Annotated in this window: 51 protein-coding genes, 1 tRNA gene and 2 pseudogenes (2 of these 54 running past the window's edge); 30 read left to right on the forward strand and 24 right to left on the reverse strand. The window is 66.7% G+C overall.

Features of this window, described 5'->3' with window-relative positions; genetic code table 11:
* A protein-coding gene (locus tag WEA80_02540; GenBank protein ID MEX1185443.1) for a glycosyltransferase family 1 protein crosses the window boundary here: on the forward strand, positions 1-503 show its end. It extends 655 nt beyond the left edge of the window; 503 of the gene's 1,158 nt are visible here — the last part of the coding sequence; the start codon falls outside the window, past its left edge; the stop codon is at positions 501-503.
* A 10-nt stretch (positions 504-513) separates the two neighbouring features.
* Here the strand turns inward: WEA80_02540 and WEA80_02545 are convergent, their stop codons facing one another.
* The 8 genes from WEA80_02545 to WEA80_02580 form a co-directional block, all read right to left on the reverse strand.
* Positions 514-2,973: a TonB-dependent receptor gene (locus WEA80_02545; GenBank protein ID MEX1185444.1), complete on the reverse strand. Its 2,460-nt coding sequence runs from the start codon at positions 2,971-2,973 to the stop codon at positions 514-516.
* Positions 2,974-3,149: 176 nt separating this feature from the next.
* On the reverse strand, positions 3,150-3,821 hold the full coding sequence (locus WEA80_02550) for a response regulator (protein MEX1185445.1): 672 nt from the start codon (positions 3,819-3,821) through the stop codon (positions 3,150-3,152).
* Entirely contained in the window at positions 3,818-4,921 is a 1,104-nt protein-coding gene (locus tag WEA80_02555; GenBank protein MEX1185446.1) for a 5-(carboxyamino)imidazole ribonucleotide synthase, read from the reverse strand. Before WEA80_02555 ends, WEA80_02550 begins: the two co-directional genes overlap by 4 nt.
* On the reverse strand, positions 4,918-5,451 hold the full coding sequence (gene purE / locus WEA80_02560) for a 5-(carboxyamino)imidazole ribonucleotide mutase (protein MEX1185447.1): 534 nt from the start codon (positions 5,449-5,451) through the stop codon (positions 4,918-4,920). Before purE ends, WEA80_02555 begins: the two co-directional genes overlap by 4 nt.
* A gap of 123 nt (positions 5,452-5,574) precedes the next feature.
* Complete coding sequence (locus WEA80_02565; GenBank protein ID MEX1185448.1) at positions 5,575-6,312, reverse strand: ribonuclease HII; 738 nt, start codon at positions 6,310-6,312, stop codon at positions 5,575-5,577.
* A gap of 42 nt (positions 6,313-6,354) precedes the next feature.
* Positions 6,355-6,726, reverse strand: a complete 372-nt coding sequence (gene rplS / locus WEA80_02570) for a 50S ribosomal protein L19 (GenBank protein MEX1185449.1) — start codon at positions 6,724-6,726, stop codon at positions 6,355-6,357.
* Between the two features lie 228 nt (positions 6,727-6,954).
* Complete coding sequence (locus WEA80_02575; protein ID MEX1185450.1) at positions 6,955-8,187, reverse strand: hypothetical protein; 1,233 nt, start codon at positions 8,185-8,187, stop codon at positions 6,955-6,957.
* Between the two features lie 58 nt (positions 8,188-8,245).
* Positions 8,246-8,632 (reverse strand): S4 domain-containing protein, encoded by a 387-nt coding sequence (locus WEA80_02580; protein MEX1185451.1) that lies wholly within the window; start codon positions 8,630-8,632, stop codon positions 8,246-8,248.
* Here WEA80_02580 and WEA80_02585 point away from each other — a divergent pair.
* The gene (locus tag WEA80_02585; GenBank protein ID MEX1185452.1) at positions 8,631-9,983 is read left to right on the forward strand and encodes a M20/M25/M40 family metallo-hydrolase; all 1,353 of its coding nucleotides are present in this window, start codon (positions 8,631-8,633) and stop codon (positions 9,981-9,983) included. The genes WEA80_02580 and WEA80_02585 overlap by 2 nt on opposite strands.
* A 170-nt stretch (positions 9,984-10,153) precedes the next feature.
* Here WEA80_02585 and trmD read toward each other — a convergent pair whose 3' ends face one another.
* The 4 genes and pseudogenes from trmD to ffh form a co-directional block, all read right to left on the reverse strand.
* Positions 10,154-10,807 (reverse strand): tRNA (guanosine(37)-N1)-methyltransferase TrmD, encoded by a 654-nt coding sequence (trmD, locus tag WEA80_02590; protein ID MEX1185453.1) that lies wholly within the window; start codon positions 10,805-10,807, stop codon positions 10,154-10,156.
* Positions 10,807-11,334: a ribosome maturation factor RimM gene (rimM, locus tag WEA80_02595; GenBank protein MEX1185454.1), complete on the reverse strand. Its 528-nt coding sequence runs from the start codon at positions 11,332-11,334 to the stop codon at positions 10,807-10,809. Before rimM ends, trmD begins: the two co-directional genes overlap by 1 nt.
* A 107-nt stretch (positions 11,335-11,441) precedes the next feature.
* A pseudogene (gene rpsP, locus WEA80_02600) lies at positions 11,442-11,681 on the reverse strand (30S ribosomal protein S16).
* A 96-nt stretch (positions 11,682-11,777) separates the two neighbouring features.
* Complete coding sequence (gene ffh, locus WEA80_02605) at positions 11,778-13,106, reverse strand: signal recognition particle protein (protein MEX1185455.1); 1,329 nt, start codon at positions 13,104-13,106, stop codon at positions 11,778-11,780.
* 145 nt (positions 13,107-13,251) lie between these two features.
* Here ffh and lon (WEA80_02610) point away from each other — a divergent pair, with 145 nt between their 5' ends.
* Positions 13,252-15,717, forward strand: coding sequence for an endopeptidase La (gene lon, locus WEA80_02610; protein ID MEX1185456.1), 2,466 nt, complete (start codon positions 13,252-13,254; stop codon positions 15,715-15,717).
* Between the two features lie 167 nt (positions 15,718-15,884).
* Positions 15,885-16,832 (forward strand): DUF445 family protein, encoded by a 948-nt coding sequence (locus WEA80_02615; protein ID MEX1185457.1) that lies wholly within the window; start codon positions 15,885-15,887, stop codon positions 16,830-16,832.
* A gap of 126 nt (positions 16,833-16,958) precedes the next feature.
* Here WEA80_02615 and WEA80_02620 read toward each other — a convergent pair whose 3' ends face one another.
* From WEA80_02620 to WEA80_02630, 3 genes are all read right to left on the reverse strand, one after another.
* Positions 16,959-18,182 carry a hypothetical protein gene (locus tag WEA80_02620; GenBank protein ID MEX1185458.1) on the reverse strand — a complete coding sequence of 408 codons (1,224 nt, stop codon included), beginning with the start codon at positions 18,180-18,182 and terminating at the stop codon, positions 16,959-16,961.
* Between the two features lie 81 nt (positions 18,183-18,263).
* The gene (locus tag WEA80_02625) at positions 18,264-19,121 is read right to left on the reverse strand and encodes a prepilin peptidase (GenBank protein MEX1185459.1); all 858 of its coding nucleotides are present in this window, start codon (positions 19,119-19,121) and stop codon (positions 18,264-18,266) included.
* Positions 19,118-19,876, reverse strand: coding sequence for an RNA methyltransferase (locus tag WEA80_02630; GenBank protein ID MEX1185460.1), 759 nt, complete (start codon positions 19,874-19,876; stop codon positions 19,118-19,120). The genes WEA80_02625 and WEA80_02630 overlap by 4 nt, the downstream gene beginning before the upstream one ends.
* A 98-nt stretch (positions 19,877-19,974) precedes the next feature.
* Between WEA80_02630 and WEA80_02635 the strand changes: the two genes are divergently transcribed.
* Positions 19,975-20,775: a M48 family metallopeptidase gene (locus WEA80_02635; GenBank protein ID MEX1185461.1), complete on the forward strand. Its 801-nt coding sequence runs from the start codon at positions 19,975-19,977 to the stop codon at positions 20,773-20,775.
* A gap of 100 nt (positions 20,776-20,875) precedes the next feature.
* Positions 20,876-21,661, forward strand: a complete 786-nt coding sequence (gene thiD / locus WEA80_02640; GenBank protein MEX1185462.1) for a bifunctional hydroxymethylpyrimidine kinase/phosphomethylpyrimidine kinase — start codon at positions 20,876-20,878, stop codon at positions 21,659-21,661.
* A 144-nt stretch (positions 21,662-21,805) separates the two neighbouring features.
* On the opposite strand, the gene WEA80_02645 is transcribed toward thiD, so the two are convergent.
* Genes WEA80_02645 through WEA80_02670 form a run of 6 tightly spaced genes read right to left on the reverse strand, consistent with a single transcriptional unit; the run spans position 21,806 to position 27,112 of the window.
* Positions 21,806-22,633, reverse strand: a complete 828-nt coding sequence (locus WEA80_02645) for a purine-nucleoside phosphorylase (protein ID MEX1185463.1) — start codon at positions 22,631-22,633, stop codon at positions 21,806-21,808.
* Entirely contained in the window at positions 22,630-23,679 is a 1,050-nt protein-coding gene (add, locus tag WEA80_02650; protein ID MEX1185464.1) for an adenosine deaminase, read from the reverse strand. The genes WEA80_02645 and add overlap by 4 nt, the downstream gene beginning before the upstream one ends.
* Complete coding sequence (locus tag WEA80_02655) at positions 23,676-23,918, reverse strand: hypothetical protein (protein MEX1185465.1); 243 nt, start codon at positions 23,916-23,918, stop codon at positions 23,676-23,678. Before WEA80_02655 ends, add begins: the two co-directional genes overlap by 4 nt.
* Positions 23,915-25,438: a 5'-nucleotidase C-terminal domain-containing protein gene (locus WEA80_02660; protein MEX1185466.1), complete on the reverse strand. Its 1,524-nt coding sequence runs from the start codon at positions 25,436-25,438 to the stop codon at positions 23,915-23,917. The genes WEA80_02655 and WEA80_02660 overlap by 4 nt, the downstream gene beginning before the upstream one ends.
* Before the next feature lie 8 nt (positions 25,439-25,446).
* Positions 25,447-26,484 (reverse strand): inorganic phosphate transporter, encoded by a 1,038-nt coding sequence (locus tag WEA80_02665; protein ID MEX1185467.1) that lies wholly within the window; start codon positions 26,482-26,484, stop codon positions 25,447-25,449.
* Between the two features lie 16 nt (positions 26,485-26,500).
* Entirely contained in the window at positions 26,501-27,112 is a 612-nt protein-coding gene (locus tag WEA80_02670) for a DUF47 family protein (GenBank protein MEX1185468.1), read from the reverse strand.
* 146 nt (positions 27,113-27,258) lie between these two features.
* Between WEA80_02670 and WEA80_02675 the strand changes: the two genes are divergently transcribed.
* The 10 genes from WEA80_02675 (at position 27,259) to WEA80_02720 (ending at position 37,375) form a co-directional block, all read left to right on the forward strand.
* Positions 27,259-27,978, forward strand: coding sequence for a response regulator transcription factor (locus tag WEA80_02675; GenBank protein ID MEX1185469.1), 720 nt, complete (start codon positions 27,259-27,261; stop codon positions 27,976-27,978).
* Entirely contained in the window at positions 27,975-29,303 is a 1,329-nt protein-coding gene (locus tag WEA80_02680) for an ATP-binding protein (protein MEX1185470.1), read from the forward strand. Before WEA80_02675 ends, WEA80_02680 begins: the two co-directional genes overlap by 4 nt.
* Positions 29,304-29,419: 116 nt before the next feature.
* Positions 29,420-30,622 (forward strand): hypothetical protein, encoded by a 1,203-nt coding sequence (locus WEA80_02685; GenBank protein MEX1185471.1) that lies wholly within the window; start codon positions 29,420-29,422, stop codon positions 30,620-30,622.
* 29 nt (positions 30,623-30,651) lie between these two features.
* Positions 30,652-31,722: a phosphate ABC transporter substrate-binding protein PstS gene (gene pstS / locus WEA80_02690; protein MEX1185472.1), complete on the forward strand. Its 1,071-nt coding sequence runs from the start codon at positions 30,652-30,654 to the stop codon at positions 31,720-31,722.
* Complete coding sequence (gene pstC, locus WEA80_02695) at positions 31,715-32,704, forward strand: phosphate ABC transporter permease subunit PstC (GenBank protein ID MEX1185473.1); 990 nt, start codon at positions 31,715-31,717, stop codon at positions 32,702-32,704. Before pstS ends, pstC begins: the two co-directional genes overlap by 8 nt.
* The gene (pstA, locus tag WEA80_02700) at positions 32,701-33,549 is read left to right on the forward strand and encodes a phosphate ABC transporter permease PstA (protein ID MEX1185474.1); all 849 of its coding nucleotides are present in this window, start codon (positions 32,701-32,703) and stop codon (positions 33,547-33,549) included. Before pstC ends, pstA begins: the two co-directional genes overlap by 4 nt.
* Entirely contained in the window at positions 33,530-34,351 is an 822-nt protein-coding gene (gene pstB, locus WEA80_02705; GenBank protein MEX1185475.1) for a phosphate ABC transporter ATP-binding protein PstB, read from the forward strand. The genes pstA and pstB (WEA80_02705) overlap by 20 nt, the downstream gene beginning before the upstream one ends.
* Entirely contained in the window at positions 34,348-35,106 is a 759-nt protein-coding gene (gene pstB, locus WEA80_02710; GenBank protein ID MEX1185476.1) for a phosphate ABC transporter ATP-binding protein PstB, read from the forward strand. Before pstB (WEA80_02705) ends, pstB (WEA80_02710) begins: the two co-directional genes overlap by 4 nt.
* A complete protein-coding gene (phoU, locus tag WEA80_02715; protein ID MEX1185477.1) occupies positions 35,103-35,792 on the forward strand; it encodes a phosphate signaling complex protein PhoU in 690 nt (229 codons plus the stop codon). Before pstB (WEA80_02710) ends, phoU begins: the two co-directional genes overlap by 4 nt.
* Positions 35,792-37,375, forward strand: a complete 1,584-nt coding sequence (locus tag WEA80_02720) for a Ppx/GppA phosphatase family protein (GenBank protein MEX1185478.1) — start codon at positions 35,792-35,794, stop codon at positions 37,373-37,375. Before phoU ends, WEA80_02720 begins: the two co-directional genes overlap by 1 nt.
* Here WEA80_02720 and ppk1 read toward each other — a convergent pair whose 3' ends face one another.
* Positions 37,376-39,472: a polyphosphate kinase 1 gene (ppk1, locus tag WEA80_02725; protein ID MEX1185479.1), complete on the reverse strand. Its 2,097-nt coding sequence runs from the start codon at positions 39,470-39,472 to the stop codon at positions 37,376-37,378. It lies immediately after the preceding gene.
* A gap of 175 nt (positions 39,473-39,647) precedes the next feature.
* Between ppk1 and WEA80_02730 the strand changes: the two genes are divergently transcribed.
* Genes WEA80_02730 through WEA80_02750 form a run of 5 tightly spaced genes read left to right on the forward strand, consistent with a single transcriptional unit; the run spans position 39,648 to position 45,869 of the window.
* A complete protein-coding gene (locus WEA80_02730; GenBank protein ID MEX1185480.1) occupies positions 39,648-41,105 on the forward strand; it encodes a TolC family protein in 1,458 nt (485 codons plus the stop codon).
* Positions 41,095-42,150, forward strand: a complete 1,056-nt coding sequence (locus WEA80_02735) for an efflux RND transporter periplasmic adaptor subunit (GenBank protein ID MEX1185481.1) — start codon at positions 41,095-41,097, stop codon at positions 42,148-42,150. Before WEA80_02730 ends, WEA80_02735 begins: the two co-directional genes overlap by 11 nt.
* 3 nt (positions 42,151-42,153) lie before the next feature.
* Positions 42,154-45,345 carry an efflux RND transporter permease subunit gene (locus tag WEA80_02740; protein MEX1185482.1) on the forward strand — a complete coding sequence of 1,064 codons (3,192 nt, stop codon included), beginning with the start codon at positions 42,154-42,156 and terminating at the stop codon, positions 45,343-45,345.
* Positions 45,342-45,632 (forward strand): hypothetical protein, encoded by a 291-nt coding sequence (locus WEA80_02745; GenBank protein ID MEX1185483.1) that lies wholly within the window; start codon positions 45,342-45,344, stop codon positions 45,630-45,632. The genes WEA80_02740 and WEA80_02745 overlap by 4 nt, the downstream gene beginning before the upstream one ends.
* A gap of 27 nt (positions 45,633-45,659) precedes the next feature.
* The gene (locus WEA80_02750; protein MEX1185484.1) at positions 45,660-45,869 is read left to right on the forward strand and encodes a DUF2892 domain-containing protein; all 210 of its coding nucleotides are present in this window, start codon (positions 45,660-45,662) and stop codon (positions 45,867-45,869) included.
* An 81-nt stretch (positions 45,870-45,950) separates the two neighbouring features.
* Here WEA80_02750 and WEA80_02755 read toward each other — a convergent pair whose 3' ends face one another.
* Positions 45,951-46,280 (reverse strand): metalloregulator ArsR/SmtB family transcription factor, encoded by a 330-nt coding sequence (locus WEA80_02755; GenBank protein MEX1185485.1) that lies wholly within the window; start codon positions 46,278-46,280, stop codon positions 45,951-45,953.
* 125 nt (positions 46,281-46,405) lie between these two features.
* Here WEA80_02755 and WEA80_02760 point away from each other — a divergent pair, with 125 nt between their 5' ends.
* Positions 46,406-46,819 carry a DUF302 domain-containing protein gene (locus WEA80_02760; protein ID MEX1185486.1) on the forward strand — a complete coding sequence of 138 codons (414 nt, stop codon included), beginning with the start codon at positions 46,406-46,408 and terminating at the stop codon, positions 46,817-46,819.
* A gap of 12 nt (positions 46,820-46,831) precedes the next feature.
* Here the strand turns inward: WEA80_02760 and WEA80_02765 are convergent, their stop codons facing one another.
* On the reverse strand, positions 46,832-47,575 hold the full coding sequence (locus tag WEA80_02765) for a rhomboid family intramembrane serine protease (GenBank protein MEX1185487.1): 744 nt from the start codon (positions 47,573-47,575) through the stop codon (positions 46,832-46,834).
* Between the two features lie 170 nt (positions 47,576-47,745).
* On the opposite strand from WEA80_02765, the pseudogene dnaK reads away from it, so the two are divergent.
* The 8 genes and pseudogenes from dnaK to lon (WEA80_02805) all read left to right on the forward strand — a co-directional run.
* Positions 47,746-49,692: pseudogene (gene dnaK, locus WEA80_02770) on the forward strand (molecular chaperone DnaK).
* A 243-nt stretch (positions 49,693-49,935) separates the two neighbouring features.
* Positions 49,936-51,459, forward strand: coding sequence for a trypsin-like peptidase domain-containing protein (locus WEA80_02775; protein MEX1185488.1), 1,524 nt, complete (start codon positions 49,936-49,938; stop codon positions 51,457-51,459).
* A gap of 92 nt (positions 51,460-51,551) precedes the next feature.
* Positions 51,552-51,633: transfer RNA gene (locus WEA80_02780), tRNA-Leu, on the forward strand.
* Positions 51,634-51,741: 108 nt separating this feature from the next.
* Positions 51,742-52,380: a DUF4230 domain-containing protein gene (locus tag WEA80_02785; protein MEX1185489.1), complete on the forward strand. Its 639-nt coding sequence runs from the start codon at positions 51,742-51,744 to the stop codon at positions 52,378-52,380.
* A 391-nt stretch (positions 52,381-52,771) separates the two neighbouring features.
* Positions 52,772-54,013: a trigger factor gene (gene tig / locus WEA80_02790; GenBank protein MEX1185490.1), complete on the forward strand. Its 1,242-nt coding sequence runs from the start codon at positions 52,772-52,774 to the stop codon at positions 54,011-54,013.
* Positions 54,006-54,659, forward strand: coding sequence for an ATP-dependent Clp protease proteolytic subunit (locus WEA80_02795; protein ID MEX1185491.1), 654 nt, complete (start codon positions 54,006-54,008; stop codon positions 54,657-54,659). Before tig ends, WEA80_02795 begins: the two co-directional genes overlap by 8 nt.
* 250 nt (positions 54,660-54,909) lie before the next feature.
* Positions 54,910-56,154, forward strand: a complete 1,245-nt coding sequence (gene clpX / locus WEA80_02800) for an ATP-dependent Clp protease ATP-binding subunit ClpX (GenBank protein MEX1185492.1) — start codon at positions 54,910-54,912, stop codon at positions 56,152-56,154.
* A 40-nt stretch (positions 56,155-56,194) separates the two neighbouring features.
* Positions 56,195-57,671, forward strand: partial view of an endopeptidase La gene (lon, locus tag WEA80_02805; protein MEX1185493.1) — the 5' portion only. It continues 959 nt past the right edge of the window; 1,477 of the gene's 2,436 nt are visible here — the first part of the coding sequence; its start codon is at positions 56,195-56,197; the stop codon falls past the right edge of the window.

The raw sequence follows: 57,671 nt of genomic DNA on the forward strand, positions 1-57,671 counted from the left end.
CCGCGGAGAAGGGTCTCGCCGTGGCCGCGGCGGCGATGCGCCGGCTGGAAGGCGAGAAGTCGATCCGCTTCGTCGTCGTGGGCGAAGGACCATACGAGGAGCGGCTGCGGTCGCTTGCGCCGCGCGTCGCCGTCTTTGCCGGGCGGCTGTCCGGCGACGCCTTGAGCGAGGCGTACGCGTCAGCCGACCTGTTCGTCTTCCCGTCAACGACCGACACGTTCGGGCAGGTGCTGCTGGAAGCGATGGCTTCCGGACTACCGGTGGTCGCCGCCGATGCCGGACCGACGCGCGAGGTGGTGGGCAACCAGGCGGGCGCGTTCGTCCCGCCCGGGGACGACGCCGCGCTCGCCGAGGAGATCTACCGGCTGGCTACGGCTCCGGCGGAGCGATCCCGCATGGCGGCGGCCGCTCTCCGCGCGGCGGGCACACGGTCGTGGAGCTCGGTGTTCGACGATCTGGTGCGCGACTACAACGAGATCGCGCTCGCTCCCGGGGCTATCTAGCGGCGCTGGATCACAGCCGCCACTCGAGCCCCGCCGACACGGTGCGGGGCAGCCCCGGCTTGATCCCTTCCGGCCGGCGCGACGCGATGTACTTGTCGCCGGCGAGATTCTTAACCGCGGCGGATAGCGAGAGATCGCGCAGCATCGGCAATCGGTAGCGCGCCGCGAGATCGAACACGCGATACGCCGGAATCAATCCGGTCCGCCCGTTGGCCGACCCCTGGCGCGTCTCGAAGTTGTCGGCGAACTGCTCGCCCACGTGCAAGCCGTCCAGCCGGAGCAACAGACCCGACGGATGATCGAAGGTCAGCGACGCGCTGGCCGTGATCTCCGGCGCGTACGGCAGGCGATTCCCGCGCACGTTCACCGTGTCGCCCGACGCGGACCGGAGAAAGCGATCCTTCGAGAACTTCGCCGCGGTGCGCGTCGCCGCGAAGCGCGCGATCAGGCCGAACGGCTGCCCCATCGCCTTCGCGACGTCGAGCGACAGTGCGGCCTCGACGCCGCGGTGGCGCGTCGCGCCCTGGTTGGCCAGAGCGACGTCCGCGGCGCTGCCCGCGGACAAGGAAGGCTCGATGATCTGGTTCGTGAAATCCAGATAGAACGCCGTCGCCTCGAGCGACAGATATGGCCGCGGCGTCAGCCGCGTGCCGAGCTCGTAGTTGAGGCTGCGCTCGGCGTCGAGGCTGAGCGTCTGGAGCTCCGGGATCTGGTCGTCCGCGCCGAGCGTCGGATCCGGATACACCAGCCCGTCCTTCACGCGCGGCGGCGAGAAGCCGCGATGCACGCCCGCGAAGAGAGTGAACAGCGGGGACGGAGTCCAAGCGCTGCCGATTCCGGGAATGACTTCGGCGACGGCGTCGCTGCCCTGGATGCTCACGTCCTCGACGTTCCGCGTCGTCCCGCTGCCGGTGGATCGACGGACGCGCGCGCGGAGGATGTTGCGGTCGTAGGTGAACCGCTCCAGGCGAAGGCCCGGAGTCACGTGTAACGCGGGCGTGATGAAGAACCGGCTCTGCACGAACGCCGACACCGCCTTGCCGACGCGGATCTCGTCGTCGCGCACTTCTCCCGTCGAAGCCGTCGCGGTCGCGCCGTTGATGTGCTGGTCGCGCGCACGCTCGTAATGCAGGCGCGCGCCGAAGTCGAGCTCGACCGGCCGGCCGCCGCGCGGCCACACCGTGCGGAACCGCGGCTCGATGCCGGCCACGTCGAAGCTTCGGTTTCGGTTGCCGGTGCTGTTGCGGAACACGTGCTGCGTCCCGTCGGCTGTGTAGCCGTAATCCTGCCGGCGCCAGTTACGCGTGGTCTGATAGGCGTACGCGCTCGTACGCACGCTGCTGTTCCCGAGGAAGCCGGTCTCGTGCGACGCCGTCACGGCATACCGCCGGATGTGCAGCAGATCGTTCGGCGCGGGATGCGTGTACGGCGAGGCATCGTACATCGCCTGCGTCAGACCCACGTAGGTGGAGTTGGACCGCTCGTCGTAGTAGGTCGCCTTCACTCCGAGCTCGCCCGCCGCGGTGCGAGCGCCGACCTTCGCCGTGACGTCGCTCACATTGAACCAGAGTCCCGCGAGATCACTGGCGCGCTTGTCGAACGCGCCGATGTTGCCGCGGACGCCGCTCCAGCTGCCGCCGTAATTCGCCTGAATGAGACGGGAGTGTCCTTCGCCTGCACGCAGCGTGACGCTGCCAGTCGCGACCGAGGGCGCGTCGGCCGTCACGTAGTTGAGCACGCCACCGATCGTCTGCGGGCCGAACAGGATCGAGCCGCTCCCCTTCACCAGCTCGACGCGGTTCATGCGATCGATGGGGGGCGAGTAGTACATCTCGGGCTCGCCGTACGGCGCGAGCGCTACCGGCACGCCGTCCTCGAGCACGAGCAGCGTACGGCTGCGGTCGGGATCGAGTCCGCGGATGCCGACGTTGGCGCGGAGGCCGACGCCTTCCTCATCCTGCACGTGCACGCCGGGGAGCGTGCGGAGCGCCTCGTTCGCGGACAGCGGCTGCATCGCCTGCAGCTCGTGCGCGGGGATTACCGCCGCGGAGCCGGGGAGGCGCGACAGCGCGTCGGAGCGCGAGCCCACGACTTCCACTCCGACGATCTCGACCGGCGCTTCGGCCACGCGCAACGTGACGTCCGCGACGGCTCCCTCGCGGACCGTCACGACCGCGCGCGCCACCGTGGTGCCGATGCGCTTGCCCTCGATCTCGTAGTTCCCCGGCGTCAGTCCGGTGAGCTGGAACGACCCGTCGTCATTCGTCTGCGTCGCGCGCGAGGTGCCGGCCACTGACACGATCCCACCGCTGACCGGAGCTCCAGTCCCGGAGAGGACGAGGCGCCCTCGGACGATTCCTGTCTGGGCCTGGGCGGAAGCGACTCCGGCGAACAGCAGGGCGAAGAGAAGGGTGGACACGCAGTGCGGGAATGCGCGACCGCTGCCGAAGGCGTGACGGGAAGCTTTCATCGGATTTTCGAGGGCTTTTGGTTCAGAACGCTAGTTGAGAACGATTCTCAAGAGTCACACTTGGAACTTAGAGCCCAGGAATCAATCCCGTCAAGATCTATCGGGATTGAGTATTTGGCCGTTCACCTGGGATTACGGACTGAGGCCGCAAAGTCCTCAATCCGAAGTCGCAACGACTAAGCTGATCCCTCAGGATTCAAATTTTGCTGCTTAATGCCCGGCGCTCTCCGCTCGAGGCAGCGCGCTACGGCGGCCGTCAGGTCGGTACCGCTGAACGGCTTCTGTAGAAGATCCAGTCCTGCGGGGATCGACTGCCCGAGCTCCTGGCTGTCGCTGTACCCGGAGATCAGGAGGATCGGCAGCGCGGGGAAAGCGCTCGCCACCCGGCGGGCCAACTCGAGTCCGCCCATCTCCGGCATGATGATGTCGCTGACGAGAATGTCGATGCCGCCGTCGGCCGCCGCGAGCATCCGCAATGCCTCTGCCCCATTCGCGGCCTCGCGCACGTCGTAGCCGTTCCGCACGAGCAGCCGGGACGCCACCCGGCGCACCGGCTCCTCGTCGTCCGCGATCAGCACCGTTTGTCCGCGCGGCTCGCGGGCGACCGGCCGCGGCGGCGGCGGCACGACGTCGGACTTCGACCCCGACGCCGGGTCGGCGAGGAGCTTCCGCGCCAGATCGCGCGCGCGCGCCACCGCCCTGTCGATCTCGTCCAGCCCCTCCCTGATTGCCTCGACCCCGCCGAAGTCGCCGCGCATCAGGTCGGCGTTCCCCTGAATCGCGGCGAGCAGGTTGTTCAGCTCGTGCCCGATCTCGGCTCTGCGCGCACCCGGTCCCGTGTCGCTCACGCCGGCACGCCCTCCGGCACCATTGCCCGCACCACCGCCGCCGCGCGGTCGCGAGCTTCCGCGGCGTCCTCTCCCGTTACAGTGACGTGCCCCAGCTTGCGGCGCGGCGCCGGGGCCTTGCCGTACATGTGCACGTGCGCGCCGGCAATGCTTTCGATGCGCGCGACGTCGGGAACGGTGCCGAGAATGTTCAGCATCACTGAATGTCCGAGAGCGCCGGCGCCGCCGAGCTCTCTGCCGCAGATTGCGCGAACGTGATTCTCGAACTGGCTGGTCTCGGCGCCTTCGATCGTCCAATGCCCCGAGTTGTGCACCCTCGGCGCTATCTCGTTCGCGATCAGCTTCTCGCCCGACTCGAACATCTCGAGCGCGAGCACGCCGACGTAGTCGAAGCTCGACATCAGCCGCCGCACGTAATCCCGCGCAGCTCGGATCTTCGTCTCGCTCACTTCCGCGGGAGCGACCGAGCGGCTCAGGATTCCTTCCCTGTGCTCGTTCTCCACCATCGGATAAAAAACTATCTCGCCCGAGCGCGACCTCGCCCCGATGATGGAGAGCTCCCGGTCGAACTCGATGAACTGCTCGAGAATCAGCGGAACTCCACCGAGCCTGTCCCACGCGTCCGCCAACCCGTTCTCGTCGCGGATCACGACCTGTCCCTTGCCGTCGTACCCGAGGCGGCGGGTCTTGAGCACAGCCGGCAGCCCGATCTCGTGCGCGGCCTTGTCGAGGTCGCCGCGACTCGCGACGTCGCGGCACGGCGCGGTGCGGATGCTCATGTGCTGGAAGCTGCGCTTCTCGAGCACGCGGTCCTGCGAGACCTTCAGCGCCTGCACGGACGGAAACACGGGAACACGCCTGGCGACGGCCTCGACGGCGGCGACCGGGATGCTCTCGAACTCGTACGTGGCGACGTCGAGTCCTTCGGTGAACCGCTCCAGCGCGGCCGGGTCGGAATAATCGGCGGCCGTCAGCTCTCCGACGTCGCGAGCCGGCGAATCGGGATTCGGATCGAAGAAGCTGAATCGGATCCCGAGGCCGCGGCCGGCCAGCGCGAGCATCCTGCCGAGCTGGCCCGCCCCGAGAACGCCGACGTTCATCGCTTCCCCCGCTTGCTCGCCGGCTTGCGCGCGCGCGCGGGAGCAGCGGGATCGGGCTGCTCCAGCACCGCGTCCCGCATCCCGTCGCGGCGCGTGCTGAGCGCCGCCTGAAATTTCACGTGCTTGCGCGCGACTATCTGCGCCGCCAGCAGCGCCGCGTTGATCGCGCCGGCCTTGCCGATCGCCAGGGTTCCGACGGGAACTCCCGCGGGCATCTGCGCGATGGACAGGAGCGAGTCCAAACCCTTGAGCGTCTTCGATTCGACGGGCACGCCCAGCACCGGGAGCATCGTCTTGGCGGCGGTCATGCCGGGCAAATGTGCCGCGCCGCCGGCTCCCGCGATGATCACCTCGAGCCCGCGCTGCTCCGCCGACGAGGCGTACTCGAACAGCAGGTCGGGTGTCCTGTGCGCTGAGATCACTTTGGTCTCATGCGGGATGCCGAGCTCCGCGAGCGTATCGGCCGCGTGCGACATCGTCTCCCAGTCGGACCGGGAGCCCATGATGATGCCGACGAGAGGAGCGGGCATGGTGATTGGTGACTAGTGACTGGTGACTGGTGACTGGTGACTGGTGACTAGTGGCTAGTGATTAGTGATTAGTGACTAGTAACTGACGCGGGACGCACGTTGCCAATGGGCTGATTGCGACTGCTATGCCAGAAGCTGGGGCGTGTCACTCTCCGTCTGTGCAGCCAGCAGTTGCGCCAGATGTTCAATCCCTTCGTCGCTCTCGGTTACCACGGAATCGAAGTCGAACGTGAGCTGGCCGATGCGCCAGAAACTGCGCCGGTGATGCGCGGTTATCCCCTGCGAAGCGAGCCCGGCGACGTGATCGCGCGTGGTGTATCCCGCGTTGGTGTCCCAGCAGTAGCCGGGGTGTCTGCGCCCGAGCGCGGCCATCAAACGGTCTCGGGTCACCTTCGCGAGAATGGACGCGCAGGCAATGCTGAAGCACCGCGAATCGCCATGGACCACCGCAGTATGCGGTACCGGCAGGGTGCGTATGCGATTGCCGTCGACCACGACGTGATCGGGCGTGAGCGGCAGTCTGGCGAGCGCGCGGCGCATGGCGAGCACGCTCGCCTGGTAGATGTTGATGCGGTCTATCTCGCGGACCGACGCGGCGCCGAGGGCGACGCACACCGCGCGCTCGCGAATCTTGAGCGCAAGCTTGAGGCGCGTGGCCGGGAGCAGCTTCTTGGAATCGTCCACGCCGGGGATGGCGCGCTCGTTGGGAGGCATGATCACGGCGCAGGCGACGACCGGGCCGGCAAGCGGACCACGTCCGACTTCGTCCACTCCGGCGAGCATCGGTCCCATCGAAGCGCGGAGGTCGCGCTCGATGGTGCTCCAGCGTTTTCGCGGGTGCGGCCGGCGCGCGCCGGTCACACCTAACCCCGCGACCCGTTACCGGGCTCGGGGCGAAGCACTTTACTCGCCGGTGACCGGGACCGTGACCTTCACTTTCCGCTCCTTGATGCGCGTCGCCTTGCCGGTGAGCTGGCGGAGGTAATAGAGCTTGGCTCTGCGCACGCGGCCGCGACGAACGACCTGCAGGCTCCCGATCATCGGGGAGTGCACGGGGAAGATTCGCTCGACGCCGATGCCGCTGGAGATCTTGCGGACCGTGAAGGTCTGGCTGACGCCGGCGCCGCGGCGGGCGATGCACACACCCTCGAACGCCTGGAGCCGCTCCTTGTCGCCTTCCTTGACGCGGACGTTGACGCGGATGGTGTCACCGGCGCGGAAAGGTGGGATGTCGTCCCGCAGCCACTCTTTTTGGGTTTCGCTGAATGCGTGCATAAACGGAGCTCCGACGCTGGCTAGAGCGCCCGGTGAGGAATGTCTGGGATAGACCCATCAAATTAATCACGCAGGCGCGCTAAGGCCAGTTGCCCCCCATGGTCGCCGAGGGGCAGCGGTCCGCTTTTCTGGAGCTACGGCCTTCGGCCTAAGACGCTCCTGAAAAGCGAACCCTGCCCCTCGGCTCCCGCAGGCATTGTCGCAAGCGCTTACCGGCCGGAACGGCGGTCAGTCTTTACCGACTTCTACCAGCGCGACGCGGTTCACGCCGCTCAACGCCAGGACGAGGTTGCCGTCCGGCGTGGCCATGATGTGGCGCACGATTCCGCCGCCCGACGGGATCGTCCAAGTCTGGAATTTCTCGGTCGCGGGATCGAATCGCACGAGCGTGTTGGGCCGCACCCCCGATTCGCTGTACCAGACAACGTTGCCCGTGGCCGCGATGCCGTACGGGCGGGACTGCCGTCCGCCCGGCGACGGCCATTCGCGCACGTCGCCGGTCTTCGGATCGAACCTGCCGAGGTAGCCGCGCGCGTGGTCCGTGTACCAGACCACGTCGTCCGACGTGATCGCGATCCGGCGCGGGCGCGCGCCCGTGTCGGGCAGCGTGTATTCGCGGATCGCCATCGTCGCCGGATCGATGCTCCCTATCCGGTTCCCGCGGAAATCGACGTACCAGGGGATCCCCTGTGAGTTCACGGTGATTCCGTACGGATACGTCCTCGCGGTCGGCGTTCGCACGACCTTCACCTCGCCCGTCGAGGGCACGATCCTCCCGACCATTCCCGATTGCAGCGTGAACCAGAGGTTGCCCTTCTGGTCGAAGATCGGCGTGTGGGGTCCGCGCGCGGCGGTGTCGGGCATCTGATACTCCGTCACCTCACCCGTCAGCGGGTCGAGCTTGCCGACGTGCCGCTTGCCTTGTCCGGTATACCAGATGTTGCCGGCCTGGTCGGCGATGAGACCGTGCGGACCGGAGTCGGGCGTCTTCAGTGTGTACTCCCGCATCGCACCCGTCGCGGGATCGAGCCGGCCGAGGACGTTGTTCCATTGCCCCGTCCACCAGATGGAGCCGTCGGGCCCGGGCGCGGGATCATGCGGCCGCTGGCCGAGCGTCGGGAGCATCCATTCCCTGATCACGACGGTCGCGTCTCCCGGCACGAGCACCGCTTCCGGGCGCGCCTTCACCGGAAAGTGCGCCGCGAGGTACGTAGCCACGGTGTCTTCCCGTTCCGCGCGCATGGAAATCATCGAGCGGATCAGCTCCTTCCACCCCTCGCGCGTATATCCGCCCGAGTTGGCCACGCTGTTCAGCGAGTGGCATTGAGTGCACAACACCTGGACGACCTGCCTGCCCTCGCCCTCCGGGAGCTGGACCTGCCGCTGCTGACCCTGGGCCGCGGCGGAGGCCGTCGCAAACGACAGGGCTGTCGCGAAAACGAAGAATCGTCCATTCAACATCGTCACTCCCGGGTTATGCGGCTCGTCGAGTTCACTGCAAGAGAAACGCCTGTGTCAATCAGCGCCCGCGAAAGCGGTCGATCTGGCGCCGCTGCTGCTTGGTCGGCCTTCCTTTTATCAGCGCGTCGCCCATCGCCTTGTTCATGGCCGCGATCCGCTCGCGCGCTTCGCGGCTCGCGGCGGTCTCCTCGTACAGCGTCGCCGCGACCGGCGCGGCACCGCGCACCTCGGACAGCGCGCGCACCGTGACCACCCGCTCGTACGGCCCGCTCCGGATAGACAGCTCCTCGCCCACGGCAATTGTCCGGGACTTCTTCACCCGCTCGGCGTTCACCTTGACCTTCCCCGAATCGATGGCCTGGGCGGCCAGGGAGCGCGTCTTGTAGAACCTCGCCGCCCAGAGCCACTTGTCCAACCGCACGGAAGCGGGCGTAGCTTTCTCCATGCCCAATTCTATCCGATACTCCATCTCCGGCGCATTGGCGGCCCTCATGTTCGCCGCGCCCGTCGCAGCCCCGGCGCAAACCCTGGCGCGCGCGGAGCAGCGCATCCGCGACCACGTCACCGCCAACACCGAAGCGGGGATCGCTCTGCTCGAGCGCTCCGTCAACATCGGCAGCGGCACGATGAACCACGCCGGCGTCGAAGCGGTCGGCATGCTGTTCGCCGGCGAGCTGCAGCAGCTCGGCTTCCGCACGAGCTGGCTCTCACAGGCGGCGGTGAACCGGGCGGGGCACCTGCTGGCCGAGCGCCCCGCGAAGCGCAGGCGCGGACGCGCGGCGCCATTGCGCGTCCTGCTGATCGGCCACCTCGACACCGTGTTCGAGGGCGAGGGCCAGCAGTTCGTGCGCGCGGACACGACCGCCGGCGGCGCCGGCACCGCGGACATGAAGGGCGGCATCGTGATCATCGTGCAGGCGCTCAAGGCGCTGGCGAGCGTCGGCGCGCTGGACGACATGCACGTCATCGTGCTGCTGACAGGCGACGAGGAGAGCGCGGGCGAGCCGCATTCGATATCGCGTGACGACATGGTGCGCGCCGCCCGGCGCAGCGATCTCGTGCTGTCCTTCGAGGGCGGCTCCGACTCGACCGCGGTCGTCGCGCGCCGCGGGTCGAGCGCCTGGGTCCTGACGGTGACGGCGCGGCAGTACCACAGCTCCGGCATGTTCGGGGAGCGGGCCGGATACGGCGCCATCTACGAAGCCGCGCGAATCCTCAACGATTTCCGAAGCGCGCTGGAAGGCCAGCCGTATCTGACGTTCAGTCCGGGCGTGATGCTGAGCGGCGAGAAGGTGAGCTACGACACGACGATGATGACCGGCACCGCGTCGGGGAAAACGAACATCGTCCCGCCCACCGCCGTGGTGCACGGAGATCTGCGGTTCATCACGTCGGGCCAGCTCGATTCGGCGCGCGCGGTGATGCGCGAGATCGTGTCGCGGAATCTCCGCGGGACTTCCGCCGAGATCCTGTTCGGCGAGTCGTACTATCCCGCCATGGCTCCGACGCCGGCGAATTACGCGCTGGTCGCGGTGTACGACACAGTGAGCCGCGCGCTCGGCTACGCGCCGGTCGCGGGCAACGATCCGAGCCGGCGCGGTGCCGGCGACATCTCGTTCGTCGCGCCGCTGCTGCCGGGGCTGGACGGGCTGGGACCGTTCGGGCGCGGATCGCACTCGCCGGACGAATGGGTGGACCTGTCTTCGCTGCCGAAGCAGACCGCGCGGGCGGCGCTGCTGATGTACCGATTATCGAGAGATTCGAACCGGACCCGAAGGCGGTTGGGGCTCAATTAACAACAGGTTAGGGAGACAGGTTTCAGGCATTGGTATTGGTTAACTGACGGGTGATCGGTTGACGGTTGGGTGGTGACTGCGGACCGACTTACAACCGTCCAACCATCAACCGGTCGTTAACCAAAACCAAAACCCAGGACCTGTCGCCCAAACCTGTTTTTGATCTGGCGTTACTCCCTGCGCCTGCCGTCTCGCTCCTGCTCCTGTCTCCACTTCGCGATCTTCGCATGATCGCCCGATAGCAACACCTCCGGCACGTCGTGGCCCCGGTACGACGGCGGCCGCGTGTAGCTCGGCGCGCTGATCCCCCGGCTGTCGTGAAACGAGTCCCCACGCGCGCTGTCCGGATCCGACATCGCGCCGGGCAGCAGCCGCACCGTCGCGTCGATCACCAGGAGCGCGGCGGCCTCGCCCCCGCTCAGCACAAAGTCGCCGACCGACAGCTCCTCGGTCGCCAGAAAATCGGCGACGCGCTGATCCACGTCCTTGTAGTGGCCGCACAGCAGCGTCAGCTCGCTCCCTTCGCTGAAGCGCCGCGCGTCGGCCTGGGTGAAGCGGCGCCCGCGCGCGGACAGCAGCACGATCGGCGCGGCCGCGTCGAGCGATTCCACGGCCTCGAAGAACGGATCGGGCTTCATCACCATCCCCGGCCCGCCGCCGTACGGCGCGTCGTCCACGGTCCGGTGCTTGTCATGGGTGAAGTCGCGCAGATCCACGACGCGGTACTCGACGGCGCCGGCTTGTTGCGCGCGCGCGGGGATGCTGAGCGCCAGCGGATCGGTAAAGAACTCCGGGAAAATGGTCACGACGTTCACGCGCAGCATCAGTCGAACAGCCCCTCGACCGGCGTGACGATCACCTTCCCCTCGTGCACCCGCACCTCGCGCACCATTTCCGGGCGGTACGGCAGCAATACGGGTGTGCCGGAATCGCGCGCGATCTCCAGCAGCAATCCCTGGGGGACTTTCACGACGTCGGCCACGCGGCCGAGCCGCTCGCCTTCCGGCGTCTCGGCGACGAGACCGAACAGCTCCTCGACGAATACCTCGTCGTCGGCAGGCGGGGCGAGCTCGCTCTCCGGCGCGAACAGGTAGCGATGGCTCCACAGCTCCGCCGCGTTCCGGTCTGCGACCTCGGCGAACTTCACGATCCTGAGCGTCTCCTTGAAGGGGTTCGCTTCGGTGATCGTGAGCGCCTCGGGATTTTCCGGAGCGTTTCCGAACGAGTCGCCCACAAAAACACGACGGCCGGACGCGAAGAGCGCGTCCGGCGTGTCTGTGATCGGTTCGACGAGCAGCTCGCCCTTGATCCCCTGGGCCTTACGAATCCGCCCGATGATCGCGAGGCGCAATCACGTCACGCGCCGGCGGCTTCGCCCGCGCTCCCCTCGTCGCCCGCGTCGGAGATCGGCACTGCATTGGCGCTGAGCGTGCGGCCAAGCCGCGCCTCGTGCCGGGCCTTGAGGATGCCGGCGCGGCGCAGCAGCGAGCGCGCGGTGTCGCTCGGCTGGGCGCCGTTGTCGAGCCAGTAGCCGGCGCGATCGGCGTCGATCTTGAGCCCGCCCTCTGCCTGCCTGGGAGCGTACTGTCCGATGATCTCGATGAACTTGCCGTCCCGCGGACTCTTCGAGTCGGCGACGACGAGACGATACACGGGCGCTTTCTTGCGTCCGACCCTGCGAAGTCTGATGCGAACCATTTTTCGTAACTCCCTGCGGCGGTGATGGGTCGAGCTCCGGGCTCATCGCGTGCCCGGTGTCTCCGAGCCGCACCCGGTACTAGGTAACCTGTAAAGTTAACGCATTCCGAACGGCATCATACCCTGGCGGCCCCCCGAGGCCGCCTTCTTCATCATTTTCTGCATTTCCCGGAACTGGGTCAGCAGCCGGTTGACCTCGTTGATCGGCCGGCCGGAGCCCTTCGCGATCCGGGCGCGGCGCGAGCCGTTCAGGATCCCCGGCTCCTTTCGCTCCTCGGCCGTCATCGAGAGCACGATCGCCTCGACGTGCTTCATCCGCTTCGGGTCGAGGCCCTTGGCCTGCTTGAGCGCCGCCGTGTTGACGCCGGGCAGCAGCTTGAGCACCCCCTCGAGCGGGCCGAGCTTCTCCATCTGGCGCATGGCGGAGAGGAAGTCGTTCAGGTCCATCCCCTGCTTGCGGATCTTCTTCTCCATCCGCTTCGACTCGTCCTCGTCGAACGCGGCCTGCGCCTTCTCCACCAGCGAGACCACGTCGCCCATCTGGAGGATGCGGCCCGCCATCCGCTCCGGGTGGAACTCCTCGAGGGCGTCCGACTTCTCGCCCACGCCGATGTACTTGATGGGCTTCTTCGTGACGCCGTAGATCGAGAGCGCGGCCCCGCCGCGCGCGTCGCCGTCCATCTTCGTGAGGATCACGCCCGTCACGCCGAGCCGGTCGTCGAACCCCTGCGCGATCTTCACCGCCTCCTGTCCGGTCATTCCGTCGGCGACGAGCAGGATCTCGTCGGGCGAGATGGCGGACTTGAGCCGGGAGAGCTCCTCCATCATGGCGTCGTCGATCTGGAGCCGGCCGGCAGTGTCGACTATGACTACCCGGTCGCGCTCTCGCCGCGCCGCTTCGATTCCCTGCTTCACGATCCGCACGACGTCGTTGGTCGAGCGATCCGCATGCACCGGGATCTCGAGCTGCTTGCCGAGCGTCTCCAGCTGGTCGATGGCGGCGGGGCGATACACGTCGGCGGCGACGAGCCGAACAGCGCGTCCCTCTGACTTGAGCTTGCGCGCGAGCTTCGCCGCGGTGGTGGTCTTACCGGAGCCCTGCAGGCCGACGAGCAGCACGATCGTCGGCGGGACGGAGCTGAGCTTGAGGCCTTCGCGCCGCTCGCCGAGCATGGCGGCGAGCTCCTCGTGCACGATCTTGACGAGCTGCTGCGCCGGGGAGACGGTGCGGAGCGAGCTGACGCCTACCGCCTTTTTCTCGACGCGCTCCAGGAACTCCCGCGTGAGCTGGAAGTTGACGTCCGCTTCCAGCAGTACGCGCCGCACTTCGCGGAGCCCTTCCTTGATGTCCGACTCGCTGAGCACGCCCTTGCCGCGCAGGCGGGCGAAGGTGGCTTCGAGCTTTTCGCTGAGGGTTTCGAACATGGTGATTGAACGTAACTTGCTGGCTGAGACCGAAACAGCGCTATTGGCTATTGGCTATTGGCTATTAGCTATTAGCCACGGCGGACCGACGGTTGCTTAGGAGCGGTTAGCCAATAGCCAATAGCTAACAGCCAATAGCTTTTTTATGTCCAAACCCGACCGCAAAGAAGAAATCCTCTCCTCCGAGCTGCCCGCCACGCTCCCGCTGATGGCGCTGCGCTCGACCATCGTGTATCCGCTCGGGACCATCGCCGTTCAGATGGGCGCGCCGGACAATCTCGCGATGCTCCGCGCCAATCCCGATTCCGGATTGATCGTGGCGCTGGTCGTTGCAACGGCGGACCAGGACACCGACAGCGACCTGCACGAGTTCGTCGGCAAGGTGGGCGTCGCGGCGCGGGTGCACGAGCGGATCAACCTTCCGGGCGACACGGTGCAGATCACGCTGCAGGGGCTCCGCCGGATCGTGATCGACAAGATCGGGCAGACCGAGCCGTTCGCCGTCGTGCACGCGAAGCCCGCGCGCGAGATCGCGCCCGACCCGGATGAAGTCAACGAGCTGGTCACCCGTATCATCTCGGCGTCGGAGACGCTGTCGGAGCTGGTCGAGCGGATCCCCGACGAAGTGCCCGGCATCCTCCGGATGAACGTGTCGGATCCTGGCCGCTTCGCCGACCTGGCCGCGACCAACATGAACTTCCGTATCGCCGACAAGGACGAGGTGCTGCAGCGGCTCGACATCGGCCAGCGGCTGCGCTTCCTCCTCACGCGGCTGGAGCGCGAGGTCGCGCGCGCGCGCGTCGTGGACGACGTGAAGAAGCAGACCGAGATCAAGATCGAGCAGCACCAGCGCGACTTCTACCTGCGCCAGCAGCTCCGCGCGATTCAGGCCGAGCTGGGCGAGACGGATCCGGGAGAGAAGGAGGCCGTCAACATCCTCAAGAAGATCGACGAGGCCAATCTCCCGGAGCGCGCCGCGCAGGAAGCGAAGCGCGAGACGGAGCGGCTGCGGCAGCTCTCGCCGGCGTCGAGCGAGTACCAGGTCGTGCGGACGTACCTCGACTGGGTGCTGTCGCTGCCGTGGCACAAGCGCTCGAGCGACGACGAGATCGAGCTGAAGAAGGTCGAGGAAGCGCTGGACTCGCGGCATTACGGTCTCAACGAAGCGAAGGAGCGAATCGTCGAGTACCTCGCCGTGCGCAAGCTCCGCAAAGGGGACCCGCGCGGCCCGATACTCTGCTTCGCCGGCCCGCCCGGCACAGGCAAGACCTCGCTCGGCTCGGCGATCGCCGACGCGATCGGCCGGCAATTTTACCGGATCTCGGTGGGCGGCGTGCGCGACGAAGCGGAGATCCGCGGGCACAGGCGCACGTACGTCGGCTCGCTGCCGGGGCTGATCATCCAGGCGCTGCGGCGCGTGGAGGTGAACGATCCCGTGCTCATGATCGACGAGATCGACAAGATGACCAGCGGCGGCCCGTCGGGCGATCCGACCGCCGCGATGCTGGAAGTGCTCGACCCCTCGCAGAACAAGGACTTCGTCGACCACTACCTCAACCTGCCGTTCGACCTGTCGCGCGTGCTGTTCGTCTGCACGGCGAACAACGTGTTCGACATCCCGGTGCCGCTGCGCGACCGGATGGAGATCATCCGGATCTCGGGCTACACGATCGAGGAGAAGGTCGAGATCGCGTGGCGGTACATGCTGCCGCGGCTGCTCGAGGACCACGGCATCACGGACAAGGACATCCAGTTCACCGACGAGGTGCTCGGTTACATCGCGAGCCGGTACTCGCGCGAGGCCGGTCTGCGCAACTTCGAGCGGAACGTCGCGGCGATCATGCGCAAGCGGGCGCGGGCCAAGGCCGACGGCGAGGAAGGCGCGTGGATCATCGACATCGAGCGGATCTCCGACATTCTCGGAATTCCGCGCTTCGCGGTCGAGGCGGCGGAGATGGAGCCCGAGGTGGGCGTCGTCACCGGTCTCGCGTGGACGGCGACCGGCGGCGACCTCATGATCATCGAGGCGCTGCGCATGCCGGGCAGCGGCAAGCTCACGGTGACGGGGCAGCTCGGCGACGTGATGCGCGAGTCCGTCGAGGCCGCGTACTCGTACGTTCGCTCGCGCGCGGCGCAGCTCCGGATCGAGCCGCAGCAGTTCCGCGAGTCGGATCTGCACATCCACTTCCCGGCCGGCGCGATACCCAAGGACGGGCCGAGCGCGGGCGCGGCGGTGACGCTGGCGATAGCGAGCGTGCTCAGCGGCCGGCCGGTACGGCGCGACCTGGCGATGACCGGCGAGGTGACGCTGCGCGGCCGCGTCATGGAGATCGGCGGGGTGAAGGAGAAGGTGCTCGCGGCGTATCGCGCGGGACTGCGAGAGGTGATGCTGCCCAAGACGAACGAGAAGGACCTGCGCGATATCCCCGACGAGGTGAAGAAGGCGATGGTGTTCACCTTCGCGTCGACGATGGACGAGGTGCTGCACATCGCCTTGCTCTCCGCGCCGGAGCCGGCGCTCGCCGACGCGGCGCCCGCGGATACCCCGGCCGCGCACGCCGCCGATCCGCCGCCGGAGCTGTCTCCGGAAGCCACGGAGACGCGCGGCTAGCTAAACACGGGAGCTGGTGGCTCCTGGGATTCTGACGGGGAATCCAAGTTTGGAGTGTGGCAGTATGGAGATGGGAGTTCGGAGTGACTCCGTACTGCCAACTCCTGACTGCCACACTCCAAACTTGGATTCCCTGTCAGTCCTCTCGGAGCATACCTTACCGCGCAATGGATCCCGCCCTCGCATCGCTGCTCAACTACGTAGTGGTCGGAACCCTCTCCGGCGGTGTCACCAACACCGTCGCAGTGTGGATGCTGTTCAATCCCAAACAGCGGCGCTTCGGCTTTCAGGGAGCGATCCCGAAGAACCAGGCGCGGCTCGCCCGGAGTATCGGCCGCATGGTCGGCGAGCGCCTGCTCACTCCGGCGGACCTCCAGTCGGAGCTGAACCGCCCGGAGCTGCGCGCCGCCTTCGACGTCAAGCTCACGGAGCTGGTCCGCGCGGTGATCACCTCGGAGCAGCCGCTCATCGACAAGGTGCCGCCCGCGGTCGTCACTGCGCTCGGCTCGGCGATGACCGACTATCTCCCGGTCGCCATGGAGAAGCTCGGCGGGTTCCTCGGACAGCCCGCCACGCGCGAGAAGATGCGCGCCGCGCTGCACGCGCTCTTCGACAAGTTCGTCAACGACCTCAAGTTCCACGAGCGGGTGCTCGCCAAGCTGATGGTCAGCGAGAACAAGATGGACCGCGTGCTCGACGCGATCGAGACGGAGGGTGTCGAGCAGCTGGTCGTCCTGCTCGACGACCCCGTGATCCGCGAGGAGATCTCGAAGACGATCCACGACGCGGTGCTCGAGTACCTGCAGAAGCCCATCAGCGAGATCCTGAGCAACGTCACCGACGCGAGCGACCCGGAGGCGCCGGACCGGATCGCGTCGGCCATGGCGCCGCTGATCTGGACCTGGATTCACGACCAGCTTCCGGGCCTCGTGCAGCGGCTCGACATTCAGCAGATGGTCGAGCGGAAGGTCATGGCGTTCAGCATCGAGCGGGTGGAGGAGCTGCTCCGCTCGGTCATCCAGAACGAGCTGAGGATGATCATCGTGCTCGGCTACGTGTTCGGCGCCGTCGTGGGAGCGATGACGTACGGGATATCGCGCGCGATGGGGCTTTAAAGCGGCTGCCTCCCGGGATTTTGCCGGGGGATCCAAGTTTGGAGTGTGGCAGTCGGGAGCAATCAGTATGGAGTCACTGCAAACTGTCACACTCCAAACCGTCACACTCCAAACTTGGATCCCCCGTCAGTCCTCTTGGAGCCCGATGCCGGTCACGTCGATGATATCACCAGTGACGGAAGCAGGGGCGTCGGTGTAGATCACCAGCGGCCGCCCTCCAACTTCAGCCGTGATCAGCCGCGAGGTCCGGCCGAGGTTCGTGTACACCCGTACGCTCTCCGACTCCGCCGTCCCGCCGACGAGCGTCTTCCTTTCTAGCGCCGACTGCATCACCTCGCGGAACTCGCCCGCCTCGACCGCGGAATCCCACACGGTGATCCATACAAGCACCTCCCCGGCCGGCGTGTCGACGAGCGCGTAGCGGTCGCCGTCCCAGCCGGTCGCGCCGCGGATGGCGTCGTTCTGATCCTCGGTGTGCTGATATAGAAACAGCCGCGTCTCGAATTCGCCGAGCGTGTTCTCGTAGCGCTTGGTTCCCCGCACCGGACCCAGCGTTATGCGGGTCGGATGATCGCGCGTTCCGAAGTACGCCGCCGGGTGCAGGATCTGCTCGGTCGAGACGGGCATGTCGGAGTAGGGCGTGCCGCCGGGATTGCGCGTCTTGAATCCACGGATGAACTCCGCGCCGCTCAAGTACGGAAAGATGAGCGTCTCCTGTATCACGAGCGGCGCCCGGCCGAAGACCGGCATCGACGCCTGGTTCTCGCGGATCATGTCACGCACGCGGTCCCAGCCGCCCGGCAGATTGACCGCGACGTTCCCGCCGCCGAGCATCGCCGCGACCTGCTCGTACACCGCCTGTCCCTCGAACACCGCCTGCGCCGCAGCCTGGCGGTCGTTCTCGCCCTCGAGATTCTGCAGCGCTTCAAGATCCACGTACTGGTCCTGCAGCGCGTGCACCAGCTCGTGCGTGATCGTGAGTCCGACGATGTCGTCGGGCGACCCTTCGACCACGTATAGCACGTCGGTCGCCGGATCGTAGTAGCCCACGATCTGCTCCTCGAGCAGGCTCACGAGGTACTCGCGCAGATTCAGCGTGTCGGGGATCATGCCGAACCGCTTGTACGCGGCCTCCTGCCCCGCCATCTCGCGCTGCGCCACGGGCCTGGTGATCTGCGCGAGCACGAACTCGCGCACCTGCGCCTTGGAGCGCGCCTCGACTTTGGGCGGACGCTTGAACTTGAGCCCCGTGCCCCGCTCGATCAGCGGAATCGCTTCCGCGACCTGCCGGCCATACGGTCCCTCGTACTCCTGCTTCCGCTCGCGGCAGCCCGTTGCGACGACTGCCACAAGAGCGAGAACGAGCTGCATACGTCGATCGCGAAAAATCATGATCTCTGTGTTGTTGTCGTTGCAGCTAGCTGCTAGCTGCTAGCCGTAGTTGACCAGGCTGTCGAGATACCACGCGATCATCGCCTGGCCCCAGAGCAGCGCAATGACGGCTGCCGGAGCAAGGAACACACCGAAAGGGATCACCGGAACGATCCCGTCGTCGTCCGCGGGCGGACCCAGGCTGCCGCGGCGGTCGCGGTTCAGGCGGATGAGGCGGATGGGATAGATGATCAGCACGTACGCCACGGTGCCGAGCGCGGCCGCGAGGAAGATCGTGAGCAGCGCCAGGCGCGGGCCCACGGCCGCTCCGATCACGGCCATCAAGGTGACGTCGCCGAAGCCCATCGCTTCCTTGCGCAGCGCGACCTCGCCCAGCCAGCCAGCGATCGAGATGGCGCCGGCGCCCGCGCACGCGCCGATGAGGGCCTCGTACGGCAGCGCGAACGGTCCCGCCTCCCCCGCCATCACTCCCACCACGGAGAAGGTCATCATCCACAGCAGCCCGAACACCGTGAAGCCGTCGGGGATCGTGTAGTGCAGCGCGTCCGTCATCGCGATGCCGATCAGCAGCGTGACGAATACGGCGACACGAAGCGCGGTGAGCGTCGGCCCGAAGTGCGCGACGGAGGCGAGCCAGGCGAAGGCCACCGCCAGCTCGACCAGCGGGTACATGATCGAGATCGGCTGCCCGCACCCTCGGCAGCGAGCCCGCAGCGCGAGCCAGCTCAGGACCGGAATGTTCTCGTACCACTTGATGGGCCGCTCGCAGTTGGGGCAGCGCGACCGCGGCGTCACCACCGACTGCCCCGCCGGCCAGCGCGAGATACACACGTTGAGGAAGGACCCCCAGACGGCGCCGAACGCGAAGGCGAATACGCGGATCAGTGTCTCGGTCATCCCCTAAGCTCGTGCAGAATTATCCCCGCGGCCACCGCCACGTTCAGCGATTCCACCGCCGGCTCTAGCGGAATCGACACCAGCAGGTCGCACCGCTCCCGCACCGCGGGCGTCAGCCCCGCCCCTTCGTTGCCCAGCGCGACCGCCACCGCGGCCGGTGCCCGCCGACTGCCGATGCTCTCGCCGTCCGCGGCCGCACCCCAGAGCGGGATCGACGCGGCGCCCAGAAAATCGAATAGCTCCTCCGATGCCGCATGCACGAGCGGATACCGGAAGTGCGCGCCCATCGCGCCTCGGACGACCTTCGGATTCCACAGGTCCACGGTTCCCGGGAGGGCGACTATGCCGCTCGCCCCGAGCGCGGCCGCCGTGCGCACGATCGTGCCCGCGTTCCCCGGATCCTGAATCCCGTCCAGAACCACGATTCGCGCGATGCCGGTGACCGGGATCGAGGACAGTCGATATTCAGGTGTTTCAGCGACAGCCAGAATGCCTTGCGGTGTATCGGTGTCGGCGGCGGAGGCCAGGTCACGCTCGTCGACCCGCTCCAGGGTAATGCGGCGATCCGCGATCAGCGCCGCCAGGGCGGAACCGCGGGCGCTTTCCAGGAACTGCGGGGTAACAAGAACACCTCGCACCGAAAGCTCCGACCGGATCAGCTCCTCGACGGCGCGGACGCCTTCGGCGAGGAAGAGCGACCGCCGCTCGCGCCCTTTTCGGCGCTTGAGATCGCGCGCCAGGGTGAGGAGGCTCATCGCCGGGCCGCTACCGGCGCGATGGCGGCCGTCGGAACCGGAGCCATTGGGAATAGGATTTGCCTTTGATAGGGCAGAAAATCTACGAAGGAGTAACGATGAGACGTACGTTCACGGCACTTGTGCTCGCTTTCTCGGTCGTCGGCTGTTCCATCTCCCGGCAGCAGGAAGCCGAGATGGGACGGGATTACGCGATCCAGATCAATCAGCAGCTGCCCATAGTCCAGGACGCCGAAGTTAACCGGTACATCAACCTGCTCGGCGATTCGATCGCGCGGCTGACGAGCGCGCCCGACCATAACTGGACGTTCTTCATCGTCGACAGCCCGGAAGTGAACGCCTTCGCGGTCCCCGGCGGATACGTCTACGTCAATCGCGGGCTGATCGCGCGCACCGAACGCATGGACGAGCTCGCCGGAGTGCTCGGTCACGAGATCGGGCACGTGGTGGAGCGGCATTCCGTCGAGCAGATGGAGAAAGCGCAGCGCGCCGAGCTCGGCGTCGGACTGGCCTGCGTGCTCACGGGCGCCTGCGGCAGCCAGGCGGCAGGCACGCTGATCAACGTCGCCGGCACGGCGGTGTTCGCGAAATTCAGCCGCGAGGCCGAGCTGGAAGCGGATGACGTGGGTTTCGACAACGTCGTGCGCGCGGGAATCAGCCCGCAGGGAATCGCCACGATGTTCCAGAAGCTGCTCGAGGAGCGTCGCACCCGCCCGTCCGCGGTGGCAGGCTGGTTCGCCACGCACCCGCTCGAGGAAGACCGGCTCGCGAGAATCCAGGCGCGGATAGCGCAGATTCCCGCGGCGCAGCTCTCGCGCCTGTCGCGCGACTCGCGGAACTACCAGACGTTCAAGCGGCGGCTGAACGCGTTGCCGCCGTCGCCGGCTCCGCGGAGATAGACAGGGCGCTGTTGGCTGTTGGCTGTTAGCTATTGGGCACTACGGAAATGCTGGCGATTGGGAGCGGTCGCCAACAGCCAATAGCCAACAGCCAACAGCCATGTACATAGCACTGACGGTCGCCGGGTCCGACTCCGGCGGCGGAGCGGGAATCCAGGCCGATCTCAAGACGTTCCACCAGCTCGGCGTTTACGGAACTTCGGTCATCACGGCGATCACCGCGCAGAACACCCTCGGCGTCTCCCGCTGGGAAGCGGTGTCGGCGGAAATGGTCCGCGCGCAGCTCGACGCCGTCGCGACCGACCTCAGGCCGCGCGCCTTCAAGACCGGGATGCTCGCCGACGCCGGCATCGTTCGCGCGGTGGCCGCCGGCGCGCGCGAGCACGAGCTGTCGGGCTACGTCCTCGATCCGGTGATGGTCGCGACGTCGGGCGACGTCCTGATCGAGCACGACGCGGTGGCCGCGATCCGCGAGCACCTGCTCCCGCTCTGCGCGGTGGTCACCCCCAACGCCCACGAAGCCGCGCTGCTCGCCGGACTGGCGGTCGAGACGGAAGCGGATCTCGCGAAAGCGGCCGAGGCGCTCGTCCGCGAGCTGGGCGCCGGCGCCGCGCTGGTAAAGGGCGGACACGTCGACACGGGTGCCGAGACGGTAGACGTGCTGTATGCGGACGGGGCCGCCGTGGCGTTCCGGAATCGCCGGCTGGCGACGACGAGCACGCATGGCACCGGGTGTACCCTGTCCGCGGCTATCGCCGCGGAGCTTGCGAAGGGGAATGATCTCCGTGCTGCCTGTGCGCGCGCCGTCGAATTCGTGCACCGGGCCATAGAAGCGGCGCCGGGGTTGGGATCAGGGCACGGGCCGCTGAATCACTTCGTCAGGTAGAAACGGCGGCGAGCGTTGTGCGTTTCCCGTTACAGCGTTGTGCGTTGGGACGTTAACTGCGGGGGGATCACCCTCGCGGTTCCCACCGCAGTCTACGTCCTAACGCAAGACAGTTGAACGGTTAACGCACAACGCTCCCCGCTCTTAGAGCGCCCGGACCAATGTCCGAATCAACTTGACGAACTGGTCCGACACCCGTCCCGTCGTGTCCAGCACCTCGGAATGGCTCACCGGCATCGACGACAGCCCCGACGCGACGTTCGCGATGCAGCTCACCGCCGCGACGCGCATGTCGAGCGCCTGCGCCACGATCACTTCCGGGACCGTCGACATCCCGACGGCATCGGCGCCGAGCCGCTCGAGCATCCTGATCTCGGCCCGCGTTTCGTAGCTCGGACCGGTGAGCCCGGCGTACACCCCTTCGTGAACCGTCACGTTCAGCTCCGGCGCCGCTTCGCGCATCAGCTTCCGCAGCAGCGCGTCGTACGCCTCCGTCATGTCCGGAAAGCGGTCGTCGCCCTCCTGTAGCGGCCCCACGAGCGGGTTCTGATTCATCAGGTTGATGTGATCCTCGATGATCATCAGATCGCCGGCCCGGTACGACCGGCGGATCCCGCCGGCGGCGTTCGAGAGGAACAGCACCTTGGCACCCAGCGCGTGCAGCACGCGCACCGGAAACGCGACCATCGCGGCCGGGTTTCCCTCGTACATGTGCGGCCGGCCGGAGAACACCAGCACTTCCTTCCCTTCCAGCTTTCCCGCGGTCGCTTCCCCGACGTGGCCCACGACGGATACCTGCGGGAAGCCGGGCACGTCGCGGTACGCGACCTTGCGCGGTGATTCCAGGCTGGCGGCGACTTTTCCGAGGCCGCTGCCGAGGATCATGGCCATGGCCGGCGCCTCGACGCCGAGCCTGTCCCGCATCGCCGCTGCTACGGTCTTCGCGGCCGCCGCGCCGTATTGCTCGCTCATGAGACTGTCTCCTCTATCGCGTCGATTCCGTCGCGCACGCTCTCGATCAGCAAGAGCCGCTCCTCCCACGGAAGGAACGCGCTCGCAAACCCGTTCAGCGCCACCAGCGAAAGGTCGGAAACGGTGAATCCCATCTCGTTCGCGGCGTGCAGGTATTCGTCGGTGAGAGTCGTGCCGCTCATCAGCCTGTTGTCCGTGTTCAACGTGACGTTCATTCCTTTCGCAAAGTACTCCCTGAACGGATGCTTCGCATACGACGGGACCGCGCGGGTCTGGACGTTGCTCGTTGGGCACATCTCCAGGGCGATGCGGCGGTCGTTCACGTACTGCGCCAGCGAGGGATCCTCGAACAGCCGCGTCGCGTGGCCGATGCGGTTGGCGCCGCAATCGTGCACCGCCTGGCGGATCGAATCGACGCCGTAGCCTTCTCCCGCGTGCACGGTGACCGCGAGATCGTGCTCGCGCGCGTACCTGAACGCTTCCGCGTGCCGCGACGCGGGGTTGCCCGCCTCCGCGCCCGCGAGATCGAAGCCCACAACGCCCCTGGACTTGTGCGCCACGGCGAGCCGCGCCTGCTCCAGCGAGCTTTCCGGCGGCAGGTCCCGCAGGGCGCAGACGATGAAGCGAGCGACCACGCCGAACTCGCGCTCGCCGCGCTCCAGACCGCGGACGGTGGCGTCCACCACCTCGCCCGGGGACAGCCCGCCGCGCGTGTTCAGCAGCGGCGCGTTGCGAACCTCGATGTAGCGCACGCCGTCGGCGTGCGCGTCGGCCACTAGCTCGTACGCGATCCGCTCCAGCGCCGCCCCGGTCTGCATCACTCCGATGGTGTACTGGAAGCGGGTGAGATACTCCTCGAGCGTGGCGGCGTCGGTCACGTGCATCATCCGCGCGACCTCCTCCGGCGTGGACGGACACGGGAGATGTACGCCGCATTCGCCGGCGAGCTCCGCCAGGGTGGCAGGCCGCACGGAGCCGTCCAGGTGGCAGTGCAGCTCCGCCTTCGGGAGGCGGCGGAGCGTCTCGCGCAGGTTGGCGCCGCTCACGAAGCTTGCCTGGAGCTCACGACGCGGAAGATCGAGCCGTGGGTGACGGGCTCGTCGAGCGGGGCCGGCAGTCCGCGGTTGTCCACGATGACCCGCGAGCCTTCGCGCACGAGGGCGGCCGCCACGCGGTCGTGCCGCTCGAGAGCCGACAGCGGGGTCGCGCCGCGCTCCGCGTCGACCGGCTGCGCGTCTATGTAGATGCGCACGGTCGGCGCTTCCCCCGGCGAATCCGCGGTCACGGCGCGGCCTGCCCCGCGAGCCATATGCGAAGCGTGCGCGGAGCTTCCACGGGCTGCGGCAGCCGCGCGACGTAGTCGCGGAGCGCGTTGCGGTCGATGATCGGAAGGGCTTCGACGGACGCCGCCGCCGGCGGTCCGAGGCCGTCGCCACCCGCCGCCATGAAATCGTTGATCGCCACTGTATAGCCCGCCGAATCGTCGATCGGCCTTCCCGCCACGCGCACCGTATCGATCCGGCCCGCGCCGGCGCTGTCCCTTGAGTACACGATCGACGCGCCGCTCACGTGCGCGTTCGGCCGCCCGCGCGCGACGATCTGGGCGAGATAACTCCGGAGATCCGAGCCCCGCATCGTCACCCGGACCAGGGTATTGTCGAACGGCTGGACCTCGAACAGCTCGCCGTAAGTGACCACGCCCGAATCGAGATCCGCGCGGATGCCGCCGCTGTTCATCACGGCCACGTCCGTCCCCGCCGCCGCCCGCTGCGCGTCGGCGATGAGGTTCCCGAGAGAATGCTGCGCGCCCGCGCGGGACAACCGCTCGGAGAGCGTCGCCACCGGCCGCGAGAATTCGCCCGCGACTCTCGCAGTCCACCGCGCGACGATCGCCGCCGCCGCCGGATCGGGCGGGATCCGCGCCGTGAGCACAGGGCGGACCTCGCCGCGTGCCGGCGCGCGTCCGTCGAGCGGCAGGTCGAGGACATCTATGGACCGCCCGCTCGAACGGGCCTGTACGATCGGGATGCCGTTCACCGTGGTGTCGAGCAGCGTGTGCGAGTGGCCGCTGACGATCGCGTCTACGGGCTCGGTGATCGCGGCCGCGAGGTCGAAGACCTCGCCGGTGCAAGTCGCCCCGCAATGCCCGCCCACGTGTCCGACGACCACGACGTGCGTGGCACCGCGGGCGCGCAGCGATCGCGCGTGCGCGTCCACCACCGGCGCGGGATCCACGAAGCGCAGGTGCGCGACGTTCTGCGGGCGCGTCGTCGTCGGCGTCTGCTGCGTGGACAGCCCGATGATCCCGATGCGCGCGCGGCCGCGCGCCACGATCGTGTCGTTCGGGATCCATTCCACGTCGCGGCCGTCGGCGTAGCGCACGTTCGCGCCGAGGATGTTGAAGCGCGCGTCGCGCATTCGGGCGCGCAGCGTGTCTATGCCCCAGTCGAACTCGTGATTGCCCAACGCGGCCGCGGCGTATCCCAGCTCGTTGAACAGCTCGACTACCGGCTTGCCGTAGGCGGTGTTCGAGGCGGCGGTTCCCTGGAACATGTCGCCGCCGTCGAGCAGCAGCACCTCGCACCGCGGCGCGCACTCGGCGGCTGCCGCCCGGATCGCGGCGGCCACGTGCGCGGCCCCGCCCAGCTGTACGCCCGCGCTGTCGGCCCGCGGCTCGAGCGCGCCGTGGAAGTCGTTGGTGCCGATGATGCGGAGAAACTGCCCCGCCGGTGGCGTCGTGGGACTGACGCCGGGGGGAACGCATGCGGCCCCGGCGACCAGGAGCAGATATGCCGCCAATTTCATGGAGAGCTTCACGGCCCCACCGTTGCCCGCAGGATGTAATAGCTGAGCGCAGCTATCGCGCCCGCCGCCGGAATGGTCAGGACCCAGGCCCAGACGATTCGTCCGGCGATTCCCCAGCGTACAGCCGAAATACGATTCGTCGCGCCAACTCCGATGATGGACCCGGTGATCGTGTGCGTCGTGCTCACGGGGATTCCTCCGAACGTAGCCACGATGATCGCGATCGCGCCGCCACCCTCCGCGCAGAATCCGCCCACGGGTCTGAGCCGCGTGATTCGCGACCCCATCGTATGGACGATCCGCCAGCCGCCGGTAAGGGTACCGAGAGCGATCGCGGTATGCGCGGTCAGGATCACCCATACCGGAATGTGATCCGCGTTGGGAATGTAGAAGAAGCTCAACCAGCCCGTCTCCTGCGACAGTGTCGGAGCTACCGACACCAGGAGGCCTACCACGATGCCCATGGTCTTCTGGGCGTCGTTGCCGCCGTGCGCCAGGGAAAAGAGCGCCGCGCTGAGGAGTTGGCCGCGCTTGAAGATCCGATTCACCCATGCCGGGCTCGTCCATCTGAACAGCCAGAACACGATCACCATCAGGACGAAGCCGAGCACCATGCCGAACAGCGGCGAGATGACGATGAACGAGATCGTCTCTATCCACTTTCTACCGAGGATGAGCGCCGCGATGCCGGCCTTCGCCAGCGCGGCGCCCGCGTACCCGCCGATGAGCGCGTGGGACGAGCTCGACGGAAGGCCGTAGAACCAGGTTACGAGATCCCAGATGATCGCGCCGAGCAGGCCGGCCAGGATGACGTTCGGCGTCACGATGTTGAGGTCGATCAACCCTGATCCGATCGTCTTGGCGACCGCGGTGGTGAACACGAACGCGGCGATGAAGTTGAAGAACGCCGCCCATATGACCGCTACCCCGGGGCTGAGTACCCGGGTGGCCACGACCGTCGCAATCGAATTGGCGGAGTCGTGGAAGCCGTTGATGAAATCGAAGATGAAGGCGACCGCCACGATCCCCAGCACATAGTAGATCACGGCTCGTACGGGTGGATCAGCTGTTCTTGATGGCGATGCTCTCGAGGACATTCGCCACGTCCTCGCACTGGTCCAGCGAATCTTCGAGCTTGTCGTACAGCTCCTTCCACTTGATCACGTCTATCGGGTCCGCGTTGTCCGCGAAGAGCGCCCCCATCGCGTCGTGATAGATCGCATCCCCTTCTTCCTCCAGCCGCTTGAGCTCGAGAGCGTTGGACTTGACGAGCTTGGCGTCCTTCATCCCCCGCACCGCTTCCTCCACCGCCGAGGCGGCGCGAACGATCACCTCCGACAGCACGACCGCGGGCCTGCACACGGTAGTGATGTTGAAGATCTCGGCCCGCCGGGCGGTACCGTCGATGAGATCGACGACGTCGTCCAGCTCGGACACCAGTGCGTGGATGTCCTCACGGTCAAAAGGAGTGACGAAAGTCTTGTCGATCCGCAGGATCACGTCGTGCGTCAGATAGTCGGCCTCGTGCTCGAGACGCTTGATCTGCGCCACGTACGCGCTGCGATTCGCGGGATCCTCGAACAGCCGGTGCAGCAGCACGGCGGATCCGGAAAGCCGGTGGGCGATCTCCGAGAACAGCTCGTAGAAGTTTTCGGTCTTCGGGAGGAGCCGCATGGATGGGCTGTGGGGGTTGACGTGACCGAGAAGATAGCCGGGCGGCTGTCCTTCGGGGAGATTACCCGCTGTCCTACGGGGAGACTACCCGAAGTCGCCGTGGCGGTTACTCTCCCTAGGCCAAAGGGAGGCGGAGAAATCTGCACGTGACCGTAGCGCAGGACCACCTCGACCGGATACTGGTCGTGGATGACGAGCCCGACATCCTCGCGTTGTGCGCGTTCCACCTGCGCAAGGCCGGTTACGTCGTGTCGACCGCCGCCACCGGAGCCGCGGCGCTCGAACGCGCGCGCGACGACCGGCCCTCCCTCATCGTGCTCGACCTCATGCTGCCCGACGTCGGAGGATTCGACGTGCTGCGCATTCTGCGCTCCGATGAGAGCACCCGCGACACCGCGGTGCTCCTCCTGACCGCGCGCAAGGAGGAAACCGACCGCATCCGCGGCCTCACCCTCGGTGCTGACGACTATCTCACGAAGCCCTTCAGCCCCCAGGAGCTGGTGCTTCGAGTCGGCGCGATCCTCCGCCGCGCGTCTCGCGTCGATCAGCCCTTCGAGAGTGCCCTCGATATCGGGCCGATCCGCATCGATCGCGCCGCCCACATCGTCACGGTGGACGGAGCCGAGATCGATCTGACCGCCACTGAATTCAAGCTGCTGCTGACGCTGGCGGAAAGGAAAGGACGCGTCCAGTCGCGGGCAGTACTGCTCGACGCCGTGTGGGAAGCAGCGTCCGACATCCAGACGCGCACCGTGGACATGCACGTGCAACGGCTTCGCGCCAAGCTCGGCGACGCCGGCGCGATGATCGAGACCGTCCGCGCGATCGGCTACCGATTGCGGTCGGGCAGAGGGCAGGCAGAGTGACCGAACCCGCGCGGCTCGCCGCATACGGGCTGGTCGTGGTCACGACGTTCGCGGCAGCCGTCGGGACGCTTGGCGCCGCGGATCCCGGATCTTTGATTGCGCCGGCCGCGGTCACCGCAGTGGTGGCTGTCCTTCTCGCCTGGGTTGTGGCGGGACGCTCCACGCGAGCCCTGGCCCGGCTGCGCGACGCTGCCCGGTCGATCGCCGCCGGCAACCTCGATGCGAATCCCCCGCTCTCCGGTCCGCCCGGGATCGCTGATGTCGGCGTCGCGGTGCATGATCTCGCGGAGCAGCTGCGGAAGCGCACCCTCGCGGTCGAAGCGGCAGATGCTCTCTTCGCCGGCCTGGTCGAGTCGCTCACCGAAGCCATCCTCGTCCTGGACGCGGCCGGCCAGGTGAACCTGATCAATGGCGCCGGACGGGACGTCTTCGGTGTGACGGACCCGGTCCCCTTCGCTGCCGACAGGCTGCCGCGCGTGCGGGCAGTGCATCAGGCGCTGCAGAGCGCGCTGGGAGGAACCCCGGTCGGCCCCCTGGAGATCGATGTTCGAACGCACCACGTCTCCCTGTCCACCCGGCCGCTGCCGGGCGGCGGAGCCGTGCTCGCGGCACTGGATCTCACGCCGCTTCGCCGGCTCGAGGCGGTGCGCCGGGACTTCGTGGCGAACGTGTCGCACGAGCTTCGCACGCCGTTGACAGTCGTGCGCGGCTTCGCCGAGACGCTGGCGGCGGAAGACATCGCGCCGGATGCGAGGCGCGAATTCTCCGAGATGATCCGGGCGAACACCGCGCGGATGCAGCGCATCGTGGACGATCTGCTGGATCTGTCCCGCATCGAGTCCGGTGGCTGGGTTCCACAGCCCGGTCCCGTCGAGGTCGGAGCGGTTGCGAGCGAAGTATTGGAGCAGGCCGCCGCCCAGGCGAGCGAAAAACACCTGTCGCTCGAGATCGAGATTGCGCCGGGCGCGGGCGTCGCGCGCGCCGACCGCGTGGCTCTCACACAGATCCTGTCGAACCTGGTCGAGAACGCCATCCGGCATACCGCGGCCGGTCGCGTCACCGTGTTCGCGGAGCCGGCGGCCGACGGCACATGGCTCGGGGTCAGAGACTCGGGACAGGGGATCCCGCAAGAGCACCTGCCGCGCATCTTCGAGCGCTTCTACCGCGCCGACCCCGGCAGGTCGCGCCAGAGCGGCGGCACTGGTCTCGGGCTCGCCATCGTGAAGCACCTGGTCGAGGCGCACGGCGGGATGGTCACGGCCGAAAGTGACGTCGGCCGGGGCACCACGGTGCGCGCGTTCTTCCCCTCCGCCGGAAGCGGCTGACCCGCGCCGCCTTTCGTTACAAACTCGTTGCACAACGGTAAGCAAACAGAGACGTCGGACGACGATTCTGAGCGCGTGGAGGAAGGATTCCCCTTTCATTCGAGGCGCGAGGAAACGTGGAAAGACCCATCGCAACTTTCCGCCGGGCAGGCGCAGGAACCGCGGTTGCATTAGCGATTTTCGCGTGGGCCGCACCGCTCGGTGCGCAGCAGCAGCCGGATTCCGCCGCAAAGACGGGAACCGATACGACCGGGCCTACCGCACGGGCGGCGCCGAAGCTGGATCTGTCCGGCGTGATGTTCGCGAACTATCAGTACCGCACCAACCGTGACGCATCCCGCGGCGCCAACAAGTTCGACCTCGAGCGGGTGTACCTCACGCTCAGGATGCCCGCCGGCGAGCGGGCCAGCGTTCGGATCACGACCGACGTCTTTCAGCAGCAGCAGTCGGATAACGATTCGTATTACCGCGGCTGGACGGTTCGCGCCAAGTACGCGTATCTCCAGTACGACTACCTGAAGCGCGGAACCGTGCGCGCAGCCGCGCGATTCGGTCTCGTGCACAACGTCTTCATCGAGCACGACGAGACCTACTGGCCGCGCTGGATCTCGACAGTCGCGACCGACCGGCACGGCTACTTCTCGTCGGCCGACGCCGGCCTGGCGTCGGCCATAACGCTGCCGCGCAAGCTCGGGGAGATCTACGCCGCGGTCACGAACGGTCCGGGATACACGTCGCGCGAGATCGACCGCTTCAAGGATTACGGCGCGCGCCTGACACTCACGCCGTTCGCGAGCCGCACGGACGGGCTGCTCGGCTCGCTGGCGCTCACCGCGTGGAGCTATCAGGGCGCGACCGGGAGCAGGTTCGCTGGCGGCGGCGCCGGCCAGCTCGGTCCGGTGGGCAGCTCGCTCCAGCGCGACCGTTGGGGCGTGTTCGCCGCGGTGACGAATCCGGCGCTCACGATCGCCGCGCAGTACACCGCGCGGACGGACGAAGGCGAGACGGGATCCAACACCGCCGCCGAGCCGCGGGCGGTCGTCGGCAGCACCGGGCATCTCGTCTCGGCATACGCGATCGTTCGACCGTTTGCGTCGCTGGCGGGCGCGGCGCGATCGGTCTCGCTGGTGGGACGCGTGGACAGGGTCACGACGAACAGAGCGCTGAGCGAGGGCCACACGCTCGTGATCGGCGGCGTAGCGATCGATCTGACCAAAGCGGCTTCGTTCTCGCTCGACTATCAGGAACAGCTCCCTCGCGCCGGCGGGCCGGCCGCGCCGGGCAAGGCGGCGTTCCTGCACCTCATTGCACGATTCTAGCGCGCCATCGCGCCACAGGAGACCTGGACGTGTCCTCACGCATTCTTGCACTGATATCGATTCTCGCGCTGGCCTGCGGCGACTCCCGTCCCGCCGGCGACGCTTCTCCCGCAACGCGCTCGGGCTCGGTCGATCTGACCGGCGCCGGCGCGACGTTCCCTTACCCGCTGTACTCGAAGTGGTTTTCCGACTACGCGACGGCCACCAACGTCCGCATCAACTACCAGTCGATCGGCTCGGGCGGGGGAATCCGCCAGCTGTCGGAGGGCACCGTGGACTTCGGCGCTACCGACGGACCGATGACCGACGACGAGCTCGCCAAAGCGAAGGGCGGCTCGATCATGCACTTCCCCACCGTGCTCGGCGCGGTCGCGATCGCGTACAACCTTCCGGAGCTCTCCGGCGAGCTGCGGCTGTCCGGGCCGGTCATCGCGCAGATCTTCCTCGGCACGATCAAGCAGTGGAACGACCCGCGGATCGCGGCGCACAATCCCGGCGTCAGGCTGCCGGCGAGGGACGTGCTGGTGATCCACCGATCGGACGGCAGCGGAACCACATACGTCTTCAGCGACTACCTGACGGCGATCAGCCCGGAGTGGGCGGGCGGCCCCGGCCGCGGAAAGGACGTGGCGTGGCCGACGGGACTCGGTGGAAAGGGCAACGAAGGAGTAGCGGGACAGATCAAGCAGATTCCAGGCGCGATCGGATACGTCGAGCTCGCGTACGCCAATCAGAACGACCTTCCGGTCGCATCGGTCCTCAACTCCGCGGGGCAGTTCGTGGCGCCGAGCATCGAAGCGGTCACGGCCGCGGCCGCCGGAGTCGCCGCGCAGCTTCCCGCCGACACTGATTATCGCCTCTCGATCGTGAACAGCCCCGGCGCCGGCGCCTACCCGATCTCGTCGTTTACCTGGCTGCTGCTCTATCGCGAGCAGACAGACTCGGTCAAAGCGCGCAAGCTGGTGGATTTTCTCCGCTGGGCGCTGACAGAGGGAGAGAAGCAAGCCGCCGCGCTGGACTACGCGCCGCTGCCTCCCGCGATCGCCGACAGGCTGCTGCAGCGACTCGATTCCATCCAGGTGACGCCAGCCGGTGGGTGACGCGATCGCGTCCTCCGGGACGCCTGGAGGATTCGCGCGCGGGCACCGCGTAGCGAGCCTCGCGGGCGCCGCGCCGGGCGACCGCGTTTATCGGATGGTCATCACCGCATTCGCGCTGATGATTCCCGCGTTGCTGCTCTTGATCGCCGTCGCGATCGGCGTCGCCGCGTGGCCGGCGCTCTCGGCCGCCGGACTGTCGTTCATCACCACCAGCGAGTGGAACGTGCAGGCGGGAAAGTTCGGCGCCGCGCCGGCCATTTACGGCACGCTTGTGTCGTCGTTCATCGCGCTCGTGCTGGCGACGCCGCTCGCGGTGGGGGTAGCGATCTTCCTCTCGGAGATCGCGCCGAAGTGGCTGCGGCAGCCAGTCGCGTTTCTCGTGGATCTGCTCGCGGCCATCCCGAGCGTGGTGTACGGGCTGTGGGGCATCTTCTTCCTGGTCCCGATGCTGCGGGACCACGTGGTCCCGTTTTTCCGGAACACGCTGCACCTGGGAAGCACGCCGCTGTTCAGCGGCCCCGCGTACGGACCGAGCATGCTGGCAGCCGGCGTCATCCTGGCGATCATGGCGCTGCCGTACATCTCGGCCGTCACGCGCGAGGTGCTCATCGCCGTGCCGCGCTCGCAGCGCGACGCGGCGCTCGCACTCGGCGCCACGAAGTGGGAGATGATCTGGCACGCCGTGATCCCCTACGCCCGGTCGGGAATAATCGGCGGAGTCATCCTCGGCCTCGGTCGCGCGCTCGGTGAGACGATGGCGGTCACGATGGTGATCGGCAACCGGCCCGAGATTTCGGCGTCGCTGCTCGCCCCGGGCTACACCATGGCGTCGCTGATCGCGAACGAATTCACGGAGGCAACCAGCGACATGCACCTGTCCGCGCTGATGGCCGTCGGCGCCGTGCTGTTCGCGATCACGCTGATCGTGAACGGCATCGCGCGCTGGCTGGTCTGGCGCGTCGCGAGCGGGCCGAAACCGTGAGCGCCCTGCGCCGGCGGAAGGCGGGCAACGTCCTTATGCTGGGACTCACGTACGTCGCGGCCGTGCTCGCCACGCTCCCGCTCCTGTTCATTCTCTTCCATCTTTTGCAGAAAGGCGCGAGCACTCTAACGCCGGAGTTTTTCACGAACATGCCGCGTCCGGTAGGTGAAGCGGGCGGTGGAATGTCCAATGCCATCGTGGGAACGCTGATTCTGATAGCGATCGCGGGCGTGATCGGACTGCCCGTCGGCATCGGTGCGGGGCTGTATCTCGCGGAGAAGCGCGTCGGCGCGCTGGCAATGACCGTGCGATTCCTGTCGGACGTGCTGAACGGGCTGCCCTCCATCGTGCTCGGGATATTCGCCTGGCAGTTCCTGGTGCGCCCCTTCGGCAGCTTCTCCGCGCTTGCAGGCGGGATCGCGCTCGGCGCCATGATGATCCCGCTCGTGACCCGCACCACGGAAGAGATGATCCGGCTCGTGCCGAATTCGCTGCGCGAAGCGGCGCTCGCCCTCGGCTACCCGCGGTGGCGCACGTCGCTGAGCGTCATCCTTCGTACGGCGTTGCCCGGGATCGTGACCGGCGCGCTTGTCGCCGTCGCGCGCATCGCCGGCGAGACGGCCCCGCTCTTGTTCACCGCGTTCGGCAACCAGTTCTGGTCCACGGCGCTCGATGAGCCCATCGCGGCGCTGCCGCTGCAGATCTTCGCGTACGCCATCAGTCCGTACGACGAGTGGCACAAGCAGGCCTGGGCAGGCGCGCTCGTGCTGATCGTCATCGTTCTCATCATCAGCCTCGCGGCGCGACACGCGACCCGCGCACGCTTTGGCTCAGCTACTGATTGACCCCGAGGTTATCCGCCAGGAGGACGACGACGCGCCCGGGAAGCCGTGTCTCAGCACCCGAGAGCTGAGCGCGTTCTTCGGCAAGTCGCGCGTGGTGTCGAACGTCAGCATCGACTTCCAGGATCGCGAGGTCACGGCGATCATCGGCCCCTCGGGGTGCGGCAAGTCAACGCTGCTGCGCTGCCTCAACCGGATGCACGAAACGCTGCCGGGCGCGACCACGACGGGAACGGTCACGCTCGACGGGACCGACATCTATGCGCCCGGCGCGGATCCCATCGCGGTACGGCGGCACGTCGGGATGGTGTTTCAGAGGCCCACGCCGTTTCCAACTATGTCCATCCGCGACAACGTTGCCGCCGGGCTCAAGATCCTCGGGCGGGGAGCTCCCCGCGGCAGGGAAGCCGAAGGCATCGTCGAGCGCGCGCTGCGGCACGCCGGACTCTGGGAGGAAGTCAAGGACCGGCTCGACGAGAGTGCGATCGCGCTTTCCGGAGGACAGCAGCAGCGGCTGTGCATCGCGCGGGCGCTGGCGATCCGCCCGCGAGTGATCCTGCTGGACGAGCCGACAGCTTCGCTCGACCCGCTGAGCGCGCAAAAAGTCGAGGAGCTCGTGTACCAGCTCAAGCAGGATATCGCGGTCGTGATCGTGACCCACAACATGCAACAGGCCGCACGCGTGTCCGACAGGACTGCGTTCCTGCTGATGGGAGACCTCGTTGAGACCGCGCCGACCAACGCCCTGTTCACCGCGCCAAGCGACACTCGCACCGAAGCCTACATCACGGGAAGGTTCGGATGACCGGGTCCGCCGTGAACGCGCGCGACTTTTCTTTCTGGTATGGGAAGAATCAGGCGCTGTACGGGGTCAACATCACCGTGCCGCCGCAGTCGATCACGGCGCTGATCGGGCCGTCGGGGTGCGGCAAGTCAACGTTTCTGCGATCGATCAACCGGATGAACGACACGATCCCCGGCGCGCGCCACGAGGGCAGCGTGCTGCTCGCGGGCCAGGACGTGTACGCGCCCGGGATGGACGTGGTGCACCTGCGACACCGTGTAGGGATGGTGTTCCAGCGATGGAACCCGTTCCCGAAGTCCATCTACGACAACGTGGCGTACGGGCCGCGCATCAACCGCGGCCTGCGTGGGCGCGATCTGGACGACGTGGTCGAGGGCTCCCTGCGACGGGCCGCGCTCTGGGACGAAGTTAAGGACCGCCTCAGGCAGAGCGCGCTCGGACTGTCCGGGGGCCAGCAGCAGCGGCTCTGCATAGCGCGCGCGCTGGCCAACCAGCCTGAAGTCCTGTTGCTGGACGAGCCCGCGAGCGCGCTCGACCCCGGCGCGACGCAAAAGATCGAGGAGCTCCTGTTCGAGCTGAAATCAGAGCTGGCAATCGTGATAGTCACCCATAACCTTCAGCAGGCAGGGCGCGTGTCCGACTACACAGCTTTCTTCTATCTTGGCCGACTAGTCGAATGCGACGCGACGGGGCAGCTTTTCACCGCCCCGCGTGAAGCACAGACCGAGGCCTATATCACCGGGAGGTTCGGATGACCGCGGCGATCGAGCCGAGCGGAGGATTCCGCCACTTTCACGACCAGCTCGCCGAGCTCAAGCAGCGGCTGCTCGACATGTCCGAGAAAGCCGAGCATCTCGTAGAGCTGGCGGTCAGCGCGCTGTTGGCGCGCGATCGCCGCAAGGCGGAGCTCGTCGTCGGCGGTGACAAGGACCTCAACGACCTCGAGATCGAGATCGAGAAGCGCGCCATCGCCCTGCTCGCGCTGCAGCAGCCGATGGCGAGAGATCTCCGGTTCATCATCGGTACGATCAAGATCTCGAACGACCTGGAGCGCGTCGGCGACCACGCTGTCAACATCGCCGAGTCGTCGCTCCGGCTGATAGACTCGAACGCAACCGTCATCCCCGGTCCCGAGCTGGAAGACATGGCCAGGCGGGCGCGATCCATGCTGAGTGACGCGCTCGACGCGTTCACCAACGCCGACGGCGCGCTCGGGCGCGAAGTCTGCAAGGCGGACGACGTCGTGGACTCGCTGCACAACTCCGTCTTCCGGATCCTGCTCACGCACATGATGGCCGACGCCCGCACGATCACGCCCGCGCTGGAGCTGCTGCTCGTGAGCCGCAATCTCGAGCGCGTCGCCGACCTCGCGACCAACATCGGCGAGGACGCGGTGTATCTCGCCGAGGGAAAGCAGATCAAGCACCACTTCGAGGACTGATGTCCGAGAGAGTTGCGCGCATCGCGGCCATAGACATCGGGTCGAACTCGATCCGCCAGATCGTAGCCGACGTCGGCAGCGACGGCACGATCCGCGTCGTGGACGAGATGAAAGCGGCTCCGCGCCTCGGCGCGGGCACCCGCGAGACGAAGCGCATCGACGAGAGCCGGATGCGCGACGCCCTCGAGGTCGTCGGCCGCATGACCACGCTCGCCCGCCAGCTCGGCGCCGAGCGCGTCGAGGCCGTCGCGACGAGCGCCGTGCGCGACGCGACCAACGGCCAGCTCTTTCTCGATCTTATTCGCGAGGAAAGCGGGCTCGCCGTGCGCGTGCTCGACGGCGAGGACGAGGCGCGGCTGAGCTTCCGCAGCGCGCTGGCGCACTTCGAGCTCGGCAAGGGCCGCGCGGTCGTGCTCGACATCGGGGGCGGATCGCTGGAGATCGCGCTGAGCGCCGACGGACTGCTGGATCGGCTGATTTCGCTGCCGTTGGGCGCGCTGCGTCTCACCGAGGAGTTCCTGCCGACCCGGATCAAGCGGTCCCGCGTGAAGAAGCTGCGCCGCAAGGTGCGCCGCGCGCTCGCCCGCAAGCTGCCGGTGCGCAACTGGCGCGGCGCGACGGTCATCGGGTCCGGGGGCACGTGCACCAACATCGGCGAGATGCATCTCGCCCGCCGCGGGCTGCACATGGCGCAGACGGTACAGGGCACCAAGGTCCCTTGCGCCGAGATCGAGCGGATGCTGGACGCGCTGATCGACCTTCCCGCGGAAGAGCGCGCCCGGGTGCCGGGACTCAATCCCGCCCGGGCCGACATCATCGTCGCCGGCATCAGCGTCATCGTCGAAGTGCTGGAGCGGCTCGACTCGCCGGAGCTGACCGTCTCCAGCTACGGAATTCGCGAGGGATTGCTGCTGGAGACGGCGCGCGTGCGCCCGACCGTCGCGGATCCCGGAGAGTCCCGCGAGCGGTCGGTCCTGCAGCTGGCCGAGCGGTCGCACTACGAGGAGCTGCACTCGCAGCACGTGCGGAAGCTCGCGTTGCAAATATTCGACCAGATCGGCGGGCGGCTCGGGTGCGAGGAGAGCGAGCGCGCGCTGCTATCCGACGCCGCGCTGCTGCACGACATCGGCTACCACATCAATTACGAAGACCACCACAAGCATTCGTACCACCTGATCAGCCACGCCGAGCTGCTGGGGATGTCGCCGGTGGAGCAGGTGATCGTCGCCAACGTCGCGCGCTATCATCGCGGCCCGCGGCCGAAGAAGAAGCACCGCAACTATTCGGGGCTCGACAAGCAGTCGCGGCAGGTAGTGAAGCGGTTGTCCGCGATTCTCCGCGTGGCCGACGGCTTCGACCGCGGGCACTCCGCCGCCGTGGAGCGGATTGAAGCGGAGTGGACCGACGATTCGCTCGTACTCCGTGCCGTGCCGTCCACGAAAGGCGGCGACATGCAGCTCGAGCTGTGGGGCGCAGAGCGCAAGTGCCGCCTGCTGGAGAAGCTCTCGGGGGTTCCGGCAACCTTGGTGGCAGCGGGGACGGCCGCCGCGCGCTCGGAGCCCGCGAAGTCTACCGCCGCGTAATCACCGGCTCGCGTCCGGCTCCCCGACCATGCCCCATGAGTCGAGGAGCAGCGTTCTGTGCGTCGCGCGCTCCGGCTCGGCCCCCGGCAGCCGCTGCTCGTACGTCCCGTCGGACCGGAGCTCCCACGCCTGCCGGTTGTCCGCGAGAGACGTCTCCAGCAGCGACTTGAGCCGCGGATGCAGCCGCGGATCCTCGACCGGCACCACGCACTCCACCCGGCGGTCCAGGTTCCGCGGCATCCAGTCGGGCGAGCCGAAGTAGTACTCCGGCTCGCCCCCGTTCTCCCAGTACCAGATGCGCGAGTGCTCGAGAAAGCGGCCAACGATGCTGAGCACGCGGATGCGCTCGCTCACGCCCGGCAGCCCCGGCCGCAGGCAGCAGATCCCGCGCACGATCAAGTCGATCTCGACTCCGGCCTCCGACGCGCCGTACAGCGCCGCGATGATCTCCTCGTCCACCAGCGCGTTCATCTTCGCGATGATGCGCGCCGGCTTCCCCGCCCTCGCGAACTTCACCTCGCGGTCGATCATCTCCAGAAAGCGCGCCCGCATGTTCGCCGGCGACACCAGCAGCTTGCGGTAGATCTCCTGCCGGGAGAACCCGGTCAGCGCGTTGAACAGGTCGCTGACGTCGGCGCCGATGGACGGGCTGCAGGTGAGCAGGCCGAGGTCGGTGTAGATGCGCGCGGTCCTGGAGTTGTAGTTGCCGCTGCCGATGTGGGCGTACCGCCGGATTCCGTCGCCTTCCTTGCGCACGACGAGCGCGGTCTTGCAGTGCGTCTTGAGGCCCGGCAGCCCGTACGCGACGTGCACTCCGAAGCTCTCCAGCGTCCGCGCCCAGGTGATGTTGTTCGCCTCGTCGAAGCGCGCCTGCAGCTCGACCAGCACCGCGACCTGCTTCCCGCGCTGCGCGGCTTCCGTCAGCGCGCGCACGATCGCGGTGTCGCCCGAAGTTCTGTACAGCGTCATCTTGATGGCGAGCACGTGCTCGTCCACCGCGGCGGCCTCGAGAAATCTCTCGACGCTCGCCGTGAAGGAATCGAACGGATGGTGCACCAGGATGTCGCGCTCACGGATCGCCGCGAACACCGAGCGCGTCGTGTCGTGCAGCTCCGCCGGAATCGCGGGCGTGTACGGCGGGTCGCGCAGCTCGGGCGCGTCCAGCGACGCAAGGGACATGAGGTCGCCCAGCTCGAGCAGCGGACCGCTCTCCACCAGATCGTCCTCGTGCAGCAGCGCGTCGTCCGTGTCGAGGTCCTGCTGGTCGGCCAGCTCCTCGCGCAGCAGCGCGCGCAGCGCGGGCGGCGTCCCGTCCTGCAGCTCTACCCGCACGACCTCCGCGAATCTCCGCTGGAACACCTGCTCCTCGATCATCGCGAGCAGGTCCGACGTGTCGTCCGACGCGGCCAGCTCCAGGTCGGAGTAGCGCGTGACACGGAAGGCGTGCCAGCCGCGGATCTCCATCCCCGGGAAGAGCGCGCCGAGGTTGGCGCCGATCACCTGCTCAAGCGGCACGAAATGGTGCGGCCGCCCGAACGGGACCCAGCGCGGCAGGCTCTTCGGCACTTTCACGCGGGCGAAGTGCTCGCTGCCGCGCTGCGGGTCGAACACCTGCACCGCGAGCGACAGCGACAGGTTGGAGATGTACGGAAGCGGGTGCCCGGGATCGATCGCCAGCGGCGTGAGCACCGGGAACACCTGCGACTCGAAGAACTCGTCCACGACCTGCCACTCCGCCGGCTGGAGATCGTTCATCGTGACGAGCCGGATCCCGTGCTCCGCGAGCGCGGGCAGAAGCAGATCGTGCAGGCAGGTGCGCTGCCGCGCCATCAGCTCCGCGATCCTGCGGTTGATCGCGTCGAGCAGCGCCCGCGTGGCAACTCCTTCCGCGCTCGGCTGCTCCACGCCGGCGGCGAGCTGCCGCCGAAGCCCCGCGATCCGGACCATGTAGAACTCGTCCAGGTTCGTCGAGAAGATGGCGATGAACTTGAGCCGCTCGAGCAGCGGATTGCGCTCGTCGAACGCCTCGTGCAGCACGCGGGCGTTGAAATCGAGCCAGCTGAGTTCGCGATTGAAGTAGCGGGGCCGTTCGGGCATCTCCCAAAACTATCGCTCCCGCGGCCCCTCGCCTGGCACGTCAGCAAAATCGTTACACGGGGCTGCGGCAGTGTCCGAAACAGCCTGCCGGGGCCCGGGACCTTGACCAATGCTTGTACGAGTGCTTAGTTATATAGTTGACTTGATGGATAACGCATCACGCGGGACATCACCGATGAACCATTCGCTCGCTCCGACAGCGCTGATCGCGGTGCTCGTCGCATACGCTCCGCCCGCCGGCGGACAACTGACTCTTGGAGACGCGCTCCGCCGCGCCGATCACGCCGCTTACGGCAATCGCATCGCTGCGGGCAACACGGAAGAGCAACGCGCGCGGGCGCTCCTTGCGGCCCGAGGGATACTGCCAAGTCTTCGGTTCGAGGTCGGCTACCTCAGCACCACGGACCCGGTTGCGGTCTTCGGGACAAAACTCCGGCAGGGAACGATCAGCCCGGATGACTTCGCGCCACAACAGCTCGTCAACCCGGAAGCGACGGGCAACTACCAGAGCGCGATCGTCATAGAGCAGCCGATCTTCAACGCCGACGCCTGGACCGGACGGCGCGCCGCACTGCGGGCTGCCGACGCCGACCGCGCCTCGCAGGAATGGACGCGACTGTCGCTTCGCGCCGACGTGGTGCGAGCCTTCTACGGCGCGGTCTTCGCGGCCGAGCGTACCGCTACCATGCGCGTCTCGGCCCGGACCGCCCACGCACATGTCGCCCAGGCCGAAGCGCTCGTCAGGCAGGGCATGGTAACAAAATCGGATGCCCTGCTTGCCTCCGTCCGCGCCGGTGAGATCGACGCTCAGCTCGCCGAGGCCGTGGGAGATTCGGCGATCGCCGGGCGTCGTCTCGCGCTCCTGATCGGAGATTACCACGCCGATTCGCGCGACCAGAAGGCGATCGTACCGAACGTTCTCCCGACCGCGGCGATGATTCGTGAGATCACGGCGCGCGATACGGCTTTTGCAGAGCCAGACGAGCGCGCCGACGTCATCGCCGCCGCAACCGCGCTCGACGCTGCGCGCTCCGACGTCCTTCGCGCCCGCTCCGCGTACCTGCCCCGGATCAACGGGTTCGCACGATATGACCGGAACTCGCGCGCGCGCCCCTTCACGGGCGAAACGAACTGGACTGTCGGCGTCCTGGCATCCTGGAGTCCGTTCAGCGGCGCCGGGGAGCTGGCGGAGCACCGGGGCGCGGCCGCGCGACTCACGTCCGCCAAGGCGCGCGCGGAAGCCGCGGAAGCGAATGCCGGCCTCGACGTGGAAGCTACGCGCACAGCACTGACCGTTTCCCTCATTCGCCTCGCCATCGCCGAACGCGCTGTGATCCAGAGCGCTGAAGCGCGCCGGATCGTGAGCCGCCGGTACGCCGGGGGACTCGCGACCGTCGTCGAGCTGTTGGACGCGCAGACAGCCGAAACGCAGAGCGCTCTTTCGCTCGCCCAGGCCCGGTACGCAGCGATCTCCGCCGCGGCCGCGCGCCGCCAGGCACTGGGCCGCGATCCGGGAACGCTCGCGGCATTCGACTCCGCATCCGCCTCGGCGGATTCATCTCCTCCACGGCCGATCGCACCCGATGCCACCGCTCACGCCCGACTCCAGAAAGGACCTCTCAATGATTCGTGAATCCAGCTTCCTCGCGTACGGCGCACTGTTTGTAGCCGGCGCGGCGGCAGCGTGTTCGCCGTCGCGCGACGACACGCCTCGCGCCACGCCCGAGCGCGTCGCCGGAAGCGTTTACACCGTGCGCGACACAACCGTCGAAGCAACGATCGAAGCAACGGGTGTGGCATCGCCCGTCCGCCAGGCGATTCTGAGCACCAAACTCATGGGAACTGTTACGGCAGTCCTCGCCAGCGAGGGAGATGCCGTCACCACCGGACGCATTCTCGTTCGCATCGACGCACGCGACCTCTCCGCGAAGTCCGCGCAGGTAGCCGCGGCGGTGTCCGACGCGGAATCGATGTATCTGGCTGCGGAGACGCAGGCGCGCCGTATGCGTGCCCTCTACGCCGACAGCGCCGCTGCGAAGGCGCAGCTCGACGCCGCTGAAACGGGATTCGCTCGCGCTGGCGCCGGTCTTCGGGCCGCGCACGCGTCCGCCGCCGAGGTCAGCGCCATGTCCGCGTATGCCTCGGTTCGAGCCCCGTTCGGCGGCGTCGTTACGAAGCGCTTCGTAGATCCCGGCTCGTTCGCCGCGCCGGGCGCGCCGCTCGTCGAAGTGCAGGACGCGTCCCGGTTACGCATTTCGGTCAGCGCCTCGCCGGATGCCGTACGCGGCATCCGGCGCGGCCAATTTGTCAGCGCGACTATCGAGGGCCGGCCCGTCCGCGCGACCATCGAGGGCGTCGTTCCGACGGCGGTGGGCAACCTGTACACGGTCAACGCTTTGCTGCCCAACCCAGGTGGAGTATTTCTCCCCGGCAGCGCAGCCACCATCTCGTTGCCGCAAGGGACTCGCGGTTCGATCGTCGTGCCGATTACCGCGGTGATTCATGAAGGCGATCTTACCGGTGTCACGCTGCGCACCGCCGAGGGTGACCAGTTACGCTGGATCCGCTTGGGAGCAGCAACGGGTGGCGTCGCCGAAGTGACCGCGGGATTGCGTGCGGGAGACCGCGTGATTGTGCCACCGGCGCGCGTATCCGCGACAGCTCCCGGACGAAACTGACCGATGGGCATCGCCGGACGTATCGCGCAGGCATTTCTCCATTCGAAGCTCACCCCGCTCGTCGCCATAGCGTCGCTGGCGGCGGGATTGCTCGGCATCCTCGCCACGCCCCGCGAGGAAGAGCCGCAGATCTCGGTCCCGATGATCGACGTCATCGCCGCGTTGCCGGGCGCGTCTCCACGCGAGGCCGAGAACCTCCTCGCGCGGCCGATCGAGCAGCGCATGCTCGAGATTCCCGGCGTTGATCACGTCTATACGGTGGCCGGCGAGGGGTACGCCATGGTCACCGTCCGGTTCGAAGTCGGTCAGGACCAGGAGCGCAGCGTCACCAGGGTGCAGGCGAAGCTGGCAGCCTCGATGAATGAAGCGCCGCCGGGCTCCATGCCGCCGATCGTCAAGCCGCATTCGATCGACGACGTGCCCGTTCTCGCGCTCACGCTTCATTCGCGGGACTACGATGCCAACACTCTGCGACAGATCGCCATCCATCTCGAGGATGAAATCCGGACCGTCTCCGAGGTTGCCAGCACGTTTGTCGTCGGCGGCCAGCCGCGGCAGTTCCGTGTAATGATGGACGCCGCCCGACTGGCAGCGACCGGCGTGACACCCGGCGAGATCGCTGCAGCGCTCGGCGGCGCGAACGCGCGGCTTCAGGCCGGCGAACTCGCCACCGCCAACGAGGTCTATCTGATTGACGTCGGTGCTCCCCTCTCGACCGCCGCCGAGATCGGGAGCGTCGTCGTCGGCATGCGCGGCGGAGCGCCCGTTTACCTGCGAAACGTCGCGGATGTCACGGAAGGTTTCGGCGAAGCGGTTACCTACGTTTCGCATACCGGGCTTACCGGGCCCGCCGAACACGCGGTGACGATCGCCGTGGCCAAGCGCCCCGGCGCCAATGCGACCGAAGTAACGCACGCAGTCATGGAGCGCGTCGGTGCCGCCAAGGGACGTCTTCTTCCTCAAAACGTGGGGGTAGAGGTAACTCGGGACTACGGCGAGACCGCGGGCGAGAAGGCGAAGGAGTTGATCCTGCACCTCATGCTGGCTACCGCATCCGTCACGTTACTCGTCTGGTTCTTTCTCGGTTGGCGCGAAGCGGTGATAGTCCTCGTCGCCGTCCCGGTGACGCTGTCGCTGACGCTGTTCGCGTACTACGTGATGGGATACACGCTCAATCGCATCACCCTGTTCGCCTTGATATTCTCGATCGGAATCCTGGTGGACGACGCCATCGTCGTCGTCGAGAACATTTACCGGCACTTCCAGAAAGGGGATCGATCGCCTGAGGCGGCCGCGATCGAGGCGGTGGACGAGGTTGGGAACCCCACGATTCTCGCGACCTTTACGGTGATCGCCGCGATCCTGCCGATGGCGTTCGTGTCGGGGCTGATGGGTCCGTACATGCGTCCGATTCCTGTTGGCGCGTCCATCGCGATGCTCGCCTCGCTGGCCGTGGCGTTCATCATCACGCCGTACCTGGCCTACCGCCTGCTCAAGGGCCACGTCGCTTCCGCCGCTCACCCGCTGCCGCGCGCCCACGAGGAGGAGGAAGGCACGCGGTTCGCGCGGTTCTATGCGCGGGTCATGACTCCGTTGATGGATCACCGCCCCCGCCGTCTCGCCTTCTATGGCGGCGTCGCGGCGCTGCTCCTCATCTCGATGGGGCTCGTGGCGGTAAAGGCCGTTCAGGTCAAGATGCTCCCGTTCGACAACAAGAGCGAGTTCCAGGTGATAATGGATCTCCCCGAGGGGACCACGCTTGAAACCACGAACGCGCTCGGCCAGGAAATCGCCGCGTACCTGCGCCATGTGCCGGAGGTGAAGAGCACGGAGCTGTATGCCGGCACGGCCGGCCCGTTCAACTTCAACGGTCTCGTCCGCCACTACTTCATGCGCGGGGGCCCCAACGTCGGAGACGTGCAGGTCAACCTGGTTTCCAAGAGCGAGCGGTCGAGACAGAGCCACGCGATCGCGGTCGCGGTCCGGCCGGGGATCGACTCGATAGCGCGGCGTTATTCGGCGGCGGTGAAGGTCGCCGAAATTCCCCCAGGCCCGCCCGTCCTCTCTACGCTCGTGGCCGAGGTGTATGCGGCCGATGACTCGACTCGCCTGGAAGCCGCCCGGCAGGTGCTGGCTGTGTTCGAATCTACGGACGGCGTGGTGGACGTGGACTGGACTATCGAAGCTCCGCAACAGAAGCGCGTCTTTCGCGTGGATCGGGTACAGGCGGCGGAAGCCGGGGCGAGCGTCGCGCAGATAACCGGAACGCTGTATCTCGCGCTTTCCGGTGCCCCCGCCGGCGTCGCCAGCTCGGGCACCGCCCTCGAAGGGACCGCCATCGTGCCGCGGCTGCCGATCGAGCGGCGTTCTTCGGTCGAGGCGCTGCTATCGCTGCCGATCGCCACCCTGTCCGGCCCCCAGCCGCTGGCACGCTTTGTCAACGTGATCCCCGCCACGCGCGACGGGATCCGCATCAGAAAGGATCTGCGCCCGGTGATCTACGTGACCGGTGACGTCGCCGGTGCCGTGGAGTCGCCGGTATACGCGATCCTGTCCATGAACAAAAAGCTCGATCGGATCCGCATCAACGGCGCGCGAATCGCGCGGTACAACGCCTCGCAGCCGGATCGCCTGACCGAGACGGCGATCAAATGGGATGGTGAGTGGCAGGTGACGATCGAAGTGTTCCGCGATCTGGGGATCGCCTTCGCTATTGTGCTCGCTCTCATCTATGTGCTTGTCGTCGGCTGGTTCCGGTCGCTGACCATACCCCTGGTCATAATGGCGCCGATCCCGCTCACGCTAATCGGCATACTGCCCGGCCATGCCATGACAGGGGCGTTCTTCACGGCGACATCCATGATCGGCATGATCGCTCTCGCCGGGATCATCGTTCGAAACTCCATACTCCTGGTCGACTTCATCCAACTTGCGGAAGCCCGCGGGCGATCACTTCGCGAGGCGGTGCTCGAAGCCGGGGCTGTCCGCTTCCGTCCGATCGCGCTGACCGCGGCCGCCGTCGTCGTCGGTGGGCTGGTAATGGTCCTCGATCCGATCTTCGAGGGGCTGGCGGTTGCCCTCATGAGCGGTGCGATCGTGGCCACGCTCCTCACCATGGTCGTCGTGCCACTTCTCTACTGGGAGCTCCGCCGGCGACAGGAGCCGGCATCTCCCGCAACCGGGGCCATCCCATGAAGATGCTGATGCTGATATACAGCGGTATCGATCCCGACCGGATCTCGGCGCTGCTCGACGCCCACCCTGACGCCGGGTACACCGAGTTCCGGAACGCGCACGGGGTTGGCGGCAGCGGGCGACGCGAGGGCTCCCGCGCTTGGCCGGGCGCGTCCACGCTTCTTGTGAGCGTCGTGCCCGATGCGCTCTCGAACGAGCTTGCCGGGGAATTGCGCGAAGAGACTACCCGGCTTCCCCCCGGCGAGCGCCTGCATGTGGCGGTGCTCCCCGCGGAATCGTTTTTCTAATCCTCATCTCTTTCCAGGACCTGGACCATGTGCTCCGACCACGTCATTCGCCGCTTCGCCGGCGTATTCGTCCTCATTTCCGTGGCGCTCGCCTACTGGGCCCACCCGGCCTGGCTGCTGTTCACGGCGTTCGTCGGCTTCAACCTGTTGCAGTCGAGCTTCACCGGCTTCTGCCCGCTCGAACGCATTCTTGGGAAAATCGCTGCGTTCGGCTGCGAGCCACGACGAGAGGCGTAACGGTTCTCGCCGCGGATCGCTCGTGCTCCTACTGCGGGTCGGGCTCGGAGAGCGGCCGGTTCGCGGCCCCGGCATGCAGGGTCACGATGCGAGGAGCCGCCGCCGGGACTTCGCTTCCCCTTCGATGCGGTCGCAGACGATCTCGCAGAGCTGGAACACGCGCCGGTCGGACAACGTGTAATGGACGAACAAGCCCGTCTTCCGGCGCGCCACGAAACCGAGGTTGTACAGGATTTGCAGATGCTTGGACAGGTTCGCCTGCCCGAGGCCCGTTTCGCTCACAAGCTCGCCGACCGTCATCTCGCCGTTTCGGAGCGCGGCCAGCACTTGCAGGCGCGCCGGCTCGGCCAGCGCCCTGAACCGTTGCGCCACGAGCTCGAGCACCTCGTCGGTCAGTTCATACTTGCCCATTGAGACTCCCGATCATTGTCAGTAGTATTCCTATATGGTAATGTAGTTTTGTTGATAAGGCGGTGGCAAGGCCGCGCTCGATGGATTCGATGTCTCACCGTCAATTTTCGTCCGGGAGTACGCTGATGATCACGCAGACAACGCCATACGGGATCGGTACCACGGTTGCCCTTGATTACGGCCGTGCGGTCGAGCGAACGAGAGAGGAACTCGCCAAGGAAGGCTTCGGAGTGCTCTCCGAAATTGACGTCGCCGCCACTCTCAAGAAAAAACTTGATGTGGACTTCCGGCCGTATGTCATCCTCGGGGCGTGCAATCCACCGCTCGCCCATCGCGCTCTGACCGCGGAACGCGACATCGGCCTGCTGCTTCCCTGCAATGTCATTGTCTACGCCGGGGACCAGCCGGGCGAGAGCGTCGTGGCGGTGATGGACCCCGTTCAGGCGCTCGCTCTCACCGGCAACGACAACATTCGGCCGATCGCCGAAGATGTAAGGAAGCGGCTCACACGAGTACTTCAGGCGCTGGAGACAGCGTAGAAATCGAGCTGTTCAATCGCGCGCAAAGACAGCGCGCGCATCCGCCACAGCCGAGCGTCGCCGTACGAGATTGCGATTTTCGAACACCTTTACCAGCACCACCCCCGCAACGAAACCGCCGACGTGCGCCCACACCGCGGTGCCGCCGGTCAGCTCCGGGCCGGGGCTGAGCTGCGGAACTCCTTCGAGCACCTGCAGAGCGAACCAGTACAAGAGAACGATCCAGGCCGGGATGCGGAAGACGCGGAAGAAGATGATGAAGATGAAGAGCATCCGCACGCGTACCCGGGGGTACAGCAGCAGGTAAGCCCCCATGATCCCGGAGATCGCGCCGGAAGCGCCGATCGTCGGGAGAGCCGAAGACGGCTCGACGAAAACGTGGGCCGCCGCGGCAGCCAGCCCGCAGATCACGTAAAAGAACGCGAACCGGAGCGGGCCCATGCTGTCTTCGATGTTGTTACCGAATACCCAGAAGAAGAGCGCGTTTCCGAGCAGGTGGCCCCAGCCCCCGTGCAGGAACATCGAAGTGAATGGGGTGACGACGTTGATCGGATCCCGGTCGATCACGCAGGCGAGCCCCTCGCCGATCGGCACTCCCGAGCCCACGGCTGCCAGGCGGGTCAGCTCGCCCGGTACCATGCCGTAATTGCAGGCACTGGCCGCGAGGGCATACGCGTCGAAGCCGGCGCCCTGGACGAGGAACCAGACCGCGAAAATCGACCCGAGGATCACGTAAGTGACCCAAGGCGTCCTCAACGTCGGATTTTCGTCGCCGATTGGAATCATCGCGCCACTATCGAGACAGTGTTAGTTTCCTGCCATTACGGCAGAATAATCAGGCCCCCGAGTTGCTTACTGATAGCCCCGATAAATCGTTGGCGCGCACGTCTTTAGCCAACAGCCAATAGCCAACAGCCAACAGCGAGCCCTCAATGGCAGACAAGGTAATCGGAATCGACCTCGGCACGACCAATTCCGTCGTGGCAGTCATGGAAGGCGGCGACCCCGTCGTGATCCCGAACGCGGAGGGCGGCAGGACGACTCCCTCGGTCGTCGGGTTCACCAAGGATGGCGAGCGCCTCGTCGGGCAGATCGCCAAGCGCCAGGCGGTCACCAACCCCGCCAACACGGTCTTCTCCATCAAGCGGTTCATGGGGCGCAAGACCAGCGAAGTCACCGAGGAGCGGCAACGCGTTCCTTACAAGGTGACCGCGGGCGCCAATGACGTCGCCACCGTGGAAGTCCAGGGCAAGAGCTTCACGCCGCCCGAGATCTCCGCGATGATCCTCCAGAAGATGAAGCAGACGGCGGAAGACTACCTCGGGCAGAAGGTCGAGAAGGCCGTGGTCACGGTTCCCGCGTATTTCAACGATTCGCAGCGGCAGGCCACCAAGGACGCCGGCAAGATCGCGGGGCTCGACGTGCTCCGCATCATCAACGAGCCCACCGCGGCGGCGCTCGCGTACGGCCTCGATAAGAAGAAGGACGAGAAGGTCGCCGTGTTCGACCTCGGCGGCGGCACGTACGACATCTCCGTGCTCGAGCTGTACGACGTCGAGGGCTCGCGCCAGTTCGAGGTGAAGTCCACCAACGGCGACACCCACCTCGGCGGCGACGACTTCGACCAGCGCGTGATCGACTGGCTCGTGCAGGAGTTCAAGCGCGACCAGGCCATCGACCTCTCCAAAGATCCGATGGCGCTCCAGCGGCTCAAGGAAGCCGGTGAGAAGGCCAAGATGGAGCTGTCCACCACGCAGTCGACCGACATCAACCTGCCGTTCATCACCGCCGACCAGAGCGGCCCCAAGCACCTGAACTACACGCTCACGCGCGCGAAATTCGAGCAGCTTGTGGACGATCTCATCAAGCGGGTCATCCCGCCGATGGAGCAGGCGCTCAAGGACGCGAACCTCAAGCCGAACGAGATCGACGAGATCCTGCTCGTCGGCGGTTCGACGCGCATTCCGCGCATCCAGGACGAGGTGAAGAAGTTCTTCGGCAAGGAGCCCAACAAGGGCGTGAACCCCGACGAAGTGGTGGCGATCGGCGCCGCCGTGCAGGGCGCGGTCCTCACGGGCGAGCAGAAGGACGTGCTCCTGCTCGACGTCACTCCGCTGTCGCTCGGCATCGAGACGCTGGGCGGCGTGACCACGGTGCTCATCGCGCGGAACACCACGATCCCGACCAAGAAGACGGAGACGTTCTCGACCGCGGACGACAACCAGACGACGGTGGAGATTCACGTCCTCCAGGGCGAGCGCGAGCTGGCCCAGTACAACAAGACGATCGGCAAGTTCCAGCTCACGGGAATTCCGCCCGCTCCGCGCGGCATGCCGCAGGTCGAGGTCACCTTCGACATCGACGCGAACGGCATCCTGCACGTGACCGCGAAGGACAAGGCCACGGGCAAGGAGCAGAAGATCAAGATCGAGGCTTCGAGCGGCCTGTCCGACGCGGAGATCGACCGCATGGTCAAGGACGCCGAGAAGAACTCGGCCGAGGACAAGAAGCGGCGCGAGGAGATCGACGCGCGGAACCGGCTCGACAGCATGACGTACGAGGTCGAGAAGAACGTCAAGGAGTGGGGCGACAAGGTCTCACCCGACGTGAAGGGCCGCGTGGACACCGCCGTGGAGCGCGCGCGCAAGGCACTCAAGGGCGACGACGTCGCCGAGATCAGGGCCGCGCAGGAAGAGCTGACGAAGGTGTTCAGCGAGGCCGGCCAGGCGTTCTACCAGCAGCAGTCGCAGCAGGCAGGCGCCGAAGGCGGGGCTGCGCCGGGCGCGGAAGCCGGTGCTACGGCGGACGCGACTCCTCCGGAGGAGGAAGTCGCCGAAGCGGACTACGAGATCGTCGACGAGGAGAAGAAGTAGCTCGCCGGCGGGGCGGAGCCGTCGGGGATGGCCTTCGGCCGCTACGCGCGCAAACAACGCGCGCTAAGCCGCGGCCTGCGGCCACCCCCGACGGCTCCGCCCCGCCTCCAGGCATCTGAAACCCGCACAGGGTCTCGGGTGTCTTATCATTGAGTTGAGAACCAGAGTTCGAATCCTGAAGCTCTAACCAAGGTGTTGCATATGGTCCCCTCGTTCTCTCGCGCCCGGTGGGCGCTTGCGGTTGTGCTGGCATTCGTCGGCGGGCTGATGATCGCCTCCGGCATGGACTGGACTCGTCCGACGTTCGCTCAGGATCGCCCGTCCGCGATGGACGTACAGACGGTCGCCGACGCGAGCAACGCGTTCGTCTCGATCTCCGAGAGCGTCACGCCGGCCGTAGTCTCGATCACGGTGGACATCCGCCCCGACACGACCCGCGGCCGGAGCCGCAGGCAGCTGCAGATCCCGCCCGGGGCGGTGCCGGATGGAATGGAAGAGCTGTTCGAGCAGCTCCAGCAGGGTCAGACGCCGCGCCCGCAGACAGGCATGGGCTCCGGCGTGATCGTCTCGAAGGACGGGTACATCCTCACCAACAATCACGTGGTCACGCGCGGCGACATGCGCACGGTCGCGGACCGGGTGACGGTCCGCCTGCTCAACGGCCGGCAGTACGTCGCGAAAGTGATCGGCACGGACCCGACGACCGACGTCGCGGTGCTCAAGATCGAAGGCGACAACTTTCCGTTCGCCGTGCTCGGTGACGACAATCGCTCGCGCGTCGGCGAATGGGTGCTCGCCATCGGCAACCCGCTCGGCTTCGACCACACGGTGACGGCCGGCATCATTAGCGCAAAGGGGCGCGGCACGACGGGCGCGCTGGAGGGAATCCAGGGCACCAACAGGTACGGCATCTTCGACTTCATTCAGACCGACGCCGCGATCAACCGCGGCAACTCGGGCGGGCCGCTGATCAACAGCCGCGGCGAAGTGATCGGCATCAACACGGCGATCGCGAGCCAGACGGGTTTCAACGCCGGGTACGGCTTCGCGATTCCGATCTCACTCGCTCGCAAGGTTATGACGGACATCATCGAGCACGGTCGCGTGCGGATCGCCGTGCTTGGCATCGGCATAGCCGAAGTCGACGCTGAAGATGCCGCGGCCGCGCGGCTTCAGGAGGTGCGGGGCGTCAAAGTGCAGGGCTTCAGCGGCGAGAATACGCCCGCCGAGCGTGCCGGAGTGCGACAGGGCGACGTGATCGTCGCTGCTGACGGCCAGCCGGTCGACCGTGTCGCCGGGCTGCAGCGAATCGTGCGCTCCCACCAGCCCGGTGAGACCGTCGAGCTCCAGGTAGTGCGGTTCGGCAAGCAGCACACGTTCCGCGTTCGCCTCACCGAGGCGCCCGCGCAGGACGTCGCGGTCGCGCCCGCGGACAGGCGCCCGCGCGTCGAGCCCGCCGCGGTAACGAGCAACAACCGGCTGGGCGTCTCCGTCACGACCGTTTCGGCGCAGCTCGCGCGGAGCCTGCGGCTGGGCGAGCAGCGCGGTGTGCTGGTGACCAGCGTGGGCCTGGGCCCGGCGTGGCAGCGGCTCGACGAGCAGGACATCATCGTCGGCGTGCTGTCGCCAGTCGAGCGCAAGATCGAGGATGTCGCCGATCTGCAGGGGGTGCTGAGCGGACTCAAGGCGGGCGACTACATCTCGCTACGAGTGAAAAGACCGGGCCCTAGCGGCCAGGAGCGAGTGGTGAACATCAGGGTGGACTGACGAGCTATTGGCTGTTGGCTGTTGGCTCTTGGCTAAAAGCGGCGCCGATGTTCGGCGCCGCTTTTTTCTTGGTAGGTGTATTTTCCAGTCACGCGGAAGTGGCGGAATTGGTAGACGCGCTGGATTTAGGATCCAGTGGGGAAACCCGTGGGGGTTCGAGTCCCCCCTTTCGCACGTCGTTGCAGGGCGCACGGAGCGAGCGTGCGCGCGCGGGCGGGGCGAGGCGCTCCTATATTCTCGTAGATGCCACCCCCTGCTGGAGATGAGACCCACGAGCGTCAGGTGAATCCTCCCACAGGAACGTCGCACCCGGCGCTTCCGCCGTATCGCGCTCTGATACGTCCAACGGTCGCGCTCTTGGCGGCGGCTCTGTTGATCATGATCGCCACCGGCTATTGCGGCAGCCGCCTGCCCTTCGCCTTCTTCAAAGGCGGCACAAAAGTCACCCACGACCTTGTCGTCGAGCAGATGCGCGCGGTAGCGAAGCTGGTCTCCAGCGAAGCGACTGTGCGCGACGTGATCGTCTACGAGAACACGTGGTATGGGTCGACCAAGCGCTCGCTTGTCGTCGTGACTGGACGCCTCCTGGCAGGCATCGACCTCGGCGACAAGCCCGACGTCACGATCGATCACTCCGTCAGGCGTATCACGATGCGCATCCCGTCCGCGCGGCTGATCGGCATCGAGATCACGGACATGACGACGTATGACGAGCGCGGCGGACTCTGGAATCCGTTCAAACCGGCGGATCGGGATGCGATTCAGCGCCAGGCGCGTGCACAGCTCACCGCGGCGGGGAGCACGCTCGGGCTGCTGCGGCACGCCAACGAGAGCGCCGTTCACCTTCTTCGAGCGTTGCTGGCGAAAGACGGATATACGGTGGACGTGACGATCCGGGGTGCGCCGCCAGCGGTTCGCTAGCGCCCGGCGACGTCTTCAGCATCGGCTCGCTTGGGACGCGCCCCGCGTAGGCAACCCACTGGAAGTCTGCGAGGGGAACCTAGCTGTTAGCACTGAGTGGACAAATCAGTGCTCAGCCCGGGAGTGATACCTGCGGACTGCCAAGTACTGAGTAAAGTTGCGCGCTATTAAGGGCAGGAGTGAAGGAAACTTTACTCACGACTGTGGCAGGCGAGGCTTCCCCGAAGGTCGCGCTTCCGCATCAGTGCCGCAGCCGAGCGGGCGAACGTCCCGGGGGTACTTCCTGCTCGCCACTGATCAGTTCACTCGCTGCTAACAGCTAGGATTCCCAAGCAGAATCCTGGTAGCCCGCGACACCCTGTTGCCTACCCCCGCGAATTAACTTTCTCTCATGGAGTTTACCTCAAAAGAATCCACCGGAGTCGATCGCCGCATTCAGGTCTCCGTTCCGGTCGAAACCGTGAAGCAGGCAGAAGAAAAAGCCGCCCGCCGCTACGCCACCAAGGTGCGCATGCCGGGCTTCCGCCAGGGCAAAGCGCCGCCGGCGATGATCCAGAAGAAGTTCGGCAAGGAGATCCGGCAGGAAGCGCTGGAATCCCTGGTGCGCGACGCCTACGAAGAGGTCGTCGTCAAGCAGGACCTCAAGATCGCGTCGCAGCCGCACATCCACGACGTCAAGTTCGAGGATGGCAAGCCGCTGACCTTCGAGCTGCACGTCGAGGTGCGGCCCACGCTGGAGCTCGCGCGCACGAGCGGCTTCAAGATCACGCGGCCGAAGATCGAGATCACCGACGCGCAGCTCGCCGAGCAGCTCGAGCAGGTCCGCGACGAGAAAGCCACGTGGACTCCGGTCGAGGACAAGCCCGCGATGCGTGACCGGGTGCGCGTCACGCTCTCCACCAAGGAAGATTCCGGCGAGTTCGCCGAGCCGCGCGAATACCCCGTCGAGTTGGGCGGCAGCCAGGCGATCGCCGGCATCGAAGACCTGATCATGCAGCTCGCGCCGGGCGAGACGGTCGAGCGCCCGGTGCAGTGGCCGGACGACTTCCCCGACGAGACGCAGCGCGGCAAGACCAAGACCGTTCGCGTCACGCTGCACGACGTCAAGCGCAAATCGGCGCCCGATCTCGACGACGCGTTCGCGCGCGAGGTCGGCGACTTCGATTCGCTCGACGCGCTGAAGGCGGCGGTCCGCTCCGATCTCGAGCGCCACGCCGAGCGCGAGGCCGACAGTCTCGTCCGGCACCGCCTGCTCGGCGAGATAATCTCGGCGAATCCGTTCGCGGTCCCGAAGAGCTGGGTGCGGCAGGTGATGGACGGCTACGTCGAAGCGTACCAGATCCCCGAAAGCGAGAAGGAGAAATTCGCGACGGAATTCGTGCCGATCGCGGAGCAGCAGGTGCGGCGCGACCTGGTGATAGACGCTCTCGCCGAGCGCGAGGATCTCGTCGCGACCGAGAAGGACCTGGACGACCGGATCACGGAGCTGGCCGAAAAGCGCGGCGCCAACCCGGGACAGGTGTATGCTTCACTCGAGAAGGCGGGCCGGCTCAAGGAGCTGGAGCGGAGCCTGACCGAGGACAAGGTGTTCAAGTGGCTGCTGGAGCAGAATGAATTTCAGACCGATGCCTAAAGCCGATACCGAGGAAGAAGAGCAAGAGATGCCAACTATCTACACACCGTACGTAATCGAGCGGTCGAGTCGCGGTGAGCGGACGTACGACGTCTTCTCCCGCCTGCTCATGGACCGCATCGTCTTCATCGGGACGCCGATCAACGACGACGTCGCCAACATCGTGATCGCGCAGCTGCTCTTTCTGGAGGCGGACAATCCGGAGCGCGACATCCACCTGTACATCAACTCGCCCGGTGGGTCGGTGTCGTCGGGGATGGCGATCTACGACACTATCCAGTTCCTGAAGTCGCCGGTCAACACGAACTGCATGGGGCTCGCCGCGAGCATGGGCGCATTCCTGCTGGCCGCGGGCCGTCCCGGCAAGCGCTCGGCGCTGCCGCACGCGCGGATCATGATCCACCAGCCCTCGGGCGGCGCGCAGGGCACGGCCGCCGACATCGAGATCATGGCGCGCGAGATCCTGTATCTCCGCTCGCAGATGAACACGCTGTTCGCCAAGCACACCGGCAAGCCGGTGGAGCAGATCGAGCGCGACATGGACCGCGACCGGTTCATGTCCGCCGAGGAAGCCAAGGCGTACGGCGTCATCGACAACGTGATCTCGCATCGGGGCGAGATCGAAGAGGCGATAAACAAGAAATAGCTATTGGCTCTTGGCTGTTGGCCATTAGCTAACAGCCCCGTTTTTTCCCTGCTTTTCCGCCTCGCCAACAGCTAATAGCCAATAGCTAATAGCCACCGTGTAAATGGCCCACAAAGCCTCAACAACCAGTTAAGTTTGTTAATTGGTCGATAAGCGGCACCGCCGCACATTGTTCTTGACCGTTCCGAGAGCCGCCATTAACTCTCAATTCGAGCTGTCTAAAGCGTAAAACGTCTGGCGCCGAGCGCTCATGTCGCAGGACAAACACCTCCGTTGTTCCTTTTGCGGAAAATCGAAGGATTCGGTCCGGAAGTTCATCTCCGGCCCGTCGGTGTACATCTGTAATGAGTGCATCGCCCTCTGCAACGAGATCCTCGCCGAGGACGAAGAGCGCGAGGTAGCCGAGTCCATAACCCAGGTCCCCTGCCCGCAGGAGATCAAGGACGTCCTGGACCAGTACGTCATCGGCCAGGAGCACGCGAAGAAGGCGCTGTCGGTCGCGGTCTACAACCACTACAAGCGCATCAATTCCGCCTCGCTGAAGGAAGACGAGGTCGAGCTGGACAAGTCGAACATCCTGCTGATCGGCCCCACGGGCGTGGGCAAGACGCTGCTCGCCCGGACGCTGGCGCGGATCCTCGACGTTCCCTTCACCATCGCCGACGCCACGACGCTCACCGAGGCCGGCTACGTCGGCGAGGACGTGGAGAACATCCTGGTGCGGCTGCTCCAGGCCGGCGACTTTAACGTCGCGGAGTGCGAGCGCGGGATCGTGTACATCGACGAGATCGACAAGATCGCGCGCAAGTCGGAAAATCCGAGCATCACGCGCGACGTGTCCGGCGAGGGCGTGCAGCAGGCGCTGCTCAAGATCATCGAGGGCACGGTCGCGTCGGTCCCGCCGCAGGGCGGCCGCAAGCACCCGCAGCAGGAGTACATCCAGGTCAACACCAAGGACATCCTGTTCATCTGCGGCGGCGCGTTCGACGGCCTGGAGAAGATCATCGAGGCGCGTACGGGCCGGCGGCAGATCGGCTTCAACAACGCGGGCGTCAAGATCGGAGGCCTGAGCGCGACCATGCCGTTCGAGGAAGTCGAGCCGGACGACCTGCTGCGGTACGGGCTGATCCCCGAGCTGGTGGGACGCCTGCCGGTCACGGTCGCCCTGGACGCGCTGGACGAGAACTCGCTGGTGCGGATCCTCAAGGAGCCGCGCAACGCGCTCACCAAGCAGTACAGCAAGCTGTTCGGACTCGAGAACGTCAAGATCACGTTCGAGGAGTCGGCGCTCGCGGCCGTCGCGCAGAAGGCATTGAAGCGCGGCACCGGCGCGCGCGGGCTGCGCGCGATCGTGGAGGAGATCCTGATGGACGTGATGTTCGATCTCCCGAGCCGCGACGACGTGGTCGAAGTGAAGGTGACCGAGGCCTGCGTGACGAACGGCATCCCGCCGCTCCTCGAGATCACCACCGCGCTGCGCAAGAAAGAAGCGTAGTCCCGCCCGCTCCGCTCGCCGGGGCGGCGAGCCGCCACAAATGCCGATAGAGTTCACCAGAGACAACGACTCGTTCACCACGAGCGAGCGGCTGCCGGTGCTGCCGCTGCGCGACCTGGTGCTGTTCCCGTACGTCGTCATCCCGCTGCTCGTGGGACGGCAGGCGTCGCTCGCCGCCGTCGAAGCCGCGGTGAACGCGGACAAGCACCTCTTCCTCGTGGCGCAGAAGAGCGGCGAGATCCAGGAGCCCGGCGCCGACGACCTGTACCGCGTCGGCGTGATCGCGCGCGTGCTCCAGGTCGCACGAGTACCGAACGGAACCACGAAGGTCCTGGTCGAGGGAATCGCCCGGGCCCGCGTGAAGCGCTTCGGGCGTCCGGGCAAGCAGCTGCACGCGACGATCGAGGCCTTCCCCGTCACTGCCGGCGAGAGCGCGTCCGACGGCCAAGCGGCGCGGCGGCGCGCGCTGACGCTGTTCGAGGAGTACGTCGCGCTCCACCGCCGGATCCCCGGTGAAGTCGTCGCGATGGTGCAGGCCGCGGACTCCGAGCACCGCCAGGCGTTCGGCATCGCGGCCCACGTCTCGCTCACGCACGAGGTCCGGCAGCAGCTGCTCGAGACCGGGTCGCTCCCGGACATCTTCGCGCGGCTCGGCGACATCCTGTCGAGCGAGACCGAGCTGCTGAATCTCGAGCGCAAGATCGACGACGACGTGCGCGGCGCGATGGTGCAGAACCAGCGCGAGTTCTACCTGCAGGAGCAGCTGCGCGCCATCCACCGCGAGCTGGGCGAGGACGAGTCCGACGACTTCTCCGACCTCGAGGCGCAGCTGCGGGAGAAGGCGCTGCCCGAGGCGGTGCAGACCCGCGCGACGCGCGAGCTGCGCAAGCTCCGCCGCATGTCGCCGATGTCGCCCGAGTACACCGTCGCGCGGAACTTCGTGGACTGGATCGTGAGCCTGCCGTGGAACGAACGCACCGACGACGTGCTCGACGTGGCGCACGCGCGGCAGACGCTGGACGCGGACCACTACGGCCTCGACGAAGTGAAGGACCGCATCATCGATTTCATCGCCGTGCTGTCGCTCGTGGGACGCATCGAGGGGCCGATCCTCTGTCTCGTCGGGCCGCCGGGCGTCGGCAAGACGTCCCTCGGCAAGTCCATCGCGCGCGCGCTAGGCCGCAAGTTCGTGCGCATGTCACTCGGCGGAATCCGCGACGAAGCCGAGATCCGCGGGCACCGGCGCACGTACATCGGCTCGATGCCGGGCCGCATCGTCCAGGCGATGCGCCGCGCCGAAGTCGTGAACCCGGTCATTCTGCTGGACGAGATCGACAAGCTCGGCACCGACTTCCGCGGCGACCCCGCGGCGGCACTGCTGGAAGTGCTCGACCCGGAGCAGAACCGCGCGTTCAACGACCATTACCTCGAGGTCGATTACGATCTCTCGCAGGTGCTGTTCATCACGACCGCCAACTCGCTCCAGGGGATCCCCGATCCGCTGCGCGACCGGATGG

It is taken from the genome of Gemmatimonadaceae bacterium (assembly GCA_040882285.1).
In the GTDB taxonomy this organism is placed as follows: Bacteria; Gemmatimonadota; Gemmatimonadetes; order Gemmatimonadales; family Gemmatimonadaceae; genus JACDCY01.

Bases quoted from the DNA above. Each gene is read 5' to 3' on its own strand.
- WEA80_02755 (MEX1185485.1), bottom strand. From the start codon at position 46,280: ATGGGCAAGTATGAACTGACCGACGAGGTGCTCGAGCTCGTGGCGCAA.
- phoU (MEX1185477.1), top strand. From the start codon at position 35,103: ATGACCGCGGCGATCGAGCCGAGCGGAGGATTCCGCCACTTTCACGAC.
- WEA80_02660 (MEX1185466.1), bottom strand. From the start codon at position 25,438: ATGAAATTGGCGGCATATCTGCTCCTGGTCGCCGGGGCCGCATGCGTT.
- WEA80_02555 (MEX1185446.1), bottom strand. From the start codon at position 4,921: ATGAACGTCGGCGTTCTCGGGGCGGGCCAGCTCGGCAGGATGCTCGCG.
- WEA80_02740 (MEX1185482.1), top strand. From the start codon at position 42,154: ATGGGCATCGCCGGACGTATCGCGCAGGCATTTCTCCATTCGAAGCTC.
- WEA80_02615 (MEX1185457.1), top strand. From the start codon at position 15,885: ATGGATCCCGCCCTCGCATCGCTGCTCAACTACGTAGTGGTCGGAACC.
- ppk1 (MEX1185479.1), bottom strand. From the start codon at position 39,472: ATGCCCGAACGGCCCCGCTACTTCAATCGCGAACTCAGCTGGCTCGAT.
- pstB (MEX1185476.1), top strand. From the start codon at position 34,348: ATGACCGGGTCCGCCGTGAACGCGCGCGACTTTTCTTTCTGGTATGGG.
- WEA80_02670 (MEX1185468.1), bottom strand. From the start codon at position 27,112: ATGCGGCTCCTCCCGAAGACCGAAAACTTCTACGAGCTGTTCTCGGAG.
- WEA80_02575 (MEX1185450.1), bottom strand. From the start codon at position 8,187: ATGTTGAATGGACGATTCTTCGTTTTCGCGACAGCCCTGTCGTTTGCG.
- thiD (MEX1185462.1), top strand. From the start codon at position 20,876: ATGTACATAGCACTGACGGTCGCCGGGTCCGACTCCGGCGGCGGAGCG.
- trmD (MEX1185453.1), bottom strand. From the start codon at position 10,807: ATGCTGCGCGTGAACGTCGTGACCATTTTCCCGGAGTTCTTTACCGAT.
- clpX (MEX1185492.1), top strand. From the start codon at position 54,910: ATGTCGCAGGACAAACACCTCCGTTGTTCCTTTTGCGGAAAATCGAAG.
- WEA80_02745 (MEX1185483.1), top strand. From the start codon at position 45,342: ATGAAGATGCTGATGCTGATATACAGCGGTATCGATCCCGACCGGATC.
- WEA80_02585 (MEX1185452.1), top strand. From the start codon at position 8,631: ATGCCCAATTCTATCCGATACTCCATCTCCGGCGCATTGGCGGCCCTC.
- WEA80_02625 (MEX1185459.1), bottom strand. From the start codon at position 19,121: ATGACCGAGACACTGATCCGCGTATTCGCCTTCGCGTTCGGCGCCGTC.
- WEA80_02730 (MEX1185480.1), top strand. From the start codon at position 39,648: ATGAACCATTCGCTCGCTCCGACAGCGCTGATCGCGGTGCTCGTCGCA.
- lon (MEX1185456.1), top strand. From the start codon at position 13,252: ATGTCCAAACCCGACCGCAAAGAAGAAATCCTCTCCTCCGAGCTGCCC.
- rplS (MEX1185449.1), bottom strand. From the start codon at position 6,726: ATGCACGCATTCAGCGAAACCCAAAAAGAGTGGCTGCGGGACGACATC.
- WEA80_02720 (MEX1185478.1), top strand. From the start codon at position 35,792: ATGTCCGAGAGAGTTGCGCGCATCGCGGCCATAGACATCGGGTCGAAC.
- WEA80_02580 (MEX1185451.1), bottom strand. From the start codon at position 8,632: ATGGAGAAAGCTACGCCCGCTTCCGTGCGGTTGGACAAGTGGCTCTGG.
- WEA80_02750 (MEX1185484.1), top strand. From the start codon at position 45,660: ATGTGCTCCGACCACGTCATTCGCCGCTTCGCCGGCGTATTCGTCCTC.
- purE (MEX1185447.1), bottom strand. From the start codon at position 5,451: ATGCCCGCTCCTCTCGTCGGCATCATCATGGGCTCCCGGTCCGACTGG.
- tig (MEX1185490.1), top strand. From the start codon at position 52,772: ATGGAGTTTACCTCAAAAGAATCCACCGGAGTCGATCGCCGCATTCAG.
- WEA80_02630 (MEX1185460.1), bottom strand. From the start codon at position 19,876: ATGAGCCTCCTCACCCTGGCGCGCGATCTCAAGCGCCGAAAAGGGCGC.
- ffh (MEX1185455.1), bottom strand. From the start codon at position 13,106: ATGTTCGAAACCCTCAGCGAAAAGCTCGAAGCCACCTTCGCCCGCCTG.
- WEA80_02545 (MEX1185444.1), bottom strand. From the start codon at position 2,973: ATGAAAGCTTCCCGTCACGCCTTCGGCAGCGGTCGCGCATTCCCGCAC.
- WEA80_02645 (MEX1185463.1), bottom strand. From the start codon at position 22,633: ATGAGCGAGCAATACGGCGCGGCGGCCGCGAAGACCGTAGCAGCGGCG.
- WEA80_02735 (MEX1185481.1), top strand. From the start codon at position 41,095: ATGATTCGTGAATCCAGCTTCCTCGCGTACGGCGCACTGTTTGTAGCC.
- WEA80_02760 (MEX1185486.1), top strand. From the start codon at position 46,406: ATGATCACGCAGACAACGCCATACGGGATCGGTACCACGGTTGCCCTT.
- WEA80_02795 (MEX1185491.1), top strand. From the start codon at position 54,006: ATGCCTAAAGCCGATACCGAGGAAGAAGAGCAAGAGATGCCAACTATC.
- WEA80_02635 (MEX1185461.1), top strand. From the start codon at position 19,975: ATGAGACGTACGTTCACGGCACTTGTGCTCGCTTTCTCGGTCGTCGGC.